Origin of the sequence: Kocuria rhizosphaericola, from assembly GCF_044462205.1 — a bacterium.
GTDB lineage: Bacteria > Actinomycetota > Actinomycetes > Actinomycetales > Micrococcaceae > Kocuria > Kocuria rhizosphaericola.
This window is the reverse complement of record NZ_JBISWK010000126.1, coordinates 1-55915: the sequence shown is the minus strand read 5'-3', so window position 1 is coordinate 55915 and position 55915 is coordinate 1. Positions and strand designations below refer to the sequence as shown.

The following is a 55915-nucleotide window of genomic DNA, read 5'->3' as shown; positions in this document are numbered from 1 at the left end:
GGGCCGACGGCGGCTTGCGCCGCCCGGCCCGGAACTGCTGCGGCCAGTCGACCCCGGGGCCGCGGTAGTCCTGCTCCGCGGCGGCGTGCAGGGTCCACTGCGGGTCGTAGAGGTGGGTCCGCCCGAGCGCGCAGAGGTCCGCGCGGCCGGCGAGCAGGATCGAGTTGACGTCGTCGTAGGTGGAGATGGCGCCGACCGCGATGACCGCCACGCCCGCCTCCTGGGCCACCCGGTGCCGGATGACGTCCGCGAAGGGGGTCTGGTAGCTGCGCCCGAACTGCGGCTTCTCGTCCTGGGCGATCTGGCCGCTGGAGACGTCGATGCCGTCGGCGCCGTGGGCGATGAAGGCCCCGGCGATCTCGGCGGCGTCCTCAACCGTGTTGCCGTCCGGCAGCCAGTCGACGGCGGACAGGCGCACGAGCAGCGGTTTCCCGGCGGGCCACTCGGCGCGCACGGCATCGAAGACCTCCAGGGGGTAGCGCAGCCGGTTCTCCAGGGAACCCCCGTACTCGTCGGTGCGGTGGTTGGCGACGGGTGAGAGGAAGGAGGAGAGCAGGTAGCCGTGGGCGGCGTGCACCTCGAGCAGGTCGAAGCCGGCCTCGGCGGCGCGCCGGGCGGCGTCGACGAACTGCTGCTTCACCTCGTCCATGGCGGCCCGGTCCATCTCCCGTGGCACCGCGCTGCCCTCGCCGTAGGGCACGGCGGAGGGGCCCACGGTCTCCCAGTTGTCCTCGGGCAGGGGCTGGTCGATGCCCTCCCACATGAGGCGGGTGGAGCCCTTGCGGCCGGAGTGGCCGATCTGGGCGCCGATGGCGGCGGTGGAGCGCTCGTGGACGTGGTCGACGATCCGCCCCCAGCTGTCGCGCTGCTCGTCGGTCCACAGGCCGGTGCAGCCGGGGGTGATGCGTCCGGCCGCGGAGACGCACACCATCTCGGTCATCACCAGACCCGCCCCGCCCATGGCCTTGCCGCCGAGGTGGACCAGGTGGAAGTCCCCGGGCACCCCGTCCACGGCCGAGTACATGTCCATCGGGGAGACGACCACGCGGTTCTTCAGCTGCAGGTTGCCGATCCGGTAGGGCTGGAACATGGCCGGGGCGACCTGCTCGAGGCCCTGCTCGGCGGCGAAGGCCCGGTCCACCTCGGCGGCGAAGCCGGGGTCGCGCAGCTTGAGGTTGTCGTAGGTGATCCGCCGGGAGCGGGTGAGCAGGTTGAAGCAGAACTGCACCCGCTCCTGGTCCTTGTACTGGCCGATGGTCTCGAACCACTCCAGCGACGCCTGCGCGGCACGCTGGGTGGACTCCACGACCGGGCGCCGCTCCGTCTCGTAGGCCTCGAGTGCGTCGGCGACCTCAGGGTGCTCGTGCAGGCACGCGGCGAGCGCCAGCGAGTCCTCCATGGCCAGCTTGGTCCCGGAGCCGATCGAGAAGTGGGCGGTGTGGGCGGCGTCGCCGAGCAGGACCACGTTGCCGTGGCGCCAGCTCTCGTTGCGCACGGTGGTGAAGTTGATCCACTTGGAGTTGTTGGTGAGCACCGCGTGGCCGGCCAGCTCCTCGGCGAAGATCTCAGCCACCCGGGCCACGGACTCCTCGTCGCTCACCCCCGGCGGGAACACCTGGTCCTCGGTCGCGTCGAAGCCGGCGGCCCGCCACACGTCCTCGTGCATCTCCACGATGAAGGTCGAGCCCTCGTCGGAGTAGGGGTAGCCGTGGATCTGCATGACGCCCCACTCCGTCTCCTTGACGAAGAACTCGAACGCCTCGAAGACCAGGTCGGTGCCCAGCCACATGAACTTCGACTTCCGCGGGTCCAGGGTGGGCTCGAAGACCTCGGGGAAGCGGTTGCGGATCCCCGAGTTCACTCCGTCGGCGGCCAGGACGAGGTCGTACTGCGCGCTGAGCTCCTCGACGTCGGGAGCCGTGGTGCGGAAGCGGAGGTCCACGTCGAGCTGCGCGCAGCGGCGCTGCAGGATCTCGAGCAGCTCCTTGCGGCCCATCGCCGCGAAGCCCTGCCCGCCCACGGTGGTCTGCTCCCCCTTGAAGTGGATGTCGATGTCGGTCCAGCGGGCGAACCGCTCGGCCATGGCACCGGCGACGACGGTGTCGGCGTTCTCGATCCCGCCGAGGGTCTCGTCGCTGAACACCACGCCGAAGCCGAAGGTGTCGTCCGGGGCGTTGCGCTCCCACACCGTCACCTGGTGCGCGGGGTCCAGCTGCTTCATGAGGGCGGCGAAGTACAGCCCGCCCGGGCCTCCGCCCACGATCGCGATCTTCACTTCAGGGTTCCTCTCTCAGGACGGGAATTCTGGGGGCTCAGGACGCGAGGGTCCCGGCCGGCTGGGCGAGCTGCTGCTCGGTCTCCTGCTCGATCTGCTGCCGGAGCCGGAAGTGCTGGAGCTTGCCGCTGGGGTTGCGGGGCAGCTCGTCCACGAAGCGGACGTCCCGCGGGTACTTGTAGGGCGCGATGGTCTTCTTGACGAAGTCCTGCAGCTCCCGCCGTTTGGCGTCGTCCCCGGTCACGCCCTGGCGCAGCACCACGAAGGCGCAGACCACGCTGCCGCGCTCGGGGTGCGGGCGGCCGACGACCGCGGACTCGACGACGTCGGGGTGGAGGTTGACGGCGTTCTCCACCTCGGGGCCGCCGATGTTGTAGCCGGCGGAGACGATCATCCCGTCGGTCCGGGCCTGGTAGTGGAAGTAGCCGTCCTCGTCCTGCAGGAAGGTGTCCCCGGTGACGTTCCAGCCGTCGACGACGTAGTCGAGCTGCCGCTCGTCGCGGAGGTAGCGGCACCCGGTCGGGCCGATCACGGCCAGCCGTCCCATCCGGCCGGGTCCCAGCTCGTGGCCCTCGGTGTCGAGGATCGTGGCCCGGTAGCCCGGGACCGGCCGTCCCGTGGCCTCGGGACGGATCTCCTCCCCGGCGGCGGAGATGAACACGTGCAGCAGCTCGGTGGCGCCGATGCCGTTGATCAGCTCCAGCCCGGTCCGTTCCTTGACCTCCCGCCACGTCTGCGCGGGCAGGTGCTCGCCGGCCGAGACCGCGACCCGCAGACCGCGCAGCAGGTCCTCCCGGTTCTCCTTGAGGATGGCCCGGTAGGCGGTGGGGGCGGTGAACAGGACGGTCACGCCGCGGTCGTGGACCAGCTGGGCCAGCTCGAGCGGGGTGTTGCGCTCGGTCAGCAGGCTGGAGGCCCCGAAGCGCAGCGGGAAGACCACGAGCCCGCCCAGGCCGAAGGTGAACGCCAGCGGCGGGGAGCCGGCGAACACGTCGTCGGCCCGGGGCCGGAGGACGTGCCGGGCGAAGGTGTCCGCGTTGGCGAGCACGTCCCGGTGGAAGTGCATCGTGATCTTGGGGACGCCGGTGGTGCCCGAGGTGGGCCCCAGGAGGGCGACGTCGTCGGCGGCGGTCGGCACGGCCTCGAACCCGCCGGGCTTGGCGGCGCAGCGCTGGACGAGGTCGTCGGCGCCGCCCCCGCCCACCGGCACCAGCCGGACGTCGCCGCCCACGGACTCCGCGAGGTCCGCGAGGAACCGGGCGTCGGAGAGCAGGACCGTGGGCCGGGTGCGCTCGACGAGGTGCTGGACCTCCTCGGAGCGCAGGATGGGCATGGTGGTGACCACCACGGCGCCGGCCTTGAGCACGCCCAGCCAGGAGGCGACCAGCCAGGGGTTGTTGGGCGCGCGCAGCATCACGCGGTTGCCGGGGACGACGCCGAGGTCCTCCGTCAGCACCTGCGCCACCTGGTCGGCGCGCCGCTGCAGGTCGCCGTAGCTCCAGGTCTCGCCGTCGGGCGTGTGCAGGGCGGGGCGGTCGGGGCCGAAGGCCTCCACTGCCTCGTCGATCAGCGCGGAGGCGGCGTTGAGCCGGTCCGGGTACTGCAGCTCGGGGAGGGTGAACTCCAGGACCGGCCACTGCTCGGCCGGGGGCAGGTTGTCCCGCGCGAAGGTGTCCTGGTGCGCGGAGGGAGATAGGTGCATGACGTCCTCTTCGTCGACGGGTGCATCACGGAGTGCGGGTGGAACGGGTGGCGGGTCAGGCGCCGGGGCGGATCATGCCCTCCTGCGCCACGGTGGCGAGCAGGCGGCCGTCCCGTGCGAAGAACTGGCCGCGGGCCAGGCCGCGGTGGCGCTGGAGGGAGCAGGCGTCCTGCACGTAGAGGACCCACTCGTCGGCGCGGCCCTCGCGGTGGAACCACATCGAGTGGTCGAGGCTGGCGGTCCGCAGGCCGGCGTCGCCCCAGGCCTGGCCCTGCGAGCGCAGCACGGGCTCCAGGATCGTGTAGTCGCACACGTAGGCCAGCGCGGCCCGGTGCAGGTCGGGGTCGTCGGGCAGCCGGTCGAAGGCCTTCACCCACACGGCCTGGCGGGGCTCGGCATCGGGGGCCGCGTCGAGGTAGAGGGGTCCGTCCACGTGGCGCATGTCGAAGGACCGACCGTGCGCCCAGTACTCGGCCGCCGGGCCGTCCGCGCCGGTGAGGACCGCCGCCGAGGACGGCAGGTCCTCCGGCGCGGGCACCTGCGGCATCGCCGGGGCGTCGTCGGGCCCGTCCTCGGGGACGTGGAAGGAGCCGGTGGCGTCGTAGACGGCCTTGCCGTTCTGGAAGGCCCGCACGTGCCGGGTCGAGTAGCCGCGGCCGTCGCGCACCCGTTCGACCTCGTACCGGACCGCCGCACCGATGTCGACGGGCCGCAGGAAGTAGCTGTGCATCGAGTGCAGCACACGGTCCTCGCCCACGGAGCGCATCATGGCGGCGGCCGCCTGGGCGACCATGTCCCCGCCGAAGGCCTTTGGCCAGGGGACCCACTGGGTCTCGGCGGCCCAGGCCTCGTCGTAGGACTGCGCCTCGACGGGCTCCAGGCGCAGAGCGGCGAGGAGCCGCGTGGAGTCCGGCGCCTGCGTGGCGCTGCCGGCGGCGCTCATGCGCGGCGGTAGTCCGCGAGGGACTCGTCGGGGACGTCCTCGAGGTTGACCACGAGGTTCTCGGGCGTGCGCGCGGTCAGCCACACGAGGTCCTCGGTGACGGACATGTTCGCCTCGACGTGCGGCATGAACGGCGGGACGAAGACCCAGTCGCCGGCGGTCATGTCGATGTGGTCCTGGTAGCCCTCGCCGAAGTAGATCCGGCCGTGGCCGCTGAGGACGTAGCCGCCGGTCTCGGCCTCGCCGTGGTGGTGCGGGAGGGAGCGGTAGCCCGGGGTGTTGGAGACCTGGCCGAACCAGATCTTGGTGGCCGGGGTGTGTTGGATGCTCACGCCGGACACGCGCACGCAGTCGCCGGACTGGGCGGTGTTGGTGTCCTCGTGGCCCGCCCGGGTCACGACGGGGACCACGCGCCCGTCGGGCCCGGCGTAGACGCTGTTGTCACCCTCGGTGCGGTACTCGCTGACCGTGCTCATCGGATGTCCTCCCTCGTTGCGTATGTCGTCTTTATGACGACCGTCACGTAGAGTGAATGTAACACGGGTCACAGGGGCTGTGCCAGGGGATTTCCCCCTTTCCCGCAACCCCCACCCGTCCGACCACCGACGTCCCGACAGAACGGAGCCACCACCGTGCAGAACATGACCGTCAATCCCGCGGCCCTCCCCGCGCCCTCCGGCTACGCCCACGCCGTGCGCGCCGGCAGCACCGTCTACCTCGGCGGACAGACCGCCCTGGACAAGGAGATGCGCATCGTGGAGGGCGGGATCGTCGAGCAGTTCGTCCAGGCCTTCCGCAACGTGCTCACCTCGCTCGAGGAGGCCGGTGGCAAGCCCGAGGACCTCGTGAGCGTGACGATCTACCTCACCGACGTGGACGACTACATGGCCCACGGCCGGGAGATCGGCCGCCGGTGGCGCGAGATGGCGGGAAGCAACTACCCGGCGATGGCGGGGATCGGCGTCAGCCGGCTCTGGCAGAAGGAGGCCCTGATCGAGATCCAGGGCGTCGCGGTGATCCAGGACGAGGCGTAGCCCCGGTCCGGCGCGGTCCGCTACTCGTCGCCGGCGAGGACGCGGCGCGCGTGGGCGTCGGCGGGCGCCTTGAGCAGACCGTGCAGCTCCCCGAACAGCTGCTCGGCCAGCAGGCCCCGCCACCCCTCGGGCAGCATCTCCAGCGGCAGCCCGGGGTCGAGGTAGGGCAGGCGCCGCCACTCGGTGACCATCGGGATGTAGGCGGCGAAGGCGGCGCGCTCGCCGCCGCCCGCCGCGCCGGCACCCTCGACCCACCGGTCGCGCACGGGCGCGTGGCGGGCCACGAAGTCCGCGTACTGCGCCTCGAGCGCCTCGAGGTCCCACCACTGCCCGACGGCGTCGCTCATCGTGCGGGCCCCGAGGTAGTCGCCGCGGAACCAGTCGATGTACTGGGAGAGGTCGTGACGGTCCATGTAGGCGTGGGCGGCGCCCTGCAGGTGCTCGGGGGCGATCCACACCCCGGGGGCCACGGCGCCGAAGCCCATGCGGATGAGCCCGCTGCGGATCTGGTGCCGCAGGTTGCGCTGCTTCTCGGGGACGGTGAAGACCGCGAGGATCCAGTGGTCGCTCATCACCGCGCGCCGGGCGCTGAAGATGCGCTCGTCGCCCTCGAGGAAGGTCTCCTCCAGGCCGGGCGAGACGGTGTAGCCGCTGAGCCCGGAGACCTTGACACTGCGCAGCACCCCGCGCTTCTTCAGCCGGGAGATGGAGGAGCGCACGGCGGGGGCGTCGACGCCGAGGTCGGCCATCAGCCGGATGAGCCCGGACACCGGCAGGGCGCCGCCGTTGGAGCGGCCGTAGAAGCCGAAGAGGGTGATGATCAGCTGCTGGTGGTTCTGCGGACCCGCCTCGGCCCGGCCGCGGACGCCGTCGCCGCTGTCCTCGATGCTCATGGGTGCCACCCTAGCGGCGGGCACCACAGGCGCTGGACGGACTGCCGGACAGCCGCTGGACGACCACCGGACCGGGAGAGGAACGGAAATGGACAGCACCACAGCACACCGGGACGCCGTCGTGGCCGAGCAGGAGACGCTCAGGCGCCTCCTCTCGCGCCCCGAGGCGCCTGACGAGACCCTCCCCTACGGCCCGGATGCCGACCACCTGGTCGACGTCTTCCGCCCGACGACGTCCCCGCGCGGCGTCGTCCTCCTCCTGCACGGCGGGTACTGGCGCCACGCGGTGGACCGGACCCACGCGACCCCCCTCGCCCGGGAGCTGGCGCGGCGCGGGCACGTGGTGCTGCTGCCCGAGTACCGCCGCGGGAGCGGGGCCTGTCCCACGACGCTCGGGGACATGGTGAGGCTGAGCGCGCAGCTGCCCCGGCTGCTGGAGCGCGCGGAGGACTCAGGGGCCGCCGCGGACCAGCCCCTCACGGTGGCCGGCCACTCCGCGGGCGGGCACCTCGCCCTCTGGTGGGGCGTCTGCGGGCTGGGCCACGGCGCCGGCCCGGTGCCGCGCATCCGCGCCCTCGCCCCCGTGGCCGACCTGACCCGCGGCGCGAGGGAGGGGATCGGCGAGGGAGCTGTGGCCGACTTCATGGGCGGGACGCCGGAGGAGCTGCCGGAGGCCTACGCACACGCCGACCCGGCCGCACGGTGGCCGAAGGTACCGGCTCATCGCCGCCGGACGATGCGGGCGCTGCACGGGGACCGGGACCGGCGTGTGCCGGTGGAGCACACCGCGGACTCCCCGGTGGAGTCCGTGATCGTCCGCGGCGCGCACCACTTCGACGTCGTGGACCCGGCCTCGGCGCACTGGCCGGCCGTCGTGGAGTTCCTGGAGAACTGAGCACGTCGGCCCACGGCGAGGGCACCGCACATGGACCTCCAGCTCGGACTGCGACGTCAGCGGTGCAGGCGAACGCTCATCCGGGGCATCAGCACTTGGGCCAGCGGCCCGATCGCCAGCGCGTAGAGCACCGTACCCAGGCCCACCGTGCCCCCGAGCAACCACCCGAGGAGCACCACGGCCACCTCGATCGAGGTGCGCACCACGCGCACCGATCCCCCGGTGCGCCGCACCAGGCCGGTCATCAGCCCGTCCCGCGGACCGGGCCCCAGGTGCACACCGATGTAGGCGGCGGTCGCCACGGCGTTGAGGAACACGCCGGCGAGCACGAGCAGCACCCGCAGCGGCATCGCCTCCACCGGAGGCAGCACCGCCAGGGTCGCGTCGAGCGCCAGCCCGACCACCACCGCGTTGCTGATGGTGCCGATCCCGGGTCGCTCGCGCAGCGGGATCCACACGAGCAGCAGCAGCAGGCTGACGGCGATGACTACCGTGCCCATGCTCACCCCGAACTGCCGGGACAGACCCTGGTGCAGGACGTCCCACGGGATGACGCCGAGCTCCGCCCGCACGAGCATGCCCATGGTGATGCCGTAGAGCACCAGGCCGGCGTACAGCTGCACGAGCCGCCGGGGCAGTCTGCGCGACTCCGGCCGGTCGATCGAGCGGGCCAGGGCACGCGGACTCCAGTTCATGCGGACCATCTTCGCACCGGCGAGGCGCTCCCGCCGCGTCGTGCGGCGGGTGGGCCTCGGCGCCGCCACGCTGGGCGCCGTGCCCGGCGTGCGCCGCGGTGCACGAGCCGCCGTCGCCCGTCCCACCCCCGGGCCGGAGCACCGATCCCGAAGGAGACCCCCTCATGCGTGGAGTCCTGCTGCACACCCCCGGAGACATCCGTGTCGAGGACCGCGAGCGCCCGGCGGTCGTCGAGCCCACCGACGCGGTCCTGAAGGTCGCCGCCGCCTGTGTCTGCGGTACCGACCTGTGGCCCTACCGGGGCCTCGAGGACGTCGACGGGCCCGCCCCGATGGGCCACGAGTACGTCGGCACCGTGGAGGAGGTCGGCGACCAGGTGCGGGACATCGAGGTCGGCGACTTCGTCGTCGGCTCCTTCTTCGCCTCCGACAACACCTGCGAGATCTGCCGGTCCGGCTACCAGACCCACTGCGTGAACCGTCAGCCCGGGGCGGCCACCGGCGCGCAGTCCCAGTACGTGCGGGTTCCGCTGGCCGACGGCACCCTCGTGGCCACCCCCGGGCAGCCCGACCCGGACCTGATCCCGTCCCTGCTGGCCGCTTCGGACGTGCTGGGCACCGGCTGGTTCGCCGCCGTGGCCGCCAAGGTGGGTCCCGGCAGGACCGCGGCTGTCGTGGGCGACGGCGCGGTCGGGCTGCTCGGCGTGCTGGCCGCGCAGCAGCTGGGCGCGGAGCGGATCATCGCGATGTCCCGCCACACGGACCGGCAGGCCCTGGCCCGCGAGTTCGGCGCCACCGACATCGTCGAGGAGCGCGGCGACGAGGGCGTCGCGCGGATCAAGGAGCTCACCGGCGGACTCGGGGCGCACTCCGTCATCGAGGCCGTGGGCACCCAGGAGTCGATGATGCAGGCGATCCGCTCCACCCGCCCCGGCGGCCACGTCGGCTACGTGGGCGTGTCCCACGACGTCTCGCTGCCCGGCCAGGAGCTGTTCTTCTCCGGGGTGCACCTGCACGGCGGGCCCGCCCCGGTGCGCCGCTTCCTGCCCGAGCTGATCCGCCTGATCTGGGACCGGGAGATCGACCCCGGCAAGGTCTTCGACCCCACCCTGCCCCTGGAGCAGGCCGCCGAGGCCTACCGGGCCATGGACGAGCGCCGCGCCATCAAGGTCCTGCTCACCACGGACTGACCTCCCGCCCGGCACCGGGCCCGGCGGAACCGCGGACCGCCGCCGCCCGGACACGGACGGCAGCCCTAGGCTGGGAGGCATGCGCCTGCTGCTGATCCGCCACGGCCAGACCCCCTGCAACGTCTCGGGAGAGCTCGACACGGCGGTGCCCGGCGCCCCGCTGACGCCCCTGGGGCGGGCCCAGGCCCGCGCGGTGCCGACCGCACTCGGCCACGAACGGATCAGCGGCGTCCACGCCTCGCAGCTGGTGCGGACGCAGCTCACTGCCGCGCCGCTGGCCGAGGCCCACGGGCTGGCGGTGCAGGTCCGCGCCGGCCTGGAGGAGATCTCGGCCGGGGAGCTGGAGATGCGCGGGGACCCGGGGGCCCGCCGGGCCTACATCTCCTGCCTCCTGGCGTGGGTGCACGGCGACCTGGACCGGCCCATGCCCGGCGGCCCGGACGGCCACGCGTTCCTCGGCCGCTACGAGGCCGCCCTGCAGCAGATCGCGCAGGACCACCGTCCCGCGGACACCGCCGCCGTGTTCAGCCACGGAGCGGCGATCCGCGTCTACACCGCGCTGCGCGCCGGGATCGACGCCGCCGAGGCTGCGGAGCTGGAGATCATGAACACCGGCGCGGCCGTGCTCGAGAACCGCACCGGCGGCGGGTGGGAGCTGACGGCCTGGCACCGCGATCCGCTCGGCGGCGCGGTGCTGGAGGACCCCGCCGCCGAGGACGTCACGGGCGAGAGCGCCGAAGAAGTTCTCGAGGAGACCGCCGGGAGCGGCGCCGACGGGACGACGACCTGACGGAACCACGACGACGGCGGGCCCGTCCGCTCACAGCCCCTGCGGGCCGGGCACGTGCTCGAACACGAGGCTGGTCTGGGTGGCGGCCACCACCGGGTTCGAGGACAGGTGCTCGATCACGAACTGGCGGATGTGCTCGGTGTCCCGCACCCGAACGTGGATCAGGAAGTCGTCGACCCCGCCCAGGAAGAAGTACTGCGAGACCTCGGGGACCGTCTTCAGCGACTCCCCGAAGGCGGCCATCTGCTGCCGGGCGCCGGGGCGCAGCCGCACGCTGATGAGCGCCTCGATGGTCTGGCCCAAGGCCTTGGGCTCGACCTCCACGGTGAACCGGCGGATCACCCCGGCCCGCTGCAGCGCCTTCATCCGGGCCAGGCACGTGGACGGCGCCACCCCGAGTGCCTCGCTGAGGGCCTGGTTGGTGGCGCGGGCGTTCTCGCGCAGCAGGCCGAGCAGCCGGAGGTCGAGGTCGTCGAGCTGGTGGACGGGCCGCAGATCCTGCGGCGAGTACGGTGTGGGGTACGTCACATGACGCTCCATTCTGCCAGTTCTGTGGGATCTGCCGAAGGAACTTCGATCTTAGTGCGGAGGGAGGGAAGAAATCGTAGTTTTTTCTCATCGCATCACCGTTTCTTCGGAAGGCCCCATCATGATCGTCTCCGTTCCCCGCGAAGTGAAGACCAACGAGTACAGGGTGGCCATCACCGCCCCGGGTGTGCACGAGCTGGTCGCCCACGGCCACGAGGTCCTCGTCGAGGCCGGGGCAGGACTCGGTTCCGGGATCGACGACGACGCCTACACCGCCGCCGGCGCGCAGATCGTCGCCGACGCCGACGAGCTGTGGGCGAGGGCGGACATGGTCCTGAAGGTCAAGGAGCCGGTGGCCTCCGAGTACCACCGCTTCCGTGAGGGCCTGGTGCTGTTCGCCTACCTGCACCTGGCCGCCGAGCCCGAGCTGACCGCCGCCCTGCTGGAGGCCGGGGTCACCGCCATCGCCTACGAGACGGTCCAGACCGCTGACCGGCGCCTGCCGCTGCTGGCCCCGATGAGCGAGGTCGCCGGACGGCTGGCCGTCCAGGCCGGGGCCGCGGCCCTGACCGCACCTGCCGGCGGCAAGGGCGTGCTGCTGGGCGGGGTGCCCGGGGTGCGCCCGGCGAAGGTCACCGTCCTGGGCGCTGGGGTGGCCGGCACCAACGCCGCCGCCATGGCCGTGGGCCTGGGCGCGGACGTGAGCATCCTCGACATCAACGTCGACCGCCTGCGCCAGCTCGACGACCGGTACGCCGGGCGCCTCACGACGATCGCCTCCAACGCCCTGGAGGTCGAGCGCGCCGTGACCGAGGCGGACCTCGTCGTCGGCTCCGTGCTCGTTCCCGGGGCGAAGGCCCCGAAGCTGGTGAGCAACGCGATGGTCGCGGCCATGAAGCCCGGCAGCGTGCTGGTGGACATCGCCGTGGACCAGGGCGGGTGCTTCGCCGACTCCCGTCCCACCACCCACGAGGACCCCACCTTCCGCGTCCACGACACGGTCTTCTACTGCGTGGCCAACATGCCCGGGGCCGTGCCGAGCACCTCCACCTACGCGCTGACCAACGTCACCCTCCGCTATGCCGTGGCCCTGGCCGACCGGGGCGCCGAGGCCGCGCTGGCCGCCGACCCGGCCCTGGCCGCCGGGCTCAACGTCCACGGCGGGCGGGTGACCCACCGTTCGGTGAGCGAGGCCCACGGCCTCGAGCACACCGACCCCGCCGCGCTCACGGCCGCCTGAGCGCCGGCGTCCACCGCCGGAGCGGCCCGTCGTCGATCGCGGGGGCCGCCCGCGAGTCCGGTGAGCCGCTGCGGGGACTCGCCTCGGACAACTGCTCCGGGGTCCTCATCGTCCTCGGGCGCGGCCACAGAGCCCGGCCTTCGGTCGTCCTGTCCGTCAGACGATGCGCACCGCGGTGGGCTCGTAGACCATGGCCGAGCTCGTCGCCGGCCCGTGGCAGGTCAGCTGACGCGGCGGGGCGGCGTGGGACTGCAGTTCCACGTCGACGAGGCCCGGCCGGGGTGGGCGGCCGGTGAGACGGATCCGCCAGCGGTCGCCGTCGCGGACGGTCTCGGCGACCGTGTAGTCGTGGCGGCCGGCCGGACCGAAGCGTGCGAGCGCGGCCGCGACAGCGGCCTGCTGCGGCGGGAAGAGATCGGTGTACCCGCGCAGATGTTCCCAGTGGACACGGCCGGCGAGGTGCTCCTCGACCGTGGTGACGGAGGACTCCGCGTCGAGCCCTCCGTAGTAGACGCCGTCAGGGGCGACGACGAGGTTGGCGGCGAACCGGTCACCGCCGACATGCGTGCACTCCCAGACCAGCTCCGGCCAGCGCTCGCTCAGAGCAGCTCCCACGGGCCGTCCGCGCACAGCACAGCAGGGGTCGTGCTGACCGTGAGCACAGACCAGGAGGACCGGTGGATGGCCGGTCTCTCCGGGGACGCCGAGGGCTGTGGCGATCTCCGCCAGGTCCTCGTCGCGGCTCCACGTGCCCCATTGCTGATGACAGGCGCCGGAGTCCTCCTGGCGCAGCACGGCCCACCGGCTGGAGCCATCACGGCTTCGGCGGCCGTGGCGCCGGACCAGAAGCACTCGCGCCCGCGCCGCCTGCGCGGCGGAGAACACGAGGGCCTTGGTCTCGGGCTCCAGATCCAGGCCGTCGAAACCGTTGATCGGCCACCCGCCCCGGTACTCGATGAGGACCCACACGACGCCGCGCGGTGCGGTGCCCGCCATCGGGTCGCCGCGCTCCCGGGCACCGTCGGCGCACCAGAAGCGGCACGTGGCATTCAGGGCGGCGGAGTCACTGGTCACAGGGAACAAGGACCCCCGCCCGCAGCAGTCGTTCGACGAGCTCGACGCCGAGCTCACCGGCGGTGTGGACCTCGCCGTCGAGCAGGCACGAGACCGAGGGCAGATCGGCCTCCGGGAAGTCCAGCCACCCCACGCGCGTGCTCAGGCGCGGGCCGTCCAGCCGTGCCTCCAGTGCACCGCGCAGCCGCACGGGGGACCCGGGGCCCAGGCCCTGGACGGCCGCGAGCTGGGCCAGCGGCCCCAGCGGGGCCGGGCGCCCCTGCCCTCGCCGGGTGCGGTGGAACCGAGGGGTGGGATCTGCCTCGGCGAGCGCGGCGACCAGGCGCTCACGGACGGTGTCGATCTCCCCGCTCGGTCCGTCGACGCCCAGGGGCAACGACCGGCGCATCACGGGATCCTCGGCCAGCAGTGCCAGCGCCGCCTGGGCGACCTGCTCGGCCAGGCCGTGGCGGGTCCAGTTGTGGATCCCGAGCGTGAGGTGGATGGAGACCGTCCCCTGCGCCTGGGCCGCGTGCAGCCAGCCGCGCGGAAGGTAGAGGGCGTCGCCGGGTTCGAGCACGACGTCGAGATGCGCCTCGCCCTTCGCGGCCTCGGCGACGGCGGAGCGGCGATCGGTCCAGGGCTGGTCCCGCAGCGGGTCCGGGTGGACGGGCTCATGGAGGACCCAGCGCTTGGTCCCCGCGATCTGCAGCACGAAGACGTCGTGGACGTCGTAGTGGTCGTCGAACCCGCGGTTCTGCGGCGGGGTGATGTAGGCGTTGGCCTGCACCGGATGCCCGAGCTCACCGCCCAGCGCGGCACTGAGGTCCGCGACCGGCTCCCACGTGCGGTGCAGGGCCTGCAGCACCAGCGTGGCGCCGTCGGCGAACCGACGCCACAGCGCGGTGTCGTCGAGCTGGTCGGAAATGGTGGCGCCGACACCGGCGGGAGACGTGAAGGACGAGTCGGGGAACGTCGAACCGTCCTTGGCGACGCGGAGGAAGGGTGTGCGCAGCCCGCGGCGCGAGATCAGCTCGTCGACGGCATCGGCGGAGAACAGGTCGGAGAACCCGCCCGCCCGGCGCGTGAGCAGCGGTGTGCGCCCCCAGACGTCACGGGCGAACTCCTCCCGGCTGATGTCGATCAGGCGCGCCTCCAGGACCCCGGAGCCACCATGGGCGCCGGGGTCCTGTCCGTCAGCGCGGACGGCGTTCATGCTCAGCCGGCTCGTCCTTCGGCGCCCCCGTCGGCGCCGCCATCAGCGCCTCCGTCGTGGACACCCGGGGTGCCGGCCGCGCCACCGTCAGCGGGGCCCTCGGCGCCGCTGTCAGCTCCGCCGTCGGCGCCGCCGTCATGGACTCCCGGGGTGCCGGCCGCGCCACCGTCAGCGGGGCCCTCGGCACCGCTGTCAGCACCGCCGTCGGCACCGCCGTCAGCGCCACCGTCGTGGACACCCGGGACGCCGGCGGCCCCACCGTCAGCGGGGCCCTCGGCTCCACTGTCAGCACCGCCGTCGGCGGGACCTTCCTGCTGGCTCGGATCCTGCTGTGCATCAGTCATGTTGGCCTCCTAGATTCGAGTGATCGGGCCGCCACCGGCACCCGGTCACCAGGACAGGCGATCCTTGAGCGACACCGCCCATGTCGAGGCTATCCGTGCGGCGCGGGTGAGGGAACCGTCTTCACTTCCTCGGCCCTCGGGGGAACTGGACGATCCGGGACGTCGTCGAGGATCCCCGCGACGCCCGGTGCACCACCTCCAGCTGGGGCACCGGAGGTGGGACAATGCACCCATCCCCTGATCGCGACCGGAAGGTGCTTCGTGACCGGCATGGAGCTCGCCGTCATCGCGCTCGTGGTGAGCATCGCGTCCTGCCTCCAGGGCGCGATCGGCTTCGGCCTGGCCCTGCTCGCCGCCCCCGTGATCGCCCTGTTCGACCCCACCCTGCTGCCCGGTTCCATCCTCCTGGTGGTCGCCGGGCTCACCGCGCTCGGCGTGCTGCGCGACCGCGCCGCCGTGGACCTCAAGGACGCCGGCTGGGCCGTGGCGGGACAGGTCCCCGGCACGGTGGCCGGAGCCCTGCTGGTGGCCGCCCTGTCCGCCCGGACCCTGGCCCTCGTCCTGGCCAGCACGGTGCTGCTCGCCGTGCTGCTCAGCGTGTGCGGCTGGCGGCCGCGGCCACGGCCCGCGACCGTCGCCGCCGCCGGGGCGGCCTCCGGGCTCCTGGGGACCGCCACCTCCATCGGCGGCCCGCCCATGGCTCTCGTGTGGCACGGGTCCTCGCGCGCCCGGATGCGCGGCACCATGAGCGCCTTCTTCCTGGTCGGGGCCCTCATGGCCCTCGTGGCGCTGACCGCGGTGGGGTCGATGGACCGGCGGACCCTGCTCTTCGCGGCCGCTCTCCTGCCGGCCATGGTCCTCGGCTTCGCGGTCTCCGGAGCGGTCAACGCGCGGATCAACAGGCGCGTGGTCCGGCGGGTGGGCCTCGGCGCCTCCACGCTGGGCGCCGTGCTCGTCCTGCTGCAGGCGCTCTGACAAGGACCGGCGACGGTGCGTCCGGCTCGCGACGTGCGGGGCGGGTTCAGCCGAGCTCGACGACGGTGATCGGCGGGGGCAGCGTTTCCGACCGTCCGGCGTACCACCGCTGTCCGGCACCCGATGGGCCGCACCTCAGCGGAGCTGGGCGGGACCGTCCTGCTTCGGGACAGGTCGTTTCTCACCCCAGGTAGCGGCCCGGACGGTGGTTCATGGCCAGCACGGTGTTGAGCACCACCACCCCCAGTGCGGAGAGCACCACGCCGACCGGCGGCACCACCGTGAGGGCGAGCAGGACGACGGCGACGTCGAAGCCCAGCTGCACATGTCCGGCCCGCCAGCCGAGGCGCTCCTGGGCCAGCAGCGCCAGGACGTTGAACCCGCCGAGACTGGCGGAGTGGCGGAAGACGATGAGCACTCCGATGCCGATGAGCAGGTTGCCCGCCAGGATCGCGTAACGCGGGTCCGGGTCGAGCCCGCCCAGGCCGGCCGGGTGCACGGAGGCGAAGACCGAGACGAGCGCCACCGCGATCAGGGTGCGCAGCGTGAACGCCCAGCCCTTCTTCCACCACGCGAGGACGAGGAAGGGCAGGTTGACGCCGACGAAGACCACCCCGAACGGCAGCCCGGCGGCGTAGCCGACCAGCAGGGCCAGTCCTGCGGTCCCGCCGGTCACCGCCCCGACAGTGTGCAGCAGGTGCAGGCCGAACGAGACCACGAAGGTGCCGACGAGCAGGCCGGTCGCGTCCTCGAACCGGGTGTGGCGCGGGGCGGACGGCCGCTGTGCCGGGTCCCGGGACGCTCCGGGGCCCGACACGGCGTCGTCGGGGCCGGACCCGCTCACAGGACTCCGCACACGGCGGCAGGCAGGGCGCTGATGCTGCTGATCGATACCACGAGCAGATAGTAGCCGGGAGCTCTCCGCCGGCCTCGGAGACCACGTCCGTACCCCACCCGCCGGTGGCCTCCCGCACCGCCTCACCGAGGATCCGACCGGACGCGTCCACGGCGTGGATGGTCGGACAGGCCTCCATCAGGGCGCCCTCCTCCAGGGCGAGCTACCCGGGCAGCCTGCCGGTTCTCCAGCAGGATGGTCACACCGCACAGGGCATAGATGAGGATCGTGCCGAGCACGCTCTCCAGCCCCACGGTGAGGAACAGGACGTGCAGCACCATCCAGAGGACGCCGCCGAGGACCATGAGGCGCTTGGCGCCCACGACCTCGGCGAGCACGCCGGTGGTCCACGCCGAGACGGCGACCATTAGACCGTAGACGGTGAAGACGAGACCGGCCTGGGTGGGCATGAAGCCGTTCTCGACGAGGAAGCGGAACAGGAACGTGAGCTCAAGACCATCACCGTTCATGAAGACGGCGAGGGCGAGATAGCCGAAGAACAGGCGGCGGGGCATGCCGAACATGCGGAGGCACTCCTCCGTGGACACCAAGGGGGAGGCACCTGGCGAGCAGAAGAGCGGTCAGCCGGTGCGCCATGCCCCCAAAACTACGGCGGTGTGACTCAGGCCATTAGCTGATTAATCCGACGCAGATTGATACTTCCGTGCACATGCAGGCGCAGTTTCGTAGGGCTCAGAAGTCCTCCCCCACCCTGCCAAGCTCCGAGCCACACAACCCGGCAAGTCGACGCAACTTGCGGGACGACGCGTCACGTCTACTGAAGCGGCGCTCATCATTCCGTGATGTCGGCGACCTTAGGCTGCCGCTATGGGTCAATCGCAAAATGCCAACGTCAACCGTCTTTCCCCCGGCTTATACGAGCTCTTGGAAGACTCCGTGTTGGCGACGAAACTTACGGAGTTGCCAGACGGCAGTGCCGCTCTCGACACCGTGGACCCGGCTGACACCCCTCACGTTCTCGCGCGCTATCTCAACGACCGCATTCTGTTCCACTTAGAGTCCATACCCGCGGCTACCCGTGTGGACGAAGCCAATCGCATCCTGAGAGCCCTTAACGATGGAATGCGGGCTCCGGCGTGCATCAGCGAAGGTCCGCGACAGCTCGTGGCGATTGCGCCGACGACTGGCGCTGCAGCACGAAAGCCAGCAACTCCACTATCTGACGCCGCTCTGCTAACTAATACACCGCATGAGCCGCAGGTCGGACGCGAGATCGCAAAGGAGCTCGAGAGCGCCGATCGTGTGGATCTCCTCATTGCTTTCGTCAAGTGGTCCGGTTTGCACGTCATGCACAAGGAGCTTCAGTCGCTGAAGGACCGGGGCATTCCGTTCCGCGTTCTGACCACTGTCTACATGGGTGCCAGCGACGCAAAGGCGATCAACGCACTGGCGCGCAGGTACGGCGCGGAAGTTCGGGTCAGCTACGAGACCCGCAATACGCGCCTCCATGCCAAGGCGTGGATGTTTCACCGCAAGACCGGGTTTAGCACGGCCTATGTTGGTAGTTCGAATCTGTCGCACGCCGCCATGCTCGACGGCCTCGAGTGGAACGTGCGCCTCTCCTCCGTCGCGACGCCGGCGCTCCTCCAGAAGTTTGAGGCGACCTTCGAAAGCTACTGGGCATCGGAGAGCTTTGAGCGCTACAACCCGGACGATGACGGCGAGCGCCTCGCGAACGCCCTCGCCGAAGGCGGCGGGCGGGTGTCCTCGGACGTGCCCATTGCCCACCTCGATGTCCAGCCCTATCCCTACCAAGCTCAAATGCTCCAGGAGCTTGAGGCCGAGCGTGTCATTCACGACCGCCACCGGAATCTCGTGGTCGCCGCGACAGGCACGGGAAAAACCATCATCGCGGCTTTGGACTATCGCCGACTGCAGGCCAGCACCATCAACGAGCTCTCGCTGCTTTTTGTGGCCCACCGCCGAGAAATCCTCGAGCAGGCGCGTCAGGCTTACGCCACAGTGCTGCGTGACGGCGCCTTCGGCGAGCTCATGGTTGACGGCTATCAGCCAGTCCGAAGCAAGCACGTCTTTGCATCGATTCAATCCCTCAATGCCAAGAGCCTGGACCGCTTCGCTTCCGACGCCTTTGACGTGGTGGTCATCGACGAGTTTCACCATGCCGATGCTCCGACCTACCGAAAGTTCATTGAACATTTCCGCCCCAAGGAGCTCCTCGGCCTCACCGCCACGCCAGAGCGCGGCGACGGCGTCAACGTCGCTCAAAGATTTTTCGAAGGCCGCATTGCCAGTGAACTGCGCCTGTGGGATGCCCTGGATCAACAGCTGTTGACACCGTTCCACTACTTCGGCGTCTCAGACGACGTCGACCTGTCATCGCTTCAGTTCCGGCGGGGCCGGTACGAGGACAAAGAATTGGATGCCGTCTACACGGGAAATGACGCACGCACCGCCAAGGTTCTGCAGGCTCTCAACGATAAGGTGCTCGATCCGCATCGCATGAAAGCCATCGGCTTCTGTGTCTCCGTCAAGCATGCGGAATACATGGCACGGAAGTTTACGGCGTCCGGACTGCCGTCCTCGGCGCTGTCCGGGGAGAGTTCCAGCGACGAACGGCGCACTGCCCTCAAAGCGCTGCAGCGCGGAGAACTGCGTGCCGTCTTTGCCGTCGATCTGTTCAACGAGGGCCTCGATATTCCGCAGGTCGACACCATTCTCATGCTGCGTCCAACGCAGTCGTCCACGTTGTTTCTTCAGCAACTGGGACGTGGTCTAAGACTGGCTCCCAATAAACCCGTCCTCACTGTCCTAGACTTCATCGGATTCCAACACCGCGAGTTCCGTTTCGATCTAAAATACCGTGCCGTGACGGGGTCGAGCCGGACTCGCCTGGCCAAAGACCTGGAGGACGGTTTCCCCTTCCTCCCCTCCGGCACGCAGATCGTTTTCGACACGGTCGCTCAATCCGTAGTGCTCAACAATGTCAAGCGGCAGCTACGCCTGACCACCCGGCAGGTGGTCGACGAAATCAAGGATCTGGCGGCGCAGCAGTCGACACCGGAGTCGTACACCCTGCGCCAATACCTGACCGATTCCCTCTCCGAAGCCTCGGACATCTACCGTCGGAACAAGTTTGACGGTCGGCCGACGACCTGGAACACCTTGCGTCGTGCCGGTGGACTGGTCCCCGATTTTCTGTGGCCCGCCGAAGACCAGGAGGTTGAAGTCCTCGTTCTGTTGCAGCGCGCCAAGGCGTTCTTGAACGTGGATGACCCAGCCCGCCTACGGTCTTACGAGGATCTGATTCGACCGGATGCCCCGCCGGTGTCGTCTCTGCCACTCAGAGAACAGCGACTGGCGCGCATGCTCTACTACTCCTTCTGGCCGCAAGGTCAGAAGAGCGGCGGACCGGGCGACCTAGAGAGCGGCCTCCAACTCCTCCGGTCACACGCCATTGTGCGGAACGAGCTAACGCAGCTTATAGACGTCACCGCCGACAGTGCACGTAATTTGCCGCGGCCGCTGGGGCAGGGCTACGCCGACATTCCCCTGCAGACCCATGCGCACTACACACGGGAGGAACTTCTTGCCGGTCTAGGCATGGGAGAAGAAGGACTGCGCACTCCTGGCACGGTGCGCGAAGGGGTATCTTGGATTCCGTCCTCACGCTGCGAGGCGCTTCTCGTCACGCTCCACAAGTCGGAGAAGGACTTTTCTCCCAACACCATGTACAAGGACTACGCGATCTCGGAGACGCTCTTCCACTGGGAGTCGCAGAACCAGACGGCGCCGGAGTCTTCAGCGGGACAGCGGTATCAGCAGCACGTCGCGCAAGGCAGCCACATCATGCTCTTCGTCCGCGAGTCCCCGACTCAGGAGGCCGGCACCTCGCCATACGTCTTCTTAGGTCCTGTGGACTACGTGTCGCACGAAGGGTCCAAGCCCATGTCGATTATTTGGAAACTGCGTCGTGCGATGCCTTCCACCGTATTCTCGGCCGCGAGCACAGTAGCGCCCCTCAGCTAGAGACATCACATCCAGCCGCGAAGTGTTAGAACTCGATCACCTGCCGTACCGCCCGCCCCGCATCCAGCTCGTCCATCGCCTCGTTGATCTGGTCCAGCGTGATGTGGGAGGTGATCAGCTTCTCCAGGGGCAGAGCGCCGTCCCGCCACATCTGCTCGTACTTGGGGATATCTACCGCCGGCACGGCGGAGCCGAGGTAGCTGCCGATGATCTGGCGGGCCTCGGCGGTGATCTTCAGCGGCTCGATCTGGGACATCGCCCCCGGCGCCGGCAGCCCCACGGTGACGGTCACGCCGCCCACGGCGGTGGCGTTGAACGCGGTCTCGAAGGCCCGGGGGTGCCCGGCCGCCTCGATCACCACGCGCGGCTTGTCCTCGAGCGCCACGAGCTCGTCCGGGGTGAGCGCCTCGTCCGCGCCGAACTCCTTGGCCAGTTCCAGCTTCTCGGCCAGCGCGTCGACGGCGATCACCCGGCGGCAGCCCACGGCCTTGGCGACCAGCACGGCGGCGAGTCCCACGCCGCCGAGACCGACCACGGCCACAGCGTCGTCGGGGGTGGCCTGCGCCGCGTTGATGACGGCCCCTCCCCCGGTGAGCACCGCGCAGCCCATGACGGCCGCGATCGCGGCCGGGACGTCCTCGCCCACGGGCACCACGGAGCGGCGGTCCACCACGGCGTGGGTGGCGAACCCGGAGACCCCCAGGTGGTGGTAGACATTGCTGCCGTCCTCGGAGTGCAGGTGCTGGGAGCCCTCGATGAGGGTGCCGGAGGCGTTGGCCTTCGAGCCGACCGTGCACGGCAGCAGTCCCTCCGTCTTGCAGGCGGCGCACTCGCCGCAGCGCGGCAGGAACGCCATGACCACGTGCTGGCCCTCGGCCAGGTCCGTGACCGCGGCGCCCACCTGCTCGACGACGCCCGCCGCCTCGTGCCCCAGCAGCATCGGCAGGGGCCGCGGCCGGTTGCCGTTGACCACGGAGAGGTCGGAGTGGCACACCCCGGCGGCCGTGATCCGGACCCGCAGCTCGGTGGGGCCGGGCTCGCCGAGCTCGAGCTCCTCGATGCGCAGGGGCTGCGACTCGGCGTACGGGGCGGAGGCCTCCATGGTCTCCAGCACGGCTCCACGAATCTTCACGACGACCTCCGGTGTTCGGTGCACGGGTGTGACGCCGTTCACCGTACCCCCCGGCCCTCCGGTGATCGAGGACGTGCGCCCGGGAGTGCCGGCTCGGACGCGGCTCTCGAGGGCCGGTTCGACAGTCGGCTGAGCATACGTAGGATCGATGGGCGACAACGTCGCGAGAACACTCCCCCCTCCCGTCCGCATCGGGAACCACGACAGAGAAGAGACATCACTCATGATCGGATTCATCGTTGCCGGCCTCGTCATCGGCGCCCTCGCCCGTCTGATCAAGCCCGGCAAGCAGAACCTCAGCCTGATCGCCACGCTGCTGCTGGGTCTGGCCGGCTCGGTGATCGGCGGTGTCATCGCCAGTGCGCTGGGCACCGGGGACATCTTCGAGCTGAACGTCCTGGGCTTCGTCGTGGCCGTCGTCGCCGCGGTGCTGCTGATCGGCGTGGCCGAGGGCGTGGCCGGGCGCAACAAGGCCGTGCGCTGACCGCTCACCCGAGAACCCGGTAGCCCCCGGGGACTTCTCCGAGACGGCCCGTGAGCCGGCCGTGCCCCCATGCTGGGCACCGGTCGGATCGCGGGCCGTCGCCCTGTCCGGGCGGAGCGCGGACGGCGACCGCCTCGCTGCCCGCTCTATGCGTTCTGTGCGTTCTGTGACAGCGCCCCAGACCGTGTCCGGAAGAGTGCGGATAGCATTGTTGCTTAAGCAACTGCATTCTTCCGGGGGGATCCGTTTTGACCACCACCGTCTCGCCGCCCCAGCTCCTCCTGGAGCTCCTGCCGCTCATCCAGCCCGTGGGTATCCTCTTCGCCGCCCTGGGCCTGATCGTCCTGTCCCTTCGGCTGGTCTTCGTCCTGGGCAGTGCCGTGACCACCTCCGCGCGGAGAATGCTCCACGCACCGGCGCACCCTCCGTCGCGGCGGCCCGAGCACAGGGTCGTTGCGGCTGCCCGGCGCACGGGCGCGGAGGACATGCGCAAGGCGTGGCTCCAGTGGCACCTCCGACCCGGAAGCACGCAGAAGACCATCAGTGAGCTCTCGTCGCTGTCCAGAACGCTGGCCATGGTGCCGAGGGCCGACTGGAGCGTCGACCAGTTCCGCGAGCACGGTGCCGACGTCTGGGCCGTGCGGCCTCTGGCTGTCGCGCCCGCCTGGCGCCAGAAGGTCGATGCCCGCCTGGACTGGATGGCCGCCATGGTCTCCGACCTGGCGGACAGCCCGTTCGACGCCGCCCGGGGTCAGACGAGCGAGCAGTACCTCTTCCACGAGGACCGAGAAGTGCGCGAAGCCTACCTCCAGGGTGGCACCGAGGCCGCGGAGCGGATCATGGAGACCATCACTGCCGCCCGGGACCGGGTCCGCCAGGACGCCGCCACGAAGGGCTCTGCGGCGTTCCTGGCTCAGCAGCGCAACGCCGCGTTCGACCAGCTGCGGAACACCTACCGGCCCACCAGGACCCGGGACGCCCACGCCGCCTGGGACGCCGCGGCCGAGGACCTCGGACGGTGACCCCGGCAGGCCTGAGCTCGTCAGGACCATGCCGAGGTCCAGGGACCTGCGCCCGCCGACATGCCCCCCGGAACTTTCGTCTCCCCCAGGAGAACCATGAACAGCACCTGTCAGCCGTCACCTGATCCGGGGCGCACGGCCTTCACCTCCCATCACGGGTTCCGGACCGGCAGGTGGCTCCTGGCCGTGCCCGCGCACCTGACCATGGTGGGCAGTGTGCTGGCCCTCGCCTTCGCGGTGGCGCCCTCGGCACTGGTCGCCGAGTCGTCCGCGCTGCCGCCGGCGGCCGAAGCCGGCACCACGACGCCGACGCCCTCTCCCTCCAGGACCGAGGACAGGATGGTCACCGCCTCGCCGGAACCCACGGAGAGCTGGGGCTCGTCGTCGGAAGCGCTGACCGCCCTGGAGGACCTGGAGGTGGCCGCCCGTGGCTCCATGTCCGGCTACGACCGCCGTGCCCGGTTCGGCGACTGGGCCGACACCGATGGGAACTGCGTGGACACGCGCGACGAGATCCTCGCCCGGGACCTGACCGAGGTGGAGTCCGACGACGGGTGCCGGGTGACGTCGGGGATGCTGGACGACCCCTACACCGGCGACCTCGTCCGCTTCACCCGTGGGGTCACCACCTCCTCGGACGTGCAGATCGACCATGTGGTGGCCGCCGGCAACGCCTGGGCCTCCGGGGCGCACAGCCTCTCCCAGACCGATCGGGTGGCGTTCTACAACGACCCGCTGAACCTGCTGGCCGTGGGCGGCTCCGTCAACGCGTCGAAGTCCGACTCCCCGGCCGACTCGTGGCTGCCGCCGGAGGAGTCCGTCCACTGCGAGTACGTGGCCACCCAGATCGCCGTGAAGGCCAAGTACCGGCTGCAGGTGACTTCCGCGGAGAAGGCGGTCATGGCCGGCGTCCTGTCGGCCTGCCCGGACCAGGAGCTGCCCACCGACCATCGGAACGAGGACCCGAATTGATCAACAGCACCCCGATCATCGGTGCGCCCCGTGCGGGGAGCAGAACGCCTCGCCAGCAGCGCGGCTACCGGAATCCGACCGATGCCTGGTTGCTCTGGATCTTCTTCGGCTGGCTAGGACTGCACCGCTACTACATCGGGGACTGGAAGAAGGGCGTCGCCATGACCCTCACGCTCGGCGGGTTCGGCCTCTGGTCCCTGCTGGACGGCTTCTTCCTGACCCGGCGCCTCCGGCGGATCAACAGCGGCCGGCTGTGATCAGCGACCCCGCCGGGCACGCCGTGGAACGGATCACCCGGCCGTACGTCCGAGTCGCCCGCCGAAGCCTCAGGCGGTCGTCGGCGGGACCGACCGGCGCAGCGGTCCCCGACGTCGGGCGCGCCCCGCGGTGGCCCTCGGCACCCGCCAGGGGCTCGGCGCCGGAGCGACGGCCACGCGGACCGCGCTGAGGTGAACAATTTGCTACTCAGTGGTTAACCACTGTTGAACGGGTAACGTATCGGTACTAGTCTTCTATGAGCCCGATACGGGGCGGGATGTCAAGGGTGTTCGGCGGACACGCGGGCGTCAGGAACGCGAGGTGGTGCCATGTCTGGCCGGAGTCTTCACGTGATCCGACGGGTCGGCGCTGTCGCGGGACACCTGCTGGTCTACGTCCTGATCTGGGCGGGGCTCGCGCTGCTCATCGCCGCCGCCGGCATCCGTTACTTCTGGGGCGAGATCTCCGTGGGCCAGATGCTCCTGCACCTCGTCTCCGTGGAGCTCGACGGCGGGGGCGGACCGATCGTGTGGATCGGCATCTTGGGGATCGGCGTCCTGCCCCTGCTCATCACCGCCGGGATCGCCCTGTGGCAGCACCTCCGACGCCGCAAGCGCGGCCACCATGGCGACGACATGCGTCCTCGCCGCCCGCAGTGGGCCATGCGCACCGTCTCCACCGCCCTGGTGGGCGCGGTGGTCGTCGGCGGCACCACGGCCTTCGCCACCACGGTGGGCGTGGGGGACTACATCAGGTCGGGGAACTCCGAGTACGACCTCGGCGACTACTACGTGGAGCCGACCGTCACCAGTGACCAGGACAAGCGCAACCTGGTGCTGATCTACCTCGAGTCCGGCGAGGCCACCCTCGCGAACGACCAGCACTTCGAGAAGGACGCGTTCGTTCCGCTGAAGGAGGTCACCGAGGCCTCGGACGGCTGGCAGAGCGTGGACGATTTCCAGCAGTACCAGGGTGGGGGCTGGACCATGGCCGGTCTCGTCTCCACGCAGTGCGGCGTCCCGCTGAAGGGCCTGGGCTCCTCCGCGGGCAGCGGCGCCCTCAACGACCTCGGCGGCGCCGCCGACACCTACCTGGGAGGGATCACCTGCCTGGGCGACGTCCTGGACGAGCACGGCTACCAGAACGTCTTCCTGGGCGGTGCCAACGCCTCCTTCGCCGCGAAGGACACCTTCCTGGACAACCACGGCTACTCCGAGGTGAAGGACCTCTCCGACTGGCGCGCCGCCGGCGAACCGGAGCGGAACTTCCGCGGCGACTGGGGCCTGAGCGACGAGCGCCTCATGGCCCACGCCAAGGACGAGATCGACGAGCTGCACGCCGAGGCGGAGCGGACCGGCCGGCCGTTCAACCTCTCCGTGCTGACGCTGGACACCCACGAGCCGGTGCACATCTACGACTACTGCACCGTGGACACGCAGAACGTGGTCACCTCCGCGTTCTTCTGCTCCCTGACCCAGGTGGCCGGGTTCGTGGAGCACATGGAGGAGAAGGGCTACCTCGAGGACACCGCCGTGGTGATCATGGGCGACCACCTCAAGCACATGAGCGCCGGCGACGCCTTCCACGAGCAGCTGGACCACCACGAGAACCGCACCATCTTCAACCGGATCTGGGTCCCGGGCGAGGACGGGAGCAGCGAGCTGCGCCCCCGCGTGGACCAGCTGAACCTGTACCCCACGATCCTGGAGGCCGCCGGCCTGACCCTGCGGGATGATGCAGCCGGGCTGGGCGTGTCCGCCTTCGCCCCGACGGTCCCGGAGGGGTCGGCGCAGGCGCTGGAGCCGGCTCTCTACACGAAGCTGCTGGACTCGCGGTCCGCGCAGTTCTACGCGGAGGCCTGGGCCGGCGAGGACGCCGCCCAGTAGCGCTGTCCGTTCCCTGCCCGACGGCGCAGCTCAGCCCACCCCCGCGCTGATGAGCGGAACGGTTTCAGGCGGTCGCCGGCGGAACGGCCCGGCGCTGCAGGCCCCGCCGCCGGGCGAGCAGGATCATGACCGTGGTGAAGGCGGCGATGACGAGCATCGGCCCCAGCATGAACGGGCCGCCCACACCGGCGGAGCGGTCCATCCCCTCGGTCATCATGCCCGTGGCCGCGGACACGAGGAACAGCAGCACGTTGTTGGCCGCGTGCACCAGCACGGCCGCCTCGAGCCCGCCCGTGATCTGGGTGAGCAACGACATCGCGATCCCGAAGACCAGGTAGTAGGCGATCAGCCACCCGTCCGTGGCGAAGTGCGCGATGGAGAACATCACCGCGCTCACCAGGGTGCCGAGCACCAGGGCCGGGACGGCCCCGGGGACCCACGAGCCGGCCGCCCGCTGGATCACGCCGCGGAAGATGTACTCCTCGGACGCCGCCTGCAGGGGTGTCGTCAGCAGGACCACGGCGAAGAAGGCCCAGGCGGTCGCGTCCAGGGCGAGCGGACCCGGCCCCTCGATCAGCACCACGACCGCCACGTAGGCCAGGAACAGCGGGACGACGACGACGGAGACGCGCGCGAGCCAGTCCCGGCGGAAACGGCCCGCCACCGAGTGCAGGGTGCCGACCGGTTGCCGGTGCAGGTACCGGTGGAGGAGCAAGGCGACGCCGGCCGAGGCGATCAGCGACAGGTTGGTCGCCAGCAGCAGCACCGGCGTCAAGGTGATCCGCCCGCTCGCGAGCTCCTCCGCCGTCGTGTTGCCCAGGAGGAGGTCGACCAGCGTGGCGCCGAGGGCCAGCACGATCGAGAACAGCATGATCGCCGCGCCGAGGACCAGGATGCTGACGAGCCCCTTCCACCAGCGGTTGCGGGGCGTGCGGTAGAACTCCGAGTGGGTGAGCGGCGCCGTCGTCGCCGGACCGCCGGCGGGCGGAAGGCCGCCTCCCGAACGGGCCGGATACGGGGCGGGCGCCCCCGGCCACCCGGCGTGCGGGGCGGGACGGCCCGACCCCCCGGGGACGTTCGCGGGAGGAGCGTCGGGCTGCCAGGGCGCCGGCCGCCGAGGAGGGTGCGAGGTCATGCCCACAGGGTAGTTCGCGGAGCCGGCCCCGGAAGTCCGGGCCCAGGGGCCGGGCCGGCTCCTCCGCACGGGGCGTCGGGTCAGCCGGTGCCGGCGCCCGGCACCGATCCGTCAGGATGCTTCCGCAGCAGCTCCAGCTGGGCCAGCAGCTGCTGCTCCAGGCGGTCGGGGGAGCCGATCTCCGGATCCAGCGCGGCGGTGATCTGGGCACCGAGCAGGAAGGTCAGCAGGACCTCCACCGAGGTCGGGACGTCGACCCGGTGGGCCAGGTCACCGGCGGTCCGGGCCTGCACCAGCCAGCCCGACATCGACGCCCGCCACTGCGCCATGGAGCGGTTGTTGAGCTCGGCCCGGCCGGCGTCCTGGGCCGCCTCCTGCCAGAACGGGATCACCACGTGCGCCTCGTCCAGCCGCACGGAGTCCAGCGGGAGCACCTGCCGGCAGAAGGCCTCGAGGGCCGCCAGCCCGGTGAGGCCGAGGACGGCCCTGGCGACGCGGTCGTTCGTGCGGTCGAAGACGTAGGCGTAGGTGGCCTCGATCAGGTCGGCCTTGGTGGCGAAGTAGGGCTTGAGCGCGCCGTTGGCATAGCCGGCCTCGGCCGCGATCTGGCGCATCGTCGCCCCCGAGAGTCCGTTCCGAGCGATGATGCGCCAGGTCGCCCGGACCAGCTCCCGGCGCCGCGCCTCGTGATCCACCACCTTGGGCATCCGGTGGGCTCCTTTCCCTGCACGTCCCATTTTGGCACCGCCGCCGGGCCCGGGGCCGGACGGGGTCTTGTCAGGCCGGTCGGCCGACCCTATTCTCTACAACGGTAGATCTAAAAGTGATGCAGCTCACGCCGCACGGCGTCGTCGTCGTGCCCGTGCTCTGCGCCCCACGGAAGGACCCGGAATGCCTCTCGCCGACACCCGCACCACCGCCGACATCGGCGCCTACGCCCTGCAGACCCCCGAGGAGATCAGCACGGTCCGCGCCGTCCTGGAGGAGGCCGGGCACTTCCCCGAGTCCGCCCGCATGGCCTACCTCGGACTGGTCGAGCCGGCCCGGGGCACTCCGGCGGACGCTCCCGTGAACCGGCGGTTCCGCGTCTTCCTGCTCGACGTCGACGGCGGCCGGCCCAAGGACGTCGTCGTCTCCACCACCGACCGGGAGATCGAGTCCGTCGTGGAGCTCGACACCGAGGTCAGCGGCGAGCTGCCCGTGCTCGAGGAGGAGTTCGAGATGGTCGAGCAGATCCTGTCCACGAACGGGGAGTGGCTGGCCGCCCTGGACCGCCGCGGCCTGGACGTGGCCCAGGTGCGGGTGGCGCCCCTGTCGGCCGGTGTCTTCGAGTACCCGGAGGAGAAGGGCCGGCGCATCCTGCGCGGCCTGGCCTTCCTGCAGGAGCACGAGGCGGACTCGGCCTGGGCCCACCCCGTCGACGGACTGGTGGCCTACGTGGACGTCACCAACCACACCGTGGACCAGGTCCTGGACATCGACGTCATGAGCGTTCCCGAGGAGCACGGCAACTACACCGACCCGGAGCTCACCGGGCCGCTGCGCACCACCCAGAAGCCGATCGAGATCACCCAGCCCGAGGGGCCGTCCTTCACCGTCACCGGCGGCAACCACGTCGAGTGGGAGAAGTGGAGCCTGGACGTGGGGTTCGACATGCGCGAGGGGCTGGTCCTGCACAACATCGCGTTCGACGACGACGGGAGGACCCGGCGGATCCTCGACCGGGCCGCGATCGCCGAGATGGTGGTCCCCTACGGGGACCCCTCCCCGGTGCGGTCCTGGCAGAACTACTTCGACACCGGCGAGTACCTCGTCGGCCAGTGGGCCAACTCCCTGGAGCTGGGCTGCGACTGCCTCGGCGAGATCACCTACCTGTCCCCCGTGGTGGTCACCGGCCGGGGCGAGCCGCGCGAGATCAAGAACGGCATCTGCATGCACGAGGAGGACTGGTCGATCCTCGCCAAGCACACCGACCTGTGGAGCGGCGTGGCCTACACCCGGCGCAACCGCCGCCTGGTGATCTCCTTCTTCACCACCGTGGGCAACTACGACTACGGGTTCTACTGGTACCTGTACCTGGACGGCACCATCGAGTTCGAGGCGAAGGCCACCGGCGTGGTGTTCACCTCGTCCCTGCCGGACGGGCCCACCGACCACGCCTCCGAGATCGCCCCGGGCCTGGGCGCGCCGTTCCACCAGCACCTCTTCTCCGCCCGGCTGGACTTCGCCCTCGACGGCGACCCGTGCCGGGTCGAGGAGGAGGACGCGGTCCGGCTGCCGGTGTCCGAGTCCAATCCCCGCGGCAACGCCTTCACCCGCAGGCGCACCGTGCTCTCCAGCGAGCAGGAGGCGATGCGCGACGCCGACATGTCCGTGGGCCGCACCTGGGTGGTCTCCAGCGCCGAGTCCTACAACCGGCTCGGCGAGCCGGTCGGCTACAAGCTGCACCCGGAGGGCATGCCCACGCTGCTGGCCGCCGAGGGCTCCCCGATCCACCGCCGGGCCACCTTCGCGACCAAGGCGCTGTGGGTGACGCCGTACGACGAGGCCGAGCGGTACCCGACCGGCGACTTCCCGAACCAGCACAGCGGTGACGGCGGGCTGCCGGAGTGGACCGGCCGGGACCGCAGCGTCGACGGCGAGGACATCGTCGTCTGGCACACCTTCGGACTGACCCACTTCCCGCGGGTCGAGGACTGGCCGATCATGCCGGTGGACACCGTCGGGTTCCGGCTGCGCCCGGAGGGCTTCTTCGACCGCTCGCCGGTGCTGGACGTCCCCGCGCCCGCGCCCGGGCACTGCTGCACCGACGGCGAGGAGCACGGCGGCAGCACCTGCCACTGAGTCCGGCCCGGGAGGACACCGCGCGGTGGCGTCCGGGGCGGCGGTCGGTTCGTCGTGGCGAGGGCCCACAGCCTCTGGCCGGCCTCTCCCGGCGGGCGGACGGCTCCGCGGGAGGTCAGGCTTCTCCGGGCGCCGGGGTGCTGCCGGCGTCTCGCGGGGGCGGCAGATAGTGCGCCAGCGGGAAGAGGTCCGGTTGCGAGGAGGGGTCGCCGGCGGCATGGGCGCCCACTGCGTTGGCGGCGCGAAGCGCCGTCCCGTGGTCGAGCCCGGATGTGAGGGCCAGCACCAGCGCGGCGCAGAACGCGTCACCGGCGCCGACCGTGCTGACCACGGCCACCTCGTCGGCGGGGGCAGAAGCGACTTCTCGCCCGTGCTCGTAGAGGGCGGAGCCCTCGGCGCCGTAGGTCACCGCGACCAGCTTGGCGTCGGCGAGCTCGGGGATGAGGGCGTACTCGGTCTCGTTGACGACGATCAGGTCGCACCGGTCCACCAGATCAGCCGGGAGGGGCATGGCCGGGGCGGCGTTCAGGGCGAAGAAGCCCGTGGTCCGCCGGGCGGTCTCGCGCACGGTGCCGAGCTCGATCTCCAGCTGGCAGAGCACCACGTCCTCCGGCGCGAAGTCGACGTCCTCGACGGACACCTCGGCGTTGGCACCGGTGCAGACGACGATCGTGTTCTCCCCGTCGCGGTCCACGGCGATGAGGGCGGTGCCGGTCGGCGCCGGCACGCGTCCGACTCCGGTGGTGTCGACCCCGGCGGCGGCCATGCCGCGGAGGACCACGTCGCCGTCCGGGTCCTCGCCGACGGCGCCGATCATCCGTGCGCGACCGGCGAGGCGCGCGGCTGCGACGGCCTGGTTGGCGCCCTTGCCCCCCGGCTGCCGCTGCAGGGTCGCGCCGCCGACGGTCTCTCCAGGAGTGGGCAGCCGCTCGCACACGGCCGTCAGGTCGATGTTGATGCTGCCCACCACCGTGAGCGCCGGCCGGGGGGACTCCGCCGGTGCGGACGGGCCGAGCCGGCGGAACGTGCTCAGGAGGTGCGGCGCGAAGTCCTCGGCCAGCTCGAGCACCACCCGGCACCGGCCTCCGGTGCGAGCGGGGTAGCCGGCGTAGCGGCCGCGCATGTCGCAGAGCGTCTGGCCGCGCCCGGGACCGTCGGTCGTGTCGACCTGGACCCGGACCGTCGGGGCGAGGCCGAGTGGGACGGTGCCGGCGGCCACCGCTGCGGCCAGCGGGTCGTGCAGGGCGGAGGACGGCCGGCCGACGATCTCGGCGTAGTAGCCGGCGTAGTGCTCGAGCATCGCGGCCAGCGGAGGCATCACCGGATGGTCGATGGCGGCGATCTGCTCTCGCCGGTCCTCGTCCAGGAGATGGACCATGGTGACGTCCAGGGGCACCAGAGTCACGTCCCACGCGGCGGCGAGGACCTCGGCGGCCGCTTCGGGGTCGTGCAGGATGTTGGCCTCGGCCACCGGCGTCCGGTTGCCGGGGACCAGGGCGGCACCGCCCATGACGGTGACGCCGGCCACCAGCTCGGGCAGGACGGGATCCCGCCGCAGGGCGCGGGCGAGATTGGTCAACGGGCCGACGGCCACCACGTGGAGCTCGCCCGGGTGTTCGCGGGCGAGCCGGCCCAGCATCGCATCAGCCGGCTCGGTCACCGGCGCAGCGGCCGCCCTCGGCAGCTGCACGTCCCCGATGCCGTCGGCGCCGTGCACCGCCGGGCTGCCTCCGTCGAACCGGCCCCCGAGGGGGTGCTGGGCGCCGACCGCGACCGGGATGTCGGCCCGGCCCAGCAGGGCCAGCAGATCCACGGTGTTGCGGGCAGCGGTGACGGCGTCGGTGTTGCCGCTGACGGTGCCGATGCCCCGCAGGTCGACCGAGGGGATGGCCGTCAGGTAGGTCAGGGCGAGGGCGTCGTCGATGCCGGTGTCGCAGTCCAGGTAGAAGGGCCGGGCCTCCGGATCGGCCATCGCTCTCCCCCTCCGGGTCGGTCGATGATTCGGCTCGGTCGGTGAAAGGGACCTCCCAGCGCTCGGGCTAGAGTACCCCGTACCACGCCGGGGTCGCCGTTCGGACGGGGCAGTCTCCGCACCGACGTCATGGCCGGCAGCCTGGGCACACTCGACGGAAGGACAACGCACATGGTCGACGTGCTCTGGGGCATCGGCGGGATGATCGTGCTCCTCGCCATCGCGCTCCTGTTCTCGGTGGACCGCCGCAGGATCCGGCTCCGGACCGTCGCCCTGGCGCTGGCCCTCCAGGTGACCTTCGGCGTGCTCGTGCTCTACGTCCCGGCCGGTCGCGCCGTGCTCGAGACCATCACCATGGCCGTCCAGGCCGTCATCAACTCCTCCGCCGCCGGCATCGACTTCCTCTTCGGCCCGGTCCTGCCCGAGGAGGGGGCGGTCTTCGCCTTCCAGGTGCTGCCGGTCATCGTGTTCTTCGCGGCCCTGACGTCGGTGCTGTACTACCTGGGCGTCCTGCAGTGGGTCGTGAAGATCATCGGCGGCGGACTGGCGAAGCTCCTGGGCACGACGACGCCGGAGTCGATGAACGCGGCCGCCAACATCTTCGTCGGGCAGACCGAGGCGCCGCTGGTCATCCGGCCCTACGTGGCCAGGATGACGCGGTCCGAGCTCTTCGCCGTCATGTGCGGCGGGCTGGCGACCGTGGCCGGCTCGGTGCTCGTGGGCTACTCCCTGCTCGGTGCACCGCTCGAGTACCTCATCGCCGCCTCGTTCATGGCGGCGCCGGCCGCGCTGCTCATGGCCAAGCTCCTCGTCCCCTCCGGGGCGCTGGAGGAGGCACCGGCGCCCGCGCGCAGCCCCGGCGTGGCCGGCGGCCCGGCGAGCACCGGTCAGGGCACCGGTGACCCGGCGCAGGACGAGCCGAAGGAGGAGCGCCGCGACGCGCGACGGTGGCTCGCCAGGGGCGCCCGGCGCGGGGCGACGTCGCACGCGGCTCTCGAGATCGCCCGCCGGCAGGACGCCCGGGCCGCGGGCGGGAGCGACGGCGACCCCGTCCGCGCCGATGACGTCGCCCGGTCCGCCGATCCGGAGGGGGTGTCGGCGACGGACGCGGCGGGCGACCCCGTCGCCGAGGACGAGGCGCCGGCCAACGTCATCGACGCCGCCGCCCGCGGCGCGTCCGACGGCCTGAGCCTGGCCCTCAACGTCGGTGCGATGCTCATCGCCTTCATCTCGCTCATCGCGCTCATCAACATCATCCTCGGCTCGGTCGGCGGCCTGTTCGGGTTGGGCGACCTCACCCTCGAGCAGCTCTTCGGGTACGTCTTCGCGCCGGTGATGTTCGCCGTCGGGGTGCCCTGGGCCGAGGCCGTCGACGCCGGCAGCTTCCTCGGGCAGAAGCTCGTGCTCAACGAGTTCGTCGCGTTCGCCGACTTCGCGCCGCAGATCGAGAACTACTCCGCCAAGACCCAGGCCATCGTCACCTTCGCGCTGACCGGGTTCGCGAACTTCGGCTCCCTGGCGATCCTCCTCGGCGGACTCGGTGGCATCGCCCCGAGCCGCCGCCGGGACATCGCCCAGCTCGGCCTGCGGGCGGTGCTCGGCGGGACGCTCGCCAACCTCATGAGCGCCGCGATCGCGGGCATGCTCATCGGCTGACCTCCCCGGGGGAGCGCTGCAGGCAGCGGCACCCACAGGGCGCATCGTCCCGGCCCGCGCCGTGATCGCCGCGCCGCGCTCACCGCGCCGCGCTCACCGCGGGGCGGCGACGAGCTCCTCCTTCATGTCGGCCACGGCCGCGCGGATCGCGGTCACGACCGTCTGCACGGCCGGCCGGCGCAGCAGGTCGGCGCGCGAGACCATCCAGTACTCCACCGGGAACCACAGCTCCTCGGGGAAGAGCCGCACCAGGTCCCCGGCCCGCTCGGCGAGATAGCAGGGCAGCAGCCCGATGCCGGCGCCCGCCCGGGTGAGCTCCACGTGCACCACCGAGGACGTCGCCCCCACTCCCTGGCGCATCCGCGGGAACCGCCGGCGAGGGATGTCCAGCTCCGCGACGTCCTGCATCGACTCCACGAAGTAGATGAGCGGGTGCTCCTGCACCTGGTCGGCGGTGCGGACGGGCGGGTGGGCGGCGAGGTAGTCCCGCGAGGCGTAGACCCCGAGGGAGTAGTCGGCCAGGTGGAAGGCCTCCTTCCGCGAGACCTCCGGGCGCCCGACGACCACCTCCAGGTCGATGCCCACCGGGTTGGTCTGCGCCCGCCGGGCCGCGTTGATCATCTCCAGCCGCACCCCGGGGTGCTCCTCGATCAGCCGCCGCATGGCCGCGCCCATCACCACGCCGCCGAAGCCGTCCGGGGCCAGGGCCCGGACCACGCCGTTGATGGTGTTGGCGCGTCCGCCCGCCCCGAGCGGGAGGGTGCCCATCGCGGCCTCGATCTCCTCGCCGGCGGCCACGAACTTCCGGCCGAGCTCGCTGGGCTCCCACATCTCGCCGGTGCGCACGAGCAGCCGGGCGCCCACGGTCTTCTCGAGCGCGGCCATCCGCCGGGACACGGTCGTGTGACTGAGCCCGAGGTCGGCGGCGGCGCCGGCGTAGGAGCCGTGGCGGATGACCGCGAGCAGGAGCAGGAGGTCGTCGGCACCGTGCGACAAGGGGCAACACCTCCGGATGGCTGGACCGGCCCGGGGGAACGCACGTGATCGGGCGGCATGTGCATTTTTGCACAGGTGCCGCGAGCGCATGGTCATTGTGAAGCGCAACACATGTCCGCACACTGTAGGCAAACAATGTGACTACAGTCACCGTTTCCCCAGCAAGAGGAGAACTCCATGAGTACTGAGGACAGGGTCGCCGCCTCGGCGGACCCGAACGACTCCGCCGAGAACCGGGGCGGATTGAAGAAGGTCGTGGCGGCCTCGATGGCCGGCACGGTCGTGGAGTGGTACGAGTTCTTCCTCTTCGCCACCGCGTCCACCCTGGTCTTCGGCCAGCTGTTCTTCGTGGACACCGGCAACCCGCTGGACGGCATCCTCAAGGCCTTCCTGATCTACGCCGTCGGCTTCATCGCCCGCCCCCTGGGCGGCATCGTCTTCGGCCACTTCGGCGACAAGTACGGGCGCAAGCACCTGCTGCAGATTTCGATCGTCATGGTCGGCGCCGCCACGTTCCTGATGGGCTGCCTGCCCGGCTACGAACAGGTCGGCTACTGGGCCCCCGCCATGCTGGTGGTGCTGCGCTTCGTGCAGGGCTTCGCGGTGGGCGGTGAGTGGGGCGGCGCCGTCCTGCTCGTGGCCGAGCACTCCCCCAACAAGGAGCGCGGCTTCTGGTCCAGCTGGCCCCAGGCCGCCGTGCCGCTGGGCAACCTGCTGGCCACCGTCGTGCTGCTCACCCTGTCCTTCACCCTCTCCGAGGAGGCCTTCCTCTCCTGGGGCTGGCGCGTGGGCTTCTGGCTGTCGATCGTCATCGTGGCCATCGGCTACTACATCCGCACGCACGTCACGGACGCCGCGATCTTCAAGGAGGCCCAGCAGGAGGTCCTCGAGGAGAAGTCCGCCGCCTACGGCGTGGGCGAGGTCTTCCGCCGCTACCCCCGCGGCGTCTTCGGCGCCATGGGCCTGCGCTTCGCGGAGAACATCCTCTACTACGTGGTGGTGACCTTCTCGATCACCTACCTGTCCACCCAGCGGGACGTGGACACCAGCCGGATCCTGCTCCTGCTGCTGATCGCCCACGTCATCCACGCGATCTGCGTGCCGCTCGTCGGACGGGCCACCGACAAGGTGGGCCGCCGCCCGATGTACGCCGCGGGCGCCACGCTGGGCATCTTCTGGGCCTTCGTCGCGTTCCCGATGTTCAACACGGACAACAGCTTCATCATCCTGGCGGCCATCACCCTCGGCCTGATGATCCACGCGCTCATGTACGCCGGGCAGCCGGCGATCATGGCCGAGATGTTCCCCACCCGGATGCGCTACTCGGGCGTCTCGCTGGGCTACCAGGTGACCTCGATCGTGGCCGGCTCGCTGGCCCCGATCATCGCGACCGCCCTGCTGCGCGAGTTCAACTCCTGGGTGCCGATCGCCATCTACATCGCGATCGCCTGCCTCATCACCCTGTTCGCGGTGGCGACGCTGCGCGAGACCAAGGGCATCTCCCTCCAGGACATCGACGCCGAGGACCGGCGCCGGCTCTCCGAGGAGAAGGCCGCCCGGGACCGGATCTCCTGATCCGCATCAGCACCCGCCCGCGCCCCAGCGGCGGACCGGTTCCCCGGTCCGCCGCTGGGGCGCGCTGTGCATGACCCCCGCCCTGGGACACCCCGTTGTCCGGCACCTCGCACTTCGACATCCCGTATTTCGACACCCCGCAGTTCTAGACCTTGCAGAAGGGACTCCCCGATGACCACCATCACCTGGATCGGCCTCGGCCACATGGGCAATCCGATGTCCGGCAACCTCGTCAAGGCGGGCCACGACGTCCGCGGCCACGACGTCAGCGCCGAGGCCATGGCGGCCGCCCGCGACCACGGCGTGCAGACCTTCGACACGCTGGAGGAGGCGCTGCAGGGCGCCGAGGTCGTGTTCACGATGCTCCCCAAGGGCGACCACGCCCGCGCCGTCTACCTCGGCGACAGCGGCGTCATCGCGCTCGCGCCGAAGGACGCGCTGCTCATCGACAGCTCCACGATCGATGTGGAGACCGCCGAGCTCCTCCACCGGGCCGCCGAGGAGGCCGGCTTCCGCTTCGTGGACGCGCCGGTCTCCGGCGGGATCAGCGGCGCGGCCGCGGCCACCCTGACCTTCATGGTCGGCGGGAAGCCCGAGGTCGTCGAGCAGGCCCGGACGTTCATCGAGCCCATGGCCCGCAAGATCGTGGCCACGGGCCACGCCGGCACGGGCCAGGCCGCGAAGATCGTCAACAACATGATGCTGTTCATCTGCCTCGAGGCCTGCGCCGAGGGCTCCGTGCTGGCCGACCGGCTGGGCCTGGACCCCCAGGTGTTCTGGGACATCGCCTCGGTGTCCTCCGGCAACTCCTGGGCGCTGCAGACCTGGTACCCGGTGCCCGGGATCGTGGACTCCGCCGCAGCCAACAACGGCTTCGAGGCCACCTTCAGCGCCACCCTGGCCGCCAAGGACGCCGGCCTGGCGCTCATGGCCGGCGAGCAGACCGGCGTGCAGCTGCCCGCCGCGGAGCTCGTGGCCGAGAAGCTGCAACAGCTCATCGACGAGGGCCTCGGGGACAAGGACTGCTCCCTCATCACCAAGTACGCCGCGCCGGACGGGAAGATCCCGGGCTGGAACCCGGACCAGGCCTGAGCGGCGCCGCAACCACCATCATCGAGGAGAACACCATGCAGGACAGCAAGCAGAACGCCGAGACCCGCGCGCAGCAGGACGCCGAGCAGGGCGCCCAGGACCCGCGGGGCGCGGGGAAGATCATCGAGCACTTCATCGACGGGGCCCGCCGCGGCGGGTCCGAGCGCACCGCCGACGTCTACAACCCCGCGACCGGCCAGGTGGCCAAGCAGGTGCTGCTGGCCTCCGCCGAGGAGGTCGCCACCGCCGTGGAGGCCGCCGAGCTCGCCCTGCCCGCCTGGCGGGCCACCGGGATGTCCAAGCGCTCGGCCATCATGTTCAAGGTCGAGAACATCATCCGGGAGCGCACCCCGGAGCTGGCCGCGATCATCACCGCCGAGCACGGCAAGGTCCTCTCGGACGCGGCCGGGGAGGTCGCCCGCGGGCTGGAGAACGTGCAGTTCTGCGCGGGGCTGATGCACCACATGAAGGGCGAGTTCCTCGAACAGGCCGCCACCGGGGTGGACGTCCACCAGACCCGCCAGCCCGTGGGCGTGGTCGCGTGCATCACCCCGTTCAACTTCCCGGCCATGGTCCCGCTGTGGATGATCACCACCGCGATCGCCGCCGGCAACACCGTGATCCTCAAGCCGTCCGAGCGGGACCCCTCGGCGGCGGTGTGGATCGCCGAGGCCTTCGCCGAGGCCGGGCTGCCGGACGGGGTGCTCAACGTGGTGCACGGGGACAAGGTGGCCGTGGACGAGCTGCTGACCAACCCGCTGGTCAAGGCCGTGTCCTTCGTGGGCTCCACCCCGATCGCGAAGTACATCTACGAGACCTCCGCGGTCAACGGCAAGCGCGTCCAGGCCCTGGGCGGGGCGAAGAACCACATGGTGGTCATGCCCGACGCCGACCTGGACGGGGCCGCGGACGCGGCGATCTCGGCCGCCTACGGCTCCGCCGGCGAGCGCTGCATGGCAGTTTCGGTGCTGGTCACGGTCGGGGACGTCGCCGACCCGCTGATCGAGCGGCTGAAGGACCGGATCGCGGGACTGACCATCGGCGACGGCACCGATCCGGCCTCGGAGATGGGCCCGCTCATCACCGCCCAGGCCCTGGAACGGGTCAACGGCTACGTGACGGGAGCGGCCGCGGAGGGCGCCTCCGTCGTCGTCGACGGCACCCAGCAGGAGTTCGACGGCGAGGGGTTCTTCACCGGGGTGTCGCTGCTGGACCACGTCAGGCCCGGCATGAAGGTCTACGACGAGGAGATCTTCGGCCCCGTCCTGTCGGTGGTGCGGGTGGACACCTACGAGGCGGCCGTGGCGCTGATCAACACCAACCAGTTCGCCAACGGGGTCGCGGTGTTCACCCGTGACGGCAAGACGGCCAGGCAGTTCGAGTTCGAGATCGAGGTCGGCATGGTCGGGGTCAACGTCCCGATCCCGGTGCCGATCGGGGCGTTCTCCTTCGGCGGCTGGAAGAACTCCCTGTTCGGCGACACCCACATGTACGGGCCGGAGTCGTTCAACTTCTACACCCGCCGCAAGCTCGTGACCACCCGCTGGCCCGAGCCCTCGGAGTCCCAGATCAACCTGGGCTTCCCGACCCACTGACGGGTCCGCCGGACCTCCCGGCACGACGACGCCGGCCCCCGCCCTCCGCTCGGAGGACGAGGACCGGCGTCGTCCCCCGAGGTGACGCCCACCTGGGACGATCCCCTTCCCGGGAGGATTCCGGAAATCTCTACCAACTGGTAGGTTATTTCCCGGCGCTGGCTCACACCCCGGTGCCGCAGATCGCCGGCCCATGCCCGGACGGGTCCGATCTGCACGGTGCGCCGCGGCGCAGCGGTGCGCCCCCACCCTCTCCCGGGCCGGGGGCGCACTCGTCGCCTCAGCGCCTCAGGCCGTCGCCGACGTTCCGGGCGGCGTCCTTGAGGTGCTCGCCGGCCTGCCTCGTGCGCCCGGCCGTCTTCTGCGCCCGGCCCTCGGCCTGCAGGTCGCGGTTGTCGGTGGCGTCACCGACCGACTCCTTGGCCGAGCCGACCGCCTTGTCGGTCGCGTTGCGGATCTTGTCGTCGAGTCCCATCGGGATCTCCTTTCGTGCCCCGGCGTCCTCTGCCGGGGGCCTTTCTGCCGGGGCCTCACCATCAGGGGCCGCTGCGACCCGCCGGTGGCGTCCCGGAGGGAGGGCCGCGGCGGCTCAGGCGGCCCCGTGGTCCGGGGCCGGATGCCGCCGGTCCTCGGTCTGCTCCTGAAGCTGCTCCTCGTCGGTGGCCTCGAGCGCCTCGGCCATCGCGTGCAGGAAGGCGGTCACGGTGGCGGCCTCCTCGGCGGTCAGTGCGCGCGCGGCGTTCATCATGCGCTCGTGCATGCCCCCCAGGGTGGAGCGGACCTCGCAGTCGGCCTCGTCGGTGGCCACGATCACCAGCGCCCGCCGGTCCGTGGGGTGGGGGCGCCGCGCCACGTGGCCGCTGCGGGACAGCCGGTCCAGCAGCGTGGTGGTGGAGGCCGAGGAGATGCCCAGCTTGCGCGCCAGGTCCCGCGGGCTCAGGGGGGTCCCGGCCCGGTCCGCCTCGAGCAGGTAGCGCAGGGCCAGCACATCCCTCTCCCCCATGCCCATGGACTCACGGGTCCGGAGGCGCATGGCCGACTCGGCCGTGCGGTAGGCCCGCAGGGCCTCGAGCACCTGCAGCGCCGGCGGACGCCGGCCGCCGGTGGCGTACCAGTAGCCGGAGGACATCTCGGGGTGTGCGCTCATGCCCACAGTGTAGCGAGCTGAAAACAAGGAAGGCTAATAACTAGACAATCTAGTGATACTGCTGTTCGATGAGAACCGTGCGGTTTTCGCGAGGATCCGTGTGCAGAGGCAGAGGAACGCAGCAGGGTACGTGAGGAAGGTCGACAGATGAGCCAGCAGCAGCACCCCGGGTCCACCGACGAGAAGGCTGATCCCTCCACCCTCCGGACGATCGGTCGGGATCCCGGCTCCGCCGCGCGGGTTCCGGTCCACTGCGGCCGGCCCATGACGGTGCGCACCCTCGACTTCGCCGAGGTGCAGGACCGCGTCAACCACGCGGTGGCCCAGGCCGCGATCGACGGCCGACGGATCCACGCCTGCAGCTGCGGCTTCCTGCAGGAGACGCCGCTGGCCGTCGGCGCGGCCGACTCGATCGTCCCCGACGGCGAGACGATGCTGTTCCGCCCGTTCTTCACCCGGCGGGTCCTGGCCGCGGCCGGGCGGGTCGAGACGGCCGAGTGGTCCTTCGACCAGGCCCTGGCGGACTCCGGGTCCCTCGCCTTCCGCGACGCCGAGGAGCAGGCGCAGCGCCTCTGCGCCTTCGAGTCCGGCCTCGAGGCCGAGCGCTGGCGCCTCGACCAGGCCGTCGAGGAGCTGCGCGACGAGCTCCGCCTGGCTGTGGGCCACGACGTGCCGATCCCTCTCCTGGCCCGCGAGACCGCCCTCGAGGAGGCGGACGTGCTGGACCTGCTGCACCTGGGCGACCTCCCCGCGGAGTCCCGCGGCGGGGCCGGCTCCGCGTTCGCCGCGGCCTGCTGAGCGCCACGGTCGGCGGAACCGGGCCGTTACGCTGGGAGGACCCCCACGTCCCGTGCACCGGAAGGACGCCCGTGAAGTCGATCGTCGCGAGCCTGCTCGTCCTGGCCCTGGTGCTGACCTCGGCCGGGGTGCTGCTGACCTCCCTGGACGCCCAGGAGTGGCTGCCCTCCGTGGTGCTCGCGGCCCTCGCCTACCTCGGCACGTTCGCCCTGTACCGGCGGGTGCGGGACCGTTACGTCCGGCGCGAGGACTGATCCCGGCGGGCGCGGCGCCACGACCGCCACGCCCCGGTGGACCACAGGGCCCAGAGCACGAGCAGCGGCTGGAACAGCAGGCGCACGGCCCGGGCACGGTCGGTGTCCAGGCCGAAGGCGTCGGTGCGCGTGAGGTACTGCGAGACGTTGCCCGGGAACACGGCCACGAAGAACGCCGCGGCGAGCCACCCGAGCAGCACCCGCCGCCGGGGCAGGACCACGAGCGCGGCGCCGAGCACGATCTCCACCACCCCGGAGCCGAGCACCACGGCGTCGTCGGGCACGGGCATCCACTCGGGAACCTGGGCCGTGAACTCCTGGCGGGCCACGGTGAGGTGGCTGATCCCGGCGCCGAGCAGGACGAGCCCGAGCAGCACGCGGGCGATCGTGCGCGGCAGGGACGTGGCGGGGGCGGCGGCCCGTGAGGACGACATCATGCCGGGAGGCTAGCAGTGCGGGATCGCAGAAGGTTTGGACAGGTCACCGGGCGCCCCGGCCGTGGTGCTACCGGCGGCGACAGCCCGACCTCGTTGTCGGGACCGCGCACGGACGCCCGCGTGACCTGCGTCACCCACAGTAGGGGGTTCCGGGGGTATCCGGTGACCTGCATGCGAAATATGACGATTACGAATGCACATCGATCGGTGGGATACGGGGAGATCCGCTCCGAACGGGTCGCTCAGGCGAAGTCGGCCTTGCGGATCCGGCCGTGGGCGCCCGCGGAGCTGTCCTCCAGCCGGGTGACCGCGAACTCCGCGGCGCTCGAGAGATAGGCCTGGGCGATGGGCCGGTCCATGCCGCGGTCCCGCGCCAGGAAGTCCACCCCGGCGCTCACGGCCCGGTGCATGGCCGCGGTCAGGCAGAACGTCCGCTCGTCGGCGTCCTCCGGCCCCGAGCACCCGACGACGATCCAGTGCTCGTCGGTCTCGGCGAACGGCTGCCGGTGCGCCACGGCGGGCACGCCCTGGGCGCCGGTCCGGCACACGGTCACCCGGAAGGTGCCGAGCAGGGGCTGCCCGGCCGCGCCGAGGGCCCGGTGGAGCTCCCGGGGGCAGAAGGCGGCGCCGTCCCCGCGGACCGGCAGGTAGGCGGTGCACCCGGTCTCGAGCGGACCGGGGGACGCCTCCGGGTCCTCGACCTGGAGGACCTCGACCTTGAGCACGTCGCCGGGCCGGGCCGCCGGCAGGAGCACCGGGCCCGTGACCACGTGCGGGCCGAGCCCCTCGAGGGCGGGGACGTCGGGCTGCCGCACGGCCTCGCCGGCCTCCTGGGACGCCGTCGGGACGACCACGGGGTCCTCCGCCCGGGTCGCCGGAGCCTCGTCCTGGCCGGGGGCCTCGGCCGGCTGCGGGCGCTGGAAGCCCGGCACGCCCAGACCCGAGGAGGGGTGGGCGGCCCTGGCGGCCGCGGCGCGCGCCCGCGCGGCCTCGGCCGGGTCGGGCTCGGTGCGGGCGGGCTCGACGGCCGTGCCGCCCACCACACGGAGGACCGGCCGCCGGGCGGGCGGCACCACGGGCGCGGATCCTGGTCCGGCGTGCTCGGTCATGGGCTGCTCCTTGGGGGCGGGGCGAGCGGTGCTGCTTCGACTGTAGGAAGTCCGTGTTGCCGCACCGGGCACGGTGTGTTTCCGGAGCATGACGAACCTCATAACGAGACGAAGCATGCCACGGACGGGCGGACAAGCCCCACAGATGACAATTGCGACGAAACCGCACCCGTGTTGCTCCCCCGCACCGCCCCGCATCACCCTGCTCGTCCGTGCTTGTCCGGCTCGTCCCTGAGCACGCCATAGTCTGGCCGGATGGAAGTCCACAAGGCCCAGGCGTTCCTCGCCGTCGCGGAGGAGCTGCACTTCGGGCGCGCGGCGAAGCGCCTGCACATGGCGCAGCCGCCCCTCAGCCGGCTGATCCGGCAGCTGGAGGCGGAGCTGGGCGCCGCCCTGTTCGAGCGCAACACCCGCCACGTGAACCTGACGCCGCAGGGCGAGGCCCTGCTGGAGCCGGCCCGGGAGCTGGTCATGCTCGCGCGGCGGATCAAGGACGTGGTCCGCAAGTCGCAGGAGGGCGAGATCGGGCGGGCGCGGCTCGGCTTCGCCGGGGCCTCCGTGAACCAGGCGGTGGGCGAGCTGGCGCGCCAGGTCCGGCGCCGGCGCCCCGGGATCAGCCTGGAGCTGTACAGCTCGCAGTTCTCCTATCTGGGCCTGGAAAAGGTCCTGGACGACTCCCTCGACCTCGTGATCGGCCGCTGGGACTTCCTGCCGGCGGAGATCAACTCCCGGCTCGTCGCCCTCGAGGAGCTGCTCATCGCCCTGCCGGAGAACCACCGGCTGGCCGACCGCGAGACGGTCGACGCCGAGGACCTCGCCGAAGAGGCGTGGATCGTGCTGCCCGGCGGGGCAGGGGCCACGCTGCCCAACCGGCTCAACACGCTCGCGATGAACGCGGGGTTCGTTCCGCGCATCGTCCAGGTGGCCCCGGACTCCTGGACGCTCGTGGTCCTCGTGGGCGCCGAGATGGGCATCTCCCTCATCCTCTCCAGCGTCCGGGACAACGTGCCGTCCCGCGGCGTGGTCTACAAACCGCTGACACAGGAGCAGAAGCCGGTCGAGGTCCGCCTCATCTGGCGCCGAGGAGACGCGAACCCGGCCCTGCAGTCCGTCATCGAGATCTCCGAGACGGTGTTCCCGGCGCCGGAGGGCCCCCTGCCCGCTCCACCCCCCCGCACGCCGTGAACTCACCACTTCTCCCCGAGACCCGGTTGTTTGTCCGGGCTTCTCGTGGAGAAGTGGTGAGTTCGGCGAGGGGAGGGTGCGGCGGGGCTCAGCGGAAGGCGGAGATCCCGGTGATGTCCCGGCCCACGAGCAGGGCCTGGATGGAGTCGGTGCCCTCGTAGGTGGAGACGACCTCCATGTCCGTCAGGTGCCGGGCGACGTGGTTCTCCAGCAGCAGGCCGTTGCCGGCCAGCAGCTCCCGGGCCTCGTTGCAGATCCACTTGCCCTTCTGCGAGGTGGACATCTTCACCATCGAGGCCATGGCGTTGGTCAGCTCGCCCTTGTCGGCCAGCTCCGCCATCCGGTTGCACAGCAGTTGCATGGTGGTGAGCTCGCTGAGCATGTTCGCCAGCCGGGCCTGGACCAGCTGGTAGCCGGCGATCGGGCTGCCGAACTGCACCCGGGTGGCGGCGTAGTCGGCGGCGATCTCGAAGGCCGCCATCGCGTGACCCACCGCCTCCCAGGAGGCCCCCCCGCGGGTGGCCTGCAGCACCCGGGAGACGTCGGCGAAGGACCGGCACTCCTCCAGCCGGTTGGCCGCCGGCACCCGCAGGTCCTCGATGACGATGTCGGCCTGCAGGATCGCGCGCTTGCCGACCTTGCCGGTGATCACCGTCGGGTCGTAGCCGGCCGGGTGGTTGCCCTCGGCGTCCTTCTCCACCACGAACGCGTTGACCTTCCCGTCCTCGACGTTGCGGGCGAACAGGACCACGACGTCGGCGGCGTGGCCGTTGCCGATCCACCGCTTGTGCCCATTGATCACCCACTCCTCGCCCTCGCGGCGGGCGCTGGTCTCCAGTGCCACCGAGTCGGAGCCGTGCTCGGGCTCGGTGAGGGCGAAGGCCCCGGTCTTCTCCAGCTGGGCCATGGCCGGCAGCCAGCGCCCCTTCTGCTCCTCGGACCCGAGCATGTTCAGCGCCCCCATGCACAGGTTGCCGTGCACCCCCAGGAACGTGTTGATGCTGCCGTCGGCCCGGGCCATCTCCCGAGCGACCATCCCGGCGGCCTTGCGAGACATGCCCGGGCACCCGTGGCCCTGGATGGTGGTGCCGATGATGCCCAGCTCGGCCAGACCGGGCAGCAGCTCCCAGGGGAACTCCGCCTTTTCCCAGTACTCGTTGATGATCGGCAGCACCCGCTGCTGGGCGAACTCCCGGACCCGGTCCCGCACGGCGATCTCCTCCGGGGTGAGCTCGTCGTCGAGCCGGAAGTAGTCGGAGGTCGCGCCTTCTGCGCGGACGGCGGCCGGGGCCTCGGTCGAGGTGGTGGTCATGGTTGGTCCTTTCGTCGGCGGGTCCCAGGACCCGTGGTGGTCGGTGCGGTCGGTGGTGCCGGGCGTTCCCGGCGGGTGGCTCGCAGCGTGGCGAGCAGGCCCAGCGCGGTCAGGGCGACCGCGGGGAAGACGAGGATCGAGGCGCCGGTGGCCCACGCCAGGGAGACCCCGGAGTAGCCCACGGCCATCGAGAGGAAGCGGATCATGTTGTGGATGCCGATCGCCGTCCCCGAGCCCCCTGCGGGCGAGAGCACGAGCTCCGTGGCCGCCGCGCTCTGGGCGAAGGCGATGCCGGTCCCGGCGAGCACGAGCCCCAGGACCACCAGGGACACGATCACCCACCGGGCCACGCCGAGACCGGACGAGACCATGGCCAGCGTGAGCACCGGGGCGGCCACCACGAGGATCAGGACGCCCCGGCTCAGCTGGATCCCGCTGCCGTGCCGGCGGCCCACCCGGGACGCGAGGGGGCCCGCCGCCGTCATGGCGAGCGCCAGGGTGAAGACCACGGCCCCGATCTGGGCAGGACCCAGGACCAGGTCCGAGCCGAGGAACAGGGGCATGGCCACGATGGCCACCGCCATGGAACCCATGGCCAGTCCCGCTCCGGCCGCAGCCGTGAGATAGGCAGGGTCCCGGAGCAGGGCCGGGTCCAGCAGGGGCCGGGGTGCCGTCGCGTCCCCCGCGGCCCGCCGGGCCCGCCCCCGGGAGAGGCGGGCGAACAGCCACCAGCCGAGCACCGCGCAGACCGCGCTCGCCGCCGCCCACGACCAGGGGCCGGACTGCCCTGCCAGCAGCACGGCGGCGGCCGTCGCCCCGCCGCCCACGACGAGCCAGGCCATCGCGGACACGTGCATGGGCGGGCGCCGCCGACCGATCCGGGGCATGAACGCCGCCAGCAGGAGCATCAGCACGAGCACCAGTCCGGCGTGCACGACGAAGACCCAGCGCCAGCCCAGGGCCTCGGTGATGAGGCCGCCGAAGGGTGGGCCCACGGCCTGCCCCACCCCGATGGCCGAGGCCCACGCCCCCATCGTCTGTGCCGTCCGCTCCGGCCAGGTGGTGACCAGGGCCGCCTGCACGCAGGGCGGGATCGCGCTGCACGCCGCGCCCTGCACCATCCGGGCGAGCACGAGCGCCTCCATGCCCGCCGCCGCGGCGGCCGTGAGCTCCGCGAGGACCATGACGCCCAGCGCCGAGATCAGGAAGGCCTTGACGCCGAGCCGGTCGCCGAGCCAGCCGGCGAGCGGGACGGCCGTGGCCATGGCCACCGTGAAGGCACTCACGGCGAGCACCGACTGCTGGGCCGTCATGCCGAGGTCCGTCTGGATGACGTACAGCGGCGCGTTGATCACGTTCGAGGACATCGTGCCCAGCGCCGTGGTGGCCAGCAGTGCCGGGTAGGCGATCCGCCGCGCCCGCAGGCTGGGCCGGCCCTTCCGGAACGCGGTCATGCACGCACGGTCACGGAGTCCGGCTCCGGGACGACGACGCCCTCCAGGGCGGCCCGCACCCGGTCCGGCAGCGGCGTGGAGCGGCCCGTGGCCGGGTCCGTCTGCACGAGCACCGTCCGGGCGCGGACCGCGACCCGCCCGTGCTGGACGAGCTCGTAGGCCACCGTGTAGGACGACCGGCCGACCCGCGACACCCGGACCCGTGCCGTGAGCTCGGGGCCGTGGTCGATGGAACGCAGGTAGTCGAGCGCGAGCGAGACCACCACGCGCGGACGGGCGGGGTCCGGGATGCCGTCCTCCCCCAGCCAGGAGGCGGTCGCCGAGAGCCGCGCCTCCTCGATCAGGGTGACCACGCGGGCGTTGTTGACGTGCCGGTTGAGGTCCTGGTCGGACCAGCGCACCGGCAGCACCGTGGTGTGGACGGCGTTCACGACGCCTGCCGGACCGCGGGCTCGCCGCGCTCGAGCCAGGCCAGGACGCGGTCCCGGTCGCCGTCGAGCCGGGGCGGGGCCTGCGTGTAGTCGACCGGGGTCCGGCTGAAGTCGACCGGGTGGCGGACCGTGGGGATCTCCCGGTCCCCCGTCCCGGCCAGGACCACCGGGTCCAGTCCGAGTCCCTCGGCGAACCGGACGCCCTCGTCCACGCCCAGGATCGGCGCGCAGGGCACCTTGACCGCCTTGAGCAGCTCGAACCAGTCCTCGGCATCCCGGGCGGCGAGCCGCTCGATCATCAGCCGGCGCAGCTCCACCCGGTTGGCGTTGCGCGCGGACACCGTGCTGAACCGGTCGTCCTCGGCGAGCTCGGGCGCCCCGAGGCACCGGCACAGCCGCGCGAACTGGCCGTTGTTGCCCACCGCGATGACCATGTCCTTGTCCCGGGTGGGGAAGGGCTCGTAGGGGTAGAGGCTCGGGTGCTCGTTGCCCATGCGGGTCGGGACGCTGCCCCCGGCCACGTAGGCGGCGGACTGGTTGACCAGCCCGGACAGGGCCGAGGTCAGCAGGTTCAGCTCCACGTGCTGGCCCGCCCCGGAGGACTGCCGCTCGTGGAACGCGCCCAGGATCCCGGTGGCGGCGTGCAGGCCCGTGATGACGTCGAAGAGGGCCACGCCCGCCCGGTACGGCTCGCCGTGCTGGCTCCCCGTGAGGCTCATCATCCCCGAGAGGGCCTGGGCCAGGAGGTCGTAGCCGGGCAGATCGGCGCCGCCGGCGGTGCCGAAGCCGGTGATCGAGGCGTAGACGAGGTCCGGGCGCCACGCGCTGACGCTCTCGTAGTCGAGGCCGTAGCGCGCCAGGCCGCCGGGCTTGAAGTTCTCCACGAGGATGTCCGCCCGGGCGATGATCCGCTCCACGACCTCGAGCTGCTCCGGGTCCGAGAAGTCCAGGGCGATCGAGTGCTTGTTGCGGTTGACCGAGAGGAAGAACGTGCTCTCGCCGTCCCGGTGCGGCGGGACCCACGCGCGGGCGTCGTCCCCCGCGGTGCTCTCGACCTTGATGACGGTCGCGCCCATGTCCGCCAGCAGCATGGTGCAGTAGGGGCCGGCGAGCACGCGGCTGAGATCCGCCACCACCACCCCGGCGAGCGGGCCCGTGCCGGGGCGGCCGAAGATCTCCTGCAGGGCGTGCGCGTCCTCGAACTGGCTCATGTCTTCTCTCCTCGTCGTCGCTTCTGGTCCGGGGTTCCGCCCGGTGATCGTCCGGGGCTCAGCCGGCGTACTCGTACCAGCCGCGGCCGGTCTTGCGGCCGTACCGGCCCTGCTCGTAGAGCTTCTCCACGGAGGGGTGCGGGAGGTCCGCGGGGTCCCCGCTCTGCTCGTGCTGGGCCAGGCGGATCAGGTAGGACACGTCGATGCCGACCAGGTCCATGAGCTCGAACGGCCCCATCGGGTGGCCCAGGGCCGTCCGCGCGGCCACGTCGATGTCCTCGAAGCTCGCCACGCCGTCGGCCTCGAGGCGCAGGGCCTCGTCCCGCAGGGCCCCCAGGAGGCGGTTGGCCACGAAGCCGGGGACCTCCTGGTTGAGCCGGACGGGCTGCTTGCCGAGCCGGCGGGCGAGCTCCACGGTGGTCTCCACGGTGGCGTCCGAGGTCTGCGGGTTGCGCACCACCTCGACGCAGGCCATGACCAGCGCCGGGTTGAAGAAGTGCATGTTGCACACCCGGTCGGCACGGCCGGTCGCGTCCGTGAGCAGGGACGAGGGGATGGTCGACGAGTTGGTCGCTAGGACGGCGTGCTCGGGCGCGGCCTCGTCGAGATCGGCGAACAGCTGCCGCTTGATGTCGAGGCGCTCCACGGCGGCCTCGAGCACGAAGTCGGTCGAGCGTGCCGCCTCGAGGGAGTCGGTCGTGTACGCCATCCGGGCGATGGCGGCGTCCACCTCCTCCCGGCTCCTGCTGCCCTTCTCGGCGAGCCGGCCGAGGCGGCGGTGCACCTCGTCCCGGGACCGCTCGAGGGCGGCGGGGTCGAGGTCACCGGTGGTGACCGTGTAGCCGGCGAGGGCGAAGACCGCCCCGATCTGGGTGCCCATGGCACCGGATCCCACGACCAGGACGTCGCGGACGGCGTCGATGCTCGGCTGGGGGTTCATTTTCTGCTCCTCGGAATGGTGGGACGGGGGTGGCCGCGGGGTTCGGGTCGGGGCCGGGAATCGGTCGGGGCCGTCGGTCAGTTGTCGTCGCGGAAACGGGCGGGGCGCTTCTCCAGGAAGGCGCTCGCGCCCTCAGCCTTCTCCTCGGAGGCGTAGAGCAGGGACTGGGCCAGTCGCTCGAGCAGCAGCCCGGTGCGCTGGTCCGTCTCGGCGCCGTTGCGCACCACGAGCTTGGCCAGCCGCACGGCCAGGGGGCCCTTGGCGAGGATCGTCTCCGCCGTGCCGAGCGCGGTGTCCATCAGCTCGTCCGCCGGGACCACGCTGGTCACCAGCCCGATGCGCAGCGCCTCCTCGGCGTCGATGATCCGGCCGGTGAGGATCATCTCCTGGGCCCTCCCGAGTCCCACGAGCCGGGACAGCCGCTGGGTGCCGCCGGCGCCGGGCAGGATGCCGAGGTTGGTCTCGGGCAGCCCGAACCGGGCGTTGCCCGCCGCCACGCGGATGTCGCAGGACATCGCCAGCTCGTTGCCCCCGCCCAGCGCGAAGCCGTTGACCGCAGCGATCGTCGGCAGCTCGAGGTCCTGGATCCGGTCGTAGAGGCGTTGCATCCGGGCTCGCAGGCCGTCCCGCATCGTGTAGCCGACCAGCTGCGAGATGTCCGCGCCGGCCACGAAGGACTTCTCCCCCGCGCCCGTGAAGACCACGGCGCCGACGTCCGTCCGCCGCTCGAACGCGTCGAGCGCGGCCTCGATCCCGTCCAGCACCCCGAAGTTGAGGGCGTTGCGGACCTCGGGGCGGTTCACGGTGACGACCGCGACCCGGCCCCGCAGCTCGGTCGTGACGGTGTCCGTCCCGGTGTCGACGGGACTGCGCGGGACGGTGCCGGTCGTGGCGCCGGTCGTGGTGTCTGTCGTGGTGTGCGTCATGTCGGGTCCTTCCGGTCAGACGGTCGCGGTGACGGGCTCGGGGGCGTGCGCGGCGGTGGCGTCGTCGTCGCCCGTGGGCCCGGCCTTCACGGTGAGGAAGGTCAGGAGCACGCTCCCGGCCACGAGGACCAGGCCGAGGACGGCGGTGAGCGGCGTGGGCAGGAACAGCAGGAACCCGCCGACCGCGGCCGTGACCCGGAACAGGGCAGGCATCCGGCGGTCGAAGCCGACCGTCCAGCCCTCGATGGCCGAGGCCAGGGCGTAGACCCCTACGATGCTCAGTCCGAAGGCCAGCAGGATCCGGCCGGGCGAGTCCTGGGCGACCAGGGCGGGGTTCAGGGCGAAGCCGAACGGGACGATGTACTTCACCGCGCCGAGCTTCATGGCCGCCACGCTGGTGGCCATGGCGGGGGCCTTGGCCAGGCCCGCCGCGGCGAAGGCGGCGAGGCCCACCGGCGGGGTGATGTAGGAGACGGACGCCCAGTAGATGACGAACAGGTGCGCCGCGAGCGGGTTGACCCCCAGGTCGATGACCGCCGGGACCATGACGATCGCCAGGAACACGTAGGCCGCGGAGATCGTCATACCCATGCCGAGGATGAAGCACGTGACGGCGCCGGCGATGAGGATGAGGACCACGTTGTCGCCCACCAGCGCGACCAGCTCGCGGGCCAGGGACAGGCTCACGCCCGTGGCGGTGAGGCCGCCGACGATCAGGCCCACGCCCGCGATGATGCCGATGATGTTGCTCAGCGTCCGGCCGCACTCCACCAGGAAGTCGGTGAACTCCCGCAGCCCGAACTTCTGGCCCGGGCGCAGGACGGCCACGATCAGCAGCACCAGGATCACCCAGTACGGCACCTGGGTCTCGGAGTTCGTGAGGAACAGCAGCCCGGTTAGCAGGCCCAGGGCCAGGACGTAGGGCCAGCCCCGCACGAGCGTGGCGAGGGTCCGGGGCAGGAGGCTCACGGGCACGCCCTTCAGCCCGTTGCGGGCGGAGTACCCGTCGACCTGCAGGTAGATGCCCAGGAAGTAGAGGACCGCGGGGATGGTCGCGGCCACCAGGATCTCCGTGTAGGGCACGCCCACGAAGGAGACCATGAGGAACGCCGCGGTGCCCATGATCGGAGGGGTGATGGACCCGCCGGAGGAAGCCGTGGCCTCGATGCCGCCCGCGTAGGTGGGGCTGAACCCGGAGCGCTTCATGGCCGGGATGGTCATGGGTCCGGTGGTCAGGACGTTGGAGACCGCGCTGCCGCTCATCATGCCCATCGCGGCGCTGCTGGCCACGGAGACCTTCGCCGCGCCGCCGCGGTACCGGCCGAAGATCGACATGGAGAGGTTGTGGAAGAAGTCCGCGCCGCCGGTGTGCTGCAGGGCCACCCCGAAGACCAGGAAACCGATCAGGATGGTGGCCGCGGTCTGGATGGGCAGGCCCAGCACGCCCTCGGCCCCCATGATGTGCACCTGCGCCAGGGTCGGGAGGTCGTAGGTGACACCCTGCAGGACGCCGATCGGCAGGTTCTCGGCGACCAGCGGGTACAGGGAGAACAGCAGGGCGATGACGGTGACCGTGAGTCCGCCGGTGCGGCGCAGGGCCTCGAGCACCACGAGCCACAGCACGAACGCGGCGATCGTGGCGGTGGTGGGCGCCATGAACTCCCAGCCGTAGTTCTTGATCCGGGTGCCGTTGACCGCGAAGTACACGCACACCGCCGCGGAGACGACCATGAGCAGGACGTCGAACCCCTGGATCCGGCGCTCCCGGCCCGCGCCGGCCGCGGTGCTGCCGTCCCGGCCGTCCTCCTGCTGGGCCTCCACCTGCTGCGCGAGCGGGATCTTGCGCAGGGGGTTGACGATGAACACGACCGGCAGGAAGGCCGCCAGGATCAGGTAGAGGTAGGAGTTGGTCAGCAGGGACAGCCCGCCCACGTTCCAGAAGAACACCTGGTTCATGGCCAGCAGCACGCCCAGTACGGTCAGGACGATCACGACCGTCCTCCAGAACGGCGTCACCCGGGTCTCAGTTCTCATCGTCGTTCCCCTCGCTGTCCAGCTCGTTCTTCTTCCATTCCGTCCAGTCCTGCTCGAGCTCCTCCTCGGAGGAGGACTCGACGACGCCGGGCCAGGCCTCCCGCATGCGCTCGCCGCGCTCGATGAGCTCGTTGTTCTTCCGCTCGAGCTCCTCGGTCCACACGCCGCGCTCCTCGAAGTAGCGGACGGTCCCCTCGTGGAACGGGACCACCAGCGGCTCCTTCAGGACGGCGTCGAAGGAGAACTGCTTCGTGTCCGGGGTGGTGCCCTCGTAGTGCTCGTAGTTCTCGACCATCGCCTTGACGAGGTGGTAGACCTCGTCCGCGTCGCGGGAGCCCATCGTGGTGAGCGGGATCGTGTACTCGAGGACCCGGGCGCTCTCGCCCTCCTCCAGCCCGGCGCCGCTCGTGATCTCGCCGACCGTCACCATGGGCATGAGCTCCTCCCAGGTCTCGTAGCGGGCCGGGTCCGGGTCGTCGAAGGTCAGCCACTTGACGTCCGTGCTGGACGCGAGCTCGTTGATGTTGGAGCCGACCACGTTCTGGTACAGGGCGTCGATCTGCCCCGCCTCGAGACCGGCGATCTGCTCGCCGTAGGCGATCGGGACCTGCTCGACGTCGTCCCAGGTGAGACCGCCGTAGTTGAGGAAGCCCTCCATCTTGTTGTTGATCGAGGTGTTGGCGGTCAGCCGGGGGAACCTCTTGCCCTCGAGGTCCGCGAAGGAGTCGATGCCGCTGTCCTCGCGCACCAGCAGGCCGTAGTTGCCGGGGGGCGCCCACACCACGCGCATGTCCTGCGGCCCCCACACCTCGCTGGCGTACTCGTAGTCGCCCTCGAAGGCGTAGTAGTACTCGTCCCCGGCCCGCGCGTAGTCCACGGTGCCGTTCACGAGGGGAGCCAGCCGGCCGATGCCGGTGTCGGCGGTCATCAGCCGCACCTGCACGCCCTCCTCGTTGGTGAGGGTGTTCGCGATGGCGGCGAGATCGTTGTAGGTGCCGGTGCCCACGTTGTAGGTGGACCACACCAACTGCTGCGGCAGACCGTTGGGGCCCACCGGTTCGTCCCCCTCGGCGCTGGCGCAGCCGGTGAGACCCAGCACCGCGACGGCGCCCAGGGCGGCGAGCCGTGTCTTCGTTGTCCTCATGATGGCCTTTCGACGTGCGGTGGCGGCGCTCAGCGCCCGGAGAAGGAGGGGTGTCTCTTGTCGAAGAACGACTGCTTGCCCTCCAGGAAGTCGGAGGTCCCGAAGAGCGCCGGCTGGTGCTCCCGCTCGAACGCCAGGGCGTCCTCGAGCGAGCCCGAGGCCTCGCGGATCCCCCGCTTCACCGCGGCGACGGCGAGCGGGGCGCGCTCGGCGAGCTCTCCGGCGCGGGCGATCGCGGCGCCGAGCACGTCCGGGTCCGGCACGAGGTGGTCGACCAGACCGGCGTCCCGGGCGGCGCCGGCGTCCACAGGGGCGGCCTCGAGCAGGATCCTCCGGGCCCGGGCCGCACCGACGCGCTGGACCAGCGAGTGCACCAGTCCGCCGTCCGGGGCCAGGCCCAGGCGGGTGAACGGGAACAGGAACCGGGCGCCCTCGCCGGCGACCACGACGTCGCAGCAGCACACCAGGCCGACGGCCACTCCGGCGGCGGGACCGTTCACCGCGGCCACGACCGGCTTCTCCAGCGACGCGAGCTCCTGCACGAGCCCGGCGACCTCGGCCATCCGGGCGGCCGACTCGGCGGGGCCGGCGGGCGGCATGGCGGCGAGGTCGCCGCCGCCGCTGAAGCACCGCCCCGTTCCGGTGAGCACCACGGCACCGACCCCGGGCGCGGTGGCGAGCTCCGTCAGCGCGGCCCGCAACCGGCTGCGCAGCTCGCGGCCCAGCACGTTGCGGCGGTGCTCGTCGTCGAGCGTCACCACGGCCACGGCACCGGTGCGTTCTGTGCGCACCCTGGGCGGGACGGCGACGGCGGTGGGGGACGAACGGCTCACAGGAGTCCTCCAAGGGGTCAGCGGATGTCGTGCAGATCACATTCCCACGACCCACTGTGAAACCTCAAATACCTAATGTGGCGTTCAGTGATACCTATAGCTCAATTATCCGCTAACCCGTGTTGCATGGATCACGAATGCGACATTCTCGTCGGAGACATCCGAGCACCCCGATCCCCAGGAGGACCCATGAACGCCGCCGCGACCGACCTGCTCAACGTCGAAGCAGACCTCAGCGCCGAGGAGCTCGAGACCCGGGACACGGTCCGCGAGTTCGTGGACCGGAGGATCCGGCCGAACATCGCCGGGTGGTTCGCCGACGCCGTCTTCCCGCAGGAGATCGTTCCCGAGATGGGCCGGCTCGGCCTGCTCGGCATGCACATCCAGGGCTACGGGTGCGCCGGGAAGTCCGCCGTGCAGTACGGCATCGCGATGCAGGAGCTCGAGGCAGGGGACTCCGGCCTGCGCACGTTCGTCTCCGTGCAGGGCTCTCTGGCGATGAGCGCGATCGCCAAGCACGGCTCCGAGGAGCAGAAGCAGCGCTGGCTGCCCGGCATGGCCACCGGCGAGATCATCGGGTGCTTCGGCCTCACCGAGCCCACCGCCGGCTCGGATCCGTCGACCATGGCGACCACCGCGGTGCGCGACGGCGACGAGTGGGTCCTCAACGGCGCCAAGCGCTGGATCGGGCTCGCCTCCATCGCCCAGGTGGCCGTGATCTGGGCCAAGGCCGTCGACGAGAGCGGGCAGGAGCGCGTCCGGGGATTCCTCGTGCCCACGGACACCCCAGGGTTCACCGCCACGCCGATCGAGCCGAAGCTGTCCATGCGCGCCTCCATCCAGTGCGACATCGCCCTCGAGGACGTCCGGCTGCCCGCCGACGCCCTCCTGCCGGACAATCCCGGTCTGCGGGGACCGTTCTCGTGCCTCAACGAGGCGCGCTACGGCATCGTGTGGGGCGCCCTGGGCGCCGCGCGGGACAGTTTCGACGCCGCGCTGGCCTATTCGCAGCAGCGCATCCAGTTCGACAAGCCGCTCGCGGCCTACCAGCTCTCCCAGGCGAAGCTGGTGAACATGGCCCTGGAGATCCAGAAGGGGCAGCTGCTGGCGCTGCGCATCGGACGGCTCAAGGACGAGGGTCGGCTGGAGAACCACATGATCTCGGTGGGCAAGCTCAACAACTGCCGGATCGCGATCGAGGTGTGCCGGGAGGCGCGCACGATGCTCGGCGGCAACGGGGTCACGCTCGATCACTCGCCGCTGCGCCACGCCAACAACCTGGAGTCGGTGCGCACCTACGAGGGCACCGACGAGGTGCACACCCTCATCCTGGGCCAGCAGCTGACCGGGCACTCCGCCTTCCGCTGAGCACGCACTTGCCGCTCGACCCGCAGGGGCCCGGCCG

The 55915-nt window shown here is 71.3% G+C and carries 50 protein-coding genes and 1 pseudogene (1 of these 51 cut by a window edge); 21 read left to right on the top strand and 30 right to left on the bottom strand.

Annotation, left to right across the window (positions count from 1 at the left end; genetic code table 11):
* The 4 genes in view from ACH9D2_RS13130 to ACH9D2_RS13115 are tightly spaced (at most 55 nt apart) and all read right to left on the bottom strand, a layout consistent with a single transcriptional unit that may run on beyond the window.
* Positions 1 to 2275 carry the 5' portion of a bifunctional salicylyl-CoA 5-hydroxylase/oxidoreductase gene (locus ACH9D2_RS13130; RefSeq protein WP_396363248.1) on the bottom strand. It extends 110 nt beyond the left edge of the window, so the window shows 2275 of its 2385 coding nt (coding positions 1–2275); the start codon lies at positions 2273 to 2275; its stop codon lies beyond the left edge, outside the window.
* Positions 2276 to 2312: 37 nt separating this feature from the next.
* Entirely contained in the window at positions 2313 to 3977 is a 1665-nt protein-coding gene (locus ACH9D2_RS13125) for an AMP-binding protein (RefSeq protein WP_396363247.1), read from the bottom strand.
* Positions 3978 to 4032: 55 nt separating this feature from the next.
* The gene (locus ACH9D2_RS13120; RefSeq protein WP_396363246.1) at positions 4033 to 4920 is read right to left on the bottom strand and encodes an acyl-CoA thioesterase domain-containing protein; all 888 of its coding nucleotides are present in this window, start codon (positions 4918 to 4920) and stop codon (positions 4033 to 4035) included.
* Positions 4917 to 5396, bottom strand: a complete 480-nt coding sequence (locus ACH9D2_RS13115) for a cupin domain-containing protein (RefSeq protein WP_396363245.1) — start codon at positions 5394 to 5396, stop codon at positions 4917 to 4919. Before ACH9D2_RS13115 ends, ACH9D2_RS13120 begins: the two co-directional genes overlap by 4 nt.
* A gap of 165 nt (positions 5397 to 5561) precedes the next feature.
* On the opposite strand from ACH9D2_RS13115, the gene ACH9D2_RS13110 reads away from it, so the two are divergent.
* Positions 5562 to 5954 (top strand): Rid family hydrolase, encoded by a 393-nt coding sequence (locus ACH9D2_RS13110; protein ID WP_396363244.1) that lies wholly within the window; start codon positions 5562 to 5564, stop codon positions 5952 to 5954.
* Between the two features lie 20 nt (positions 5955 to 5974).
* Here ACH9D2_RS13110 and ACH9D2_RS13105 read toward each other — a convergent pair whose 3' ends face one another.
* The gene (locus tag ACH9D2_RS13105; protein WP_396363243.1) at positions 5975 to 6847 is read right to left on the bottom strand and encodes a PaaX family transcriptional regulator; all 873 of its coding nucleotides are present in this window, start codon (positions 6845 to 6847) and stop codon (positions 5975 to 5977) included.
* Between the two features lie 88 nt (positions 6848 to 6935).
* Between ACH9D2_RS13105 and ACH9D2_RS13100 the strand changes: the two genes are divergently transcribed.
* Complete coding sequence (locus tag ACH9D2_RS13100; protein ID WP_396363242.1) at positions 6936 to 7742, top strand: alpha/beta hydrolase fold domain-containing protein; 807 nt, start codon at positions 6936 to 6938, stop codon at positions 7740 to 7742.
* A 56-nt stretch (positions 7743 to 7798) separates the two neighbouring features.
* Here the strand turns inward: ACH9D2_RS13100 and yczE are convergent, their stop codons facing one another.
* Positions 7799 to 8437 (bottom strand): membrane protein YczE, encoded by a 639-nt coding sequence (gene yczE, locus ACH9D2_RS13095; protein ID WP_396363241.1) that lies wholly within the window; start codon positions 8435 to 8437, stop codon positions 7799 to 7801.
* A gap of 164 nt (positions 8438 to 8601) precedes the next feature.
* Between yczE and ACH9D2_RS13090 the strand changes: the two genes are divergently transcribed.
* Together ACH9D2_RS13090 and ACH9D2_RS13085 are read left to right on the top strand one after the other, a co-directional pair.
* On the top strand, positions 8602 to 9627 hold the full coding sequence (locus tag ACH9D2_RS13090) for a zinc-dependent alcohol dehydrogenase family protein (protein WP_396363240.1): 1026 nt from the start codon (positions 8602 to 8604) through the stop codon (positions 9625 to 9627).
* A gap of 79 nt (positions 9628 to 9706) precedes the next feature.
* On the top strand, positions 9707 to 10417 hold the full coding sequence (locus tag ACH9D2_RS13085) for a histidine phosphatase family protein (RefSeq protein ID WP_396363239.1): 711 nt from the start codon (positions 9707 to 9709) through the stop codon (positions 10415 to 10417).
* Between the two features lie 30 nt (positions 10418 to 10447).
* On the opposite strand, the gene ACH9D2_RS13080 is transcribed toward ACH9D2_RS13085, so the two are convergent.
* Positions 10448 to 10945, bottom strand: a complete 498-nt coding sequence (locus ACH9D2_RS13080; RefSeq protein WP_396363238.1) for an Lrp/AsnC family transcriptional regulator — start codon at positions 10943 to 10945, stop codon at positions 10448 to 10450.
* Positions 10946 to 11066: 121 nt separating this feature from the next.
* On the opposite strand from ACH9D2_RS13080, the gene ald reads away from it, so the two are divergent.
* A complete protein-coding gene (gene ald, locus ACH9D2_RS13075; RefSeq protein WP_396363237.1) occupies positions 11067 to 12185 on the top strand; it encodes an alanine dehydrogenase in 1119 nt (372 codons plus the stop codon).
* Between the two features lie 156 nt (positions 12186 to 12341).
* Here ald and ACH9D2_RS13070 read toward each other — a convergent pair whose 3' ends face one another.
* A complete protein-coding gene (locus ACH9D2_RS13070) occupies positions 12342 to 13181 on the bottom strand; it encodes a sucrase ferredoxin (protein WP_396363252.1) in 840 nt (279 codons plus the stop codon).
* A gap of 67 nt (positions 13182 to 13248) precedes the next feature.
* A complete protein-coding gene (locus ACH9D2_RS13065) occupies positions 13249 to 14454 on the bottom strand; it encodes a JmjC domain-containing protein (protein WP_396363236.1) in 1206 nt (401 codons plus the stop codon).
* 614 nt (positions 14455 to 15068) lie between these two features.
* Between ACH9D2_RS13065 and ACH9D2_RS13060 the strand changes: the two genes are divergently transcribed.
* Positions 15069 to 15773 (top strand): sulfite exporter TauE/SafE family protein, encoded by a 705-nt coding sequence (locus tag ACH9D2_RS13060; RefSeq protein WP_396363251.1) that lies wholly within the window; start codon positions 15069 to 15071, stop codon positions 15771 to 15773.
* Between the two features lie 181 nt (positions 15774 to 15954).
* Here the strand turns inward: ACH9D2_RS13060 and ACH9D2_RS13055 are convergent, their stop codons facing one another.
* Positions 15955 to 16617, bottom strand: coding sequence for a YitT family protein (locus tag ACH9D2_RS13055; RefSeq protein ID WP_396363235.1), 663 nt, complete (start codon positions 16615 to 16617; stop codon positions 15955 to 15957).
* Between the two features lie 134 nt (positions 16618 to 16751).
* Positions 16752 to 17192, bottom strand: coding sequence for an MFS transporter (locus ACH9D2_RS13050; protein WP_396363234.1), 441 nt, complete (start codon positions 17190 to 17192; stop codon positions 16752 to 16754).
* Between the two features lie 304 nt (positions 17193 to 17496).
* Here ACH9D2_RS13050 and ACH9D2_RS13045 point away from each other — a divergent pair, with 304 nt between their 5' ends.
* Positions 17497 to 20676 (top strand): DUF3427 domain-containing protein, encoded by a 3180-nt coding sequence (locus ACH9D2_RS13045; protein WP_396363233.1) that lies wholly within the window; start codon positions 17497 to 17499, stop codon positions 20674 to 20676.
* 25 nt (positions 20677 to 20701) lie between these two features.
* Here ACH9D2_RS13045 and ACH9D2_RS13040 read toward each other — a convergent pair whose 3' ends face one another.
* Positions 20702 to 21808, bottom strand: coding sequence for a zinc-binding dehydrogenase (locus ACH9D2_RS13040; protein ID WP_396363232.1), 1107 nt, complete (start codon positions 21806 to 21808; stop codon positions 20702 to 20704).
* A gap of 223 nt (positions 21809 to 22031) precedes the next feature.
* Between ACH9D2_RS13040 and ACH9D2_RS13035 the strand changes: the two genes are divergently transcribed.
* From ACH9D2_RS13035 to ACH9D2_RS13015, 5 genes are all read left to right on the top strand, one after another.
* On the top strand, positions 22032 to 22292 hold the full coding sequence (locus ACH9D2_RS13035) for a GlsB/YeaQ/YmgE family stress response membrane protein (RefSeq protein ID WP_396363231.1): 261 nt from the start codon (positions 22032 to 22034) through the stop codon (positions 22290 to 22292).
* A 248-nt stretch (positions 22293 to 22540) separates the two neighbouring features.
* Positions 22541 to 23314, top strand: a complete 774-nt coding sequence (locus ACH9D2_RS13030) for a hypothetical protein (RefSeq protein ID WP_396363229.1) — start codon at positions 22541 to 22543, stop codon at positions 23312 to 23314.
* Between the two features lie 96 nt (positions 23315 to 23410).
* Complete coding sequence (locus ACH9D2_RS13025; protein WP_396363228.1) at positions 23411 to 24286, top strand: GmrSD restriction endonuclease domain-containing protein; 876 nt, start codon at positions 23411 to 23413, stop codon at positions 24284 to 24286.
* Complete coding sequence (locus ACH9D2_RS13020) at positions 24283 to 24543, top strand: TM2 domain-containing protein (RefSeq protein ID WP_396363227.1); 261 nt, start codon at positions 24283 to 24285, stop codon at positions 24541 to 24543. Before ACH9D2_RS13025 ends, ACH9D2_RS13020 begins: the two co-directional genes overlap by 4 nt.
* A gap of 351 nt (positions 24544 to 24894) precedes the next feature.
* Positions 24895 to 26430 (top strand): sulfatase-like hydrolase/transferase, encoded by a 1536-nt coding sequence (locus ACH9D2_RS13015; protein ID WP_396363226.1) that lies wholly within the window; start codon positions 24895 to 24897, stop codon positions 26428 to 26430.
* 64 nt (positions 26431 to 26494) lie between these two features.
* Here the strand turns inward: ACH9D2_RS13015 and ACH9D2_RS13010 are convergent, their stop codons facing one another.
* Together ACH9D2_RS13010 and ACH9D2_RS13005 are read right to left on the bottom strand one after the other, a co-directional pair.
* On the bottom strand, positions 26495 to 27565 hold the full coding sequence (locus ACH9D2_RS13010; RefSeq protein ID WP_396363225.1) for a CPBP family glutamic-type intramembrane protease: 1071 nt from the start codon (positions 27563 to 27565) through the stop codon (positions 26495 to 26497).
* An 80-nt stretch (positions 27566 to 27645) separates the two neighbouring features.
* Positions 27646 to 28272 (bottom strand): TetR/AcrR family transcriptional regulator, encoded by a 627-nt coding sequence (locus ACH9D2_RS13005; protein ID WP_396363224.1) that lies wholly within the window; start codon positions 28270 to 28272, stop codon positions 27646 to 27648.
* A gap of 184 nt (positions 28273 to 28456) precedes the next feature.
* On the opposite strand from ACH9D2_RS13005, the gene ACH9D2_RS13000 reads away from it, so the two are divergent.
* Complete coding sequence (locus ACH9D2_RS13000) at positions 28457 to 30409, top strand: primary-amine oxidase (protein WP_396363223.1); 1953 nt, start codon at positions 28457 to 28459, stop codon at positions 30407 to 30409.
* Positions 30410 to 30524: 115 nt separating this feature from the next.
* Here the strand turns inward: ACH9D2_RS13000 and ACH9D2_RS12995 are convergent, their stop codons facing one another.
* Both ACH9D2_RS12995 and ACH9D2_RS12990 read right to left on the bottom strand, forming a co-directional pair.
* Positions 30525 to 31442, bottom strand: coding sequence for a PfkB family carbohydrate kinase (locus ACH9D2_RS12995; RefSeq protein ID WP_396363250.1), 918 nt, complete (start codon positions 31440 to 31442; stop codon positions 30525 to 30527).
* A gap of 39 nt (positions 31443 to 31481) precedes the next feature.
* Positions 31482 to 32381, bottom strand: a pseudogene (locus tag ACH9D2_RS12990) (nucleoside hydrolase); the annotation flags it as partial.
* 171 nt (positions 32382 to 32552) lie between these two features.
* On the opposite strand from ACH9D2_RS12990, the gene ACH9D2_RS12985 reads away from it, so the two are divergent.
* The gene (locus ACH9D2_RS12985) at positions 32553 to 34037 is read left to right on the top strand and encodes a NupC/NupG family nucleoside CNT transporter (RefSeq protein ID WP_396363222.1); all 1485 of its coding nucleotides are present in this window, start codon (positions 32553 to 32555) and stop codon (positions 34035 to 34037) included.
* A gap of 93 nt (positions 34038 to 34130) precedes the next feature.
* Here ACH9D2_RS12985 and ACH9D2_RS12980 read toward each other — a convergent pair whose 3' ends face one another.
* Complete coding sequence (locus ACH9D2_RS12980; protein WP_396363221.1) at positions 34131 to 35033, bottom strand: LysR family transcriptional regulator; 903 nt, start codon at positions 35031 to 35033, stop codon at positions 34131 to 34133.
* Between the two features lie 177 nt (positions 35034 to 35210).
* On the opposite strand from ACH9D2_RS12980, the gene ACH9D2_RS12975 reads away from it, so the two are divergent.
* From ACH9D2_RS12975 to ACH9D2_RS12965, 3 genes are all read left to right on the top strand, one after another.
* Positions 35211 to 36608, top strand: a complete 1398-nt coding sequence (locus tag ACH9D2_RS12975; RefSeq protein ID WP_396363220.1) for an MFS transporter — start codon at positions 35211 to 35213, stop codon at positions 36606 to 36608.
* Between the two features lie 171 nt (positions 36609 to 36779).
* The gene (gene mmsB, locus ACH9D2_RS12970) at positions 36780 to 37700 is read left to right on the top strand and encodes a 3-hydroxyisobutyrate dehydrogenase (protein WP_396363219.1); all 921 of its coding nucleotides are present in this window, start codon (positions 36780 to 36782) and stop codon (positions 37698 to 37700) included.
* A gap of 35 nt (positions 37701 to 37735) precedes the next feature.
* Positions 37736 to 39295 carry a CoA-acylating methylmalonate-semialdehyde dehydrogenase gene (locus tag ACH9D2_RS12965; protein ID WP_396363218.1) on the top strand — a complete coding sequence of 520 codons (1560 nt, stop codon included), beginning with the start codon at positions 37736 to 37738 and terminating at the stop codon, positions 39293 to 39295.
* A gap of 280 nt (positions 39296 to 39575) precedes the next feature.
* Here the strand turns inward: ACH9D2_RS12965 and ACH9D2_RS12960 are convergent, their stop codons facing one another.
* Complete coding sequence (locus tag ACH9D2_RS12960) at positions 39576 to 39770, bottom strand: CsbD family protein (RefSeq protein WP_396363217.1); 195 nt, start codon at positions 39768 to 39770, stop codon at positions 39576 to 39578.
* 114 nt (positions 39771 to 39884) lie between these two features.
* Complete coding sequence (locus ACH9D2_RS12955; protein ID WP_396363216.1) at positions 39885 to 40442, bottom strand: MarR family winged helix-turn-helix transcriptional regulator; 558 nt, start codon at positions 40440 to 40442, stop codon at positions 39885 to 39887.
* A gap of 147 nt (positions 40443 to 40589) precedes the next feature.
* Here ACH9D2_RS12955 and ACH9D2_RS12950 point away from each other — a divergent pair, with 147 nt between their 5' ends.
* Together ACH9D2_RS12950 and ACH9D2_RS12945 are read left to right on the top strand one after the other, a co-directional pair.
* Positions 40590 to 41240: a hypothetical protein gene (locus tag ACH9D2_RS12950; protein WP_396363215.1), complete on the top strand. Its 651-nt coding sequence runs from the start codon at positions 40590 to 40592 to the stop codon at positions 41238 to 41240.
* A gap of 71 nt (positions 41241 to 41311) precedes the next feature.
* Positions 41312 to 41494, top strand: coding sequence for a hypothetical protein (locus tag ACH9D2_RS12945; protein WP_396363214.1), 183 nt, complete (start codon positions 41312 to 41314; stop codon positions 41492 to 41494).
* Here the strand turns inward: ACH9D2_RS12945 and ACH9D2_RS12940 are convergent.
* Positions 41473 to 41931 (bottom strand): DoxX family protein, encoded by a 459-nt coding sequence (locus ACH9D2_RS12940; protein WP_396363213.1) that lies wholly within the window; start codon positions 41929 to 41931, stop codon positions 41473 to 41475. The two genes, ACH9D2_RS12945 and ACH9D2_RS12940, sit on opposite strands and share 22 nt — an antisense overlap.
* A 242-nt stretch (positions 41932 to 42173) precedes the next feature.
* Positions 42174 to 43040 (bottom strand): hypothetical protein, encoded by an 867-nt coding sequence (locus ACH9D2_RS12935; RefSeq protein ID WP_396363212.1) that lies wholly within the window; start codon positions 43038 to 43040, stop codon positions 42174 to 42176.
* A 255-nt stretch (positions 43041 to 43295) separates the two neighbouring features.
* On the opposite strand from ACH9D2_RS12935, the gene ACH9D2_RS12930 reads away from it, so the two are divergent.
* On the top strand, positions 43296 to 44225 hold the full coding sequence (locus tag ACH9D2_RS12930) for a LysR family transcriptional regulator (protein ID WP_396363211.1): 930 nt from the start codon (positions 43296 to 43298) through the stop codon (positions 44223 to 44225).
* An 88-nt stretch (positions 44226 to 44313) separates the two neighbouring features.
* On the opposite strand, the gene ACH9D2_RS12925 is transcribed toward ACH9D2_RS12930, so the two are convergent.
* The 9 genes from ACH9D2_RS12925 to ACH9D2_RS12885 all read right to left on the bottom strand — a co-directional run bounded on the left by ACH9D2_RS12925 (position 44314) and on the right by ACH9D2_RS12885 (position 54510).
* A complete protein-coding gene (locus tag ACH9D2_RS12925; RefSeq protein ID WP_396363210.1) occupies positions 44314 to 45537 on the bottom strand; it encodes an acyl-CoA dehydrogenase family protein in 1224 nt (407 codons plus the stop codon).
* The gene (locus ACH9D2_RS12920; RefSeq protein WP_396363209.1) at positions 45534 to 46991 is read right to left on the bottom strand and encodes an MFS transporter; all 1458 of its coding nucleotides are present in this window, start codon (positions 46989 to 46991) and stop codon (positions 45534 to 45536) included. The genes ACH9D2_RS12925 and ACH9D2_RS12920 overlap by 4 nt, the downstream gene beginning before the upstream one ends.
* Complete coding sequence (locus ACH9D2_RS12915; protein WP_396363208.1) at positions 46988 to 47422, bottom strand: acyl-CoA thioesterase; 435 nt, start codon at positions 47420 to 47422, stop codon at positions 46988 to 46990. Before ACH9D2_RS12915 ends, ACH9D2_RS12920 begins: the two co-directional genes overlap by 4 nt.
* Positions 47419 to 48633: a CoA transferase gene (locus tag ACH9D2_RS12910; RefSeq protein ID WP_396363207.1), complete on the bottom strand. Its 1215-nt coding sequence runs from the start codon at positions 48631 to 48633 to the stop codon at positions 47419 to 47421. Before ACH9D2_RS12910 ends, ACH9D2_RS12915 begins: the two co-directional genes overlap by 4 nt.
* A 58-nt stretch (positions 48634 to 48691) precedes the next feature.
* The gene (locus ACH9D2_RS12905; RefSeq protein WP_396363206.1) at positions 48692 to 49573 is read right to left on the bottom strand and encodes a 3-hydroxyacyl-CoA dehydrogenase family protein; all 882 of its coding nucleotides are present in this window, start codon (positions 49571 to 49573) and stop codon (positions 48692 to 48694) included.
* Between the two features lie 77 nt (positions 49574 to 49650).
* Positions 49651 to 50499 carry an enoyl-CoA hydratase-related protein gene (locus tag ACH9D2_RS12900; protein WP_396363205.1) on the bottom strand — a complete coding sequence of 283 codons (849 nt, stop codon included), beginning with the start codon at positions 50497 to 50499 and terminating at the stop codon, positions 49651 to 49653.
* Positions 50500 to 50514: 15 nt separating this feature from the next.
* Positions 50515 to 52533 (bottom strand): TRAP transporter fused permease subunit, encoded by a 2019-nt coding sequence (locus tag ACH9D2_RS12895; protein WP_396363204.1) that lies wholly within the window; start codon positions 52531 to 52533, stop codon positions 50515 to 50517.
* Positions 52523 to 53677 carry a TAXI family TRAP transporter solute-binding subunit gene (locus tag ACH9D2_RS12890; RefSeq protein WP_396363203.1) on the bottom strand — a complete coding sequence of 385 codons (1155 nt, stop codon included), beginning with the start codon at positions 53675 to 53677 and terminating at the stop codon, positions 52523 to 52525. Before ACH9D2_RS12890 ends, ACH9D2_RS12895 begins: the two co-directional genes overlap by 11 nt.
* A gap of 29 nt (positions 53678 to 53706) precedes the next feature.
* Complete coding sequence (locus ACH9D2_RS12885; protein ID WP_396363202.1) at positions 53707 to 54510, bottom strand: enoyl-CoA hydratase-related protein; 804 nt, start codon at positions 54508 to 54510, stop codon at positions 53707 to 53709.
* Between the two features lie 189 nt (positions 54511 to 54699).
* Here ACH9D2_RS12885 and ACH9D2_RS12880 point away from each other — a divergent pair, with 189 nt between their 5' ends.
* The gene (locus tag ACH9D2_RS12880) at positions 54700 to 55878 is read left to right on the top strand and encodes an acyl-CoA dehydrogenase family protein (RefSeq protein ID WP_396363201.1); all 1179 of its coding nucleotides are present in this window, start codon (positions 54700 to 54702) and stop codon (positions 55876 to 55878) included.
* Positions 55879 to 55915: the final 37 nt, after the last annotated feature.

What these genes read in the sequence shown, in the direction of transcription:
- ACH9D2_RS13125 (WP_396363247.1), bottom strand. Translation starts at nt 3,977, where the DNA reads ATGCACCTATCTCCCTCCGCGCACCAGGACACCTTCGCGCGGGACAAC.
- ACH9D2_RS13120 (WP_396363246.1), bottom strand. Translation starts at nt 4,920, where the DNA reads ATGAGCGCCGCCGGCAGCGCCACGCAGGCGCCGGACTCCACGCGGCTC.
- ACH9D2_RS13115 (WP_396363245.1), bottom strand. Translation starts at nt 5,396, where the DNA reads ATGAGCACGGTCAGCGAGTACCGCACCGAGGGTGACAACAGCGTCTAC.
- ACH9D2_RS13110 (WP_396363244.1), top strand. Translation starts at nt 5,562, where the DNA reads ATGACCGTCAATCCCGCGGCCCTCCCCGCGCCCTCCGGCTACGCCCAC.
- ACH9D2_RS13105 (WP_396363243.1), bottom strand. Translation starts at nt 6,847, where the DNA reads ATGAGCATCGAGGACAGCGGCGACGGCGTCCGCGGCCGGGCCGAGGCG.
- ACH9D2_RS13100 (WP_396363242.1), top strand. Translation starts at nt 6,936, where the DNA reads ATGGACAGCACCACAGCACACCGGGACGCCGTCGTGGCCGAGCAGGAG.
- yczE (WP_396363241.1), bottom strand. Translation starts at nt 8,437, where the DNA reads ATGAACTGGAGTCCGCGTGCCCTGGCCCGCTCGATCGACCGGCCGGAG.
- ACH9D2_RS13090 (WP_396363240.1), top strand. Translation starts at nt 8,602, where the DNA reads ATGCGTGGAGTCCTGCTGCACACCCCCGGAGACATCCGTGTCGAGGAC.
- ACH9D2_RS13085 (WP_396363239.1), top strand. Translation starts at nt 9,707, where the DNA reads ATGCGCCTGCTGCTGATCCGCCACGGCCAGACCCCCTGCAACGTCTCG.
- ald (WP_396363237.1), top strand. Translation starts at nt 11,067, where the DNA reads ATGATCGTCTCCGTTCCCCGCGAAGTGAAGACCAACGAGTACAGGGTG.
- ACH9D2_RS13070 (WP_396363252.1), bottom strand. Translation starts at nt 13,181, where the DNA reads ATGGCGGGCACCGCACCGCGCGGCGTCGTGTGGGTCCTCATCGAGTAC.
- ACH9D2_RS13065 (WP_396363236.1), bottom strand. Translation starts at nt 14,454, where the DNA reads ATGAACGCCGTCCGCGCTGACGGACAGGACCCCGGCGCCCATGGTGGC.
- ACH9D2_RS13060 (WP_396363251.1), top strand. Translation starts at nt 15,069, where the DNA reads ATGGAGCTCGCCGTCATCGCGCTCGTGGTGAGCATCGCGTCCTGCCTC.
- ACH9D2_RS13050 (WP_396363234.1), bottom strand. Translation starts at nt 17,192, where the DNA reads ATGTTCGGCATGCCCCGCCGCCTGTTCTTCGGCTATCTCGCCCTCGCC.
- ACH9D2_RS13045 (WP_396363233.1), top strand. Translation starts at nt 17,497, where the DNA reads ATGGGTCAATCGCAAAATGCCAACGTCAACCGTCTTTCCCCCGGCTTA.
- ACH9D2_RS13035 (WP_396363231.1), top strand. Translation starts at nt 22,032, where the DNA reads ATGATCGGATTCATCGTTGCCGGCCTCGTCATCGGCGCCCTCGCCCGT.
- ACH9D2_RS13025 (WP_396363228.1), top strand. Translation starts at nt 23,411, where the DNA reads ATGAACAGCACCTGTCAGCCGTCACCTGATCCGGGGCGCACGGCCTTC.
- ACH9D2_RS13010 (WP_396363225.1), bottom strand. Translation starts at nt 27,565, where the DNA reads ATGACCTCGCACCCTCCTCGGCGGCCGGCGCCCTGGCAGCCCGACGCT.
- ACH9D2_RS13005 (WP_396363224.1), bottom strand. Translation starts at nt 28,272, where the DNA reads ATGCCCAAGGTGGTGGATCACGAGGCGCGGCGCCGGGAGCTGGTCCGG.
- ACH9D2_RS13000 (WP_396363223.1), top strand. Translation starts at nt 28,457, where the DNA reads ATGCCTCTCGCCGACACCCGCACCACCGCCGACATCGGCGCCTACGCC.
- ACH9D2_RS12985 (WP_396363222.1), top strand. Translation starts at nt 32,553, where the DNA reads ATGGTCGACGTGCTCTGGGGCATCGGCGGGATGATCGTGCTCCTCGCC.
- ACH9D2_RS12975 (WP_396363220.1), top strand. Translation starts at nt 35,211, where the DNA reads ATGAGTACTGAGGACAGGGTCGCCGCCTCGGCGGACCCGAACGACTCC.
- mmsB (WP_396363219.1), top strand. Translation starts at nt 36,780, where the DNA reads ATGACCACCATCACCTGGATCGGCCTCGGCCACATGGGCAATCCGATG.
- ACH9D2_RS12965 (WP_396363218.1), top strand. Translation starts at nt 37,736, where the DNA reads ATGCAGGACAGCAAGCAGAACGCCGAGACCCGCGCGCAGCAGGACGCC.
- ACH9D2_RS12960 (WP_396363217.1), bottom strand. Translation starts at nt 39,770, where the DNA reads ATGGGACTCGACGACAAGATCCGCAACGCGACCGACAAGGCGGTCGGC.
- ACH9D2_RS12955 (WP_396363216.1), bottom strand. Translation starts at nt 40,442, where the DNA reads ATGAGCGCACACCCCGAGATGTCCTCCGGCTACTGGTACGCCACCGGC.
- ACH9D2_RS12950 (WP_396363215.1), top strand. Translation starts at nt 40,590, where the DNA reads ATGAGCCAGCAGCAGCACCCCGGGTCCACCGACGAGAAGGCTGATCCC.
- ACH9D2_RS12940 (WP_396363213.1), bottom strand. Translation starts at nt 41,931, where the DNA reads ATGATGTCGTCCTCACGGGCCGCCGCCCCCGCCACGTCCCTGCCGCGC.
- ACH9D2_RS12935 (WP_396363212.1), bottom strand. Translation starts at nt 43,040, where the DNA reads ATGACCGAGCACGCCGGACCAGGATCCGCGCCCGTGGTGCCGCCCGCC.
- ACH9D2_RS12930 (WP_396363211.1), top strand. Translation starts at nt 43,296, where the DNA reads ATGGAAGTCCACAAGGCCCAGGCGTTCCTCGCCGTCGCGGAGGAGCTG.
- ACH9D2_RS12925 (WP_396363210.1), bottom strand. Translation starts at nt 45,537, where the DNA reads ATGACCACCACCTCGACCGAGGCCCCGGCCGCCGTCCGCGCAGAAGGC.
- ACH9D2_RS12920 (WP_396363209.1), bottom strand. Translation starts at nt 46,991, where the DNA reads ATGACCGCGTTCCGGAAGGGCCGGCCCAGCCTGCGGGCGCGGCGGATC.
- ACH9D2_RS12910 (WP_396363207.1), bottom strand. Translation starts at nt 48,633, where the DNA reads ATGAGCCAGTTCGAGGACGCGCACGCCCTGCAGGAGATCTTCGGCCGC.
- ACH9D2_RS12905 (WP_396363206.1), bottom strand. Translation starts at nt 49,573, where the DNA reads ATGAACCCCCAGCCGAGCATCGACGCCGTCCGCGACGTCCTGGTCGTG.
- ACH9D2_RS12900 (WP_396363205.1), bottom strand. Translation starts at nt 50,499, where the DNA reads ATGACGCACACCACGACAGACACCACGACCGGCGCCACGACCGGCACC.
- ACH9D2_RS12895 (WP_396363204.1), bottom strand. Translation starts at nt 52,533, where the DNA reads ATGAGAACTGAGACCCGGGTGACGCCGTTCTGGAGGACGGTCGTGATC.
- ACH9D2_RS12890 (WP_396363203.1), bottom strand. Translation starts at nt 53,677, where the DNA reads ATGAGGACAACGAAGACACGGCTCGCCGCCCTGGGCGCCGTCGCGGTG.
- ACH9D2_RS12880 (WP_396363201.1), top strand. Translation starts at nt 54,700, where the DNA reads ATGAACGCCGCCGCGACCGACCTGCTCAACGTCGAAGCAGACCTCAGC.